The following is a 55627-nucleotide window of genomic DNA, read 5'->3' on the forward strand; positions in this document are numbered from 1 at the left end:
TTCCACGCCAGTTCGTAGGTCCGCTGGACCGATCGCGCGAAGCTGCTCGCGGACACCAGGACGGTGATCACGCTCAGGAAGGTCAGACCGCCCGAGTCGGCCGGCGGCCGCCCGAACAGGGACTGCACCGCATCCGCGGAGGGGCCGGTCAGCGAGAACCTCTCGATCAGCCAGTCACCGACCGCCAGCGAGTCGGAACTGCTGAACCAGGTGGCCAGCACGACCAGCAGCGGAATCAGCGCGATGAAGGCCTGCCCGGCCAGCGTCAGCGCCCGGTCGTAGAACCTGATCTCGATCGCGGCGACCACGATCCGCCAGACGACGCTCTGCCGCACGATCCGCACCACCCGCAGTACCAGCGGATGCTCGGCCCACCGGCTCACCACGGATCCCAGCCCTCACCCATCGCATCGCTCCCCCGGGCACACGCATCACGGACCTACGACGCTAGGCGCGACCGCGGGCGCAGTACTCCTCCCTGACGGGTGAGGACGTGCAGACTAAATTGCTCGGGCGACCGCCTGGATGGCTCGGAGCCGACCGTCGGACAGGCCCTCGGTGAGGTTCTTCACTCGCTCGCGGAAGTTGGGGACGAACGCGTGCAGCCCGAGCGGGTTGGGTGGAAGTGACTGCATCGCTCGCATCATGGCACCGACTTGCTCGGTCAGATCCGTCCAGTGCTCGACGGTGAATCCGGCCGATTCGATCGCGGTACGCAGGGCTGCCGGCGTACTCAAGTGGGTGTGCTCGGGTACGTCGGCCCACGGCAACGGGTAGTCGAGTCGGCGCTCGTCGCCGGCGGCGATGTCCCACACGGCGAGCTGACCGCCGGCCCTCAGAACTCGCCTCGCCTCCTGATAGAGACGATCCTTGGCGGCCACGTTCATCTGGACATGCTGGCTGAACACGACGTCGAACGACGAGTCGTCGAACGGCAGCGCGGTCACGTCGCCCTGCCTTACGACGATCCTGTCGTCCAGCCCGACGAGACCGTTGAGCCAGCGGGCGGTGTCGCAGTACTCCTCGGACAGGTCGACCGCCGTCACCGCGCAGCCGAAACCGGCCGCCAGATAGCGTGCGGTTCCTCCGATGCCTGTGCCGGCGTCCAGCACCGCATTGTCCGGCGTGAGCTCGACCAGGTCGACCAGCTGTGCGGTCACGAGTCGACCGCCGGTGTGGTAATCCTCGAGCAGCGCGAGATCGGCGGCCTCGAGCCCGTCCAGGTCTTTGCCAGCAGCAATGAGCGCCTGCTCGATGGCGGCCCGGGACTTGCCGGTCACGTACTGGGCCGGAAGTGCGTCTGTCATGCCTCCTCCACTCCGTGCCGGGACGCGATGTCGGCGATCGCGGCGGCCAGGAGGTCCGGGTGTTCGCTGGTGGTCAGGTGGCCGCCCGGGAAGGTGATGATCCGGGCTTCGGGCACCCTTTCCCGAGTGGCCGTGATCTGGCGGTGCTCGTACGGGTCTTCGGTGCTGCCTCCGACGTACAAGGGCACCGTGCCGTTCAGTTCTCGGGCGATCGCGGCGAAGTCCCAGCGCGCCGCGTTGCGGCGGTGTTCCTTGACGAAGCCGGCACCGTCGTGGAGGAACATCGCTCCGTCGCGGCGGACCACTGCCGACCAGAGTTCCTTGAGTTCGGTCTCGGTCGGGTCGTAGTCGCGGGAGTACATGCGGGCCTGCTTCCAGCCCCGGACGAACGACGCGAACGAGCGTTGCAAACTCCGCGCCCCGAGGGCACCGAGCGGAGACCTGAGCATCGGAGTGCCTTGCCACGGGTGCGTATGCGCGTCGGCGAACAACCCGCCGTTCACCATGAAGACCGCGGCGATCTCCGGCCCGGTCCGGCGGCGCAGGAGTTCCAGAAGCGTCAGCGAGCTGTAGTCGAAGGTGACCACGACGGTACGACGCACGCCGTGGTGCCGCCACAAGGCGTCGACGAGATCGGCCCGTCCGACCGTGGAATGCGGGTAGCGCTTGGGCTTGTCCGAATCCCCTTGCCCGACGGGGTCGACGTACAGGCGTGGACCGATGCCGGCGGGGAGCAGACGATCCACCTGCGCCCAGCCGTACGAACCGTCCGGGAATCCGGGCAGCATTGTCAGCCACACGGCATCCCCAGCTGTGGGCGTCGCGCGCTCGAAGACTTTCAGCACGCCGGGTCTCGTGGCGGCCTCGTCGTCGGTCAGTACACGTGCGGACTCGGCGTCGTACCAGATCCGCCGGCCGCCTGCGAACCATGCGTCCGCGGTCACCCACGGCGTGTCGGTCCTCGTCTCCATGTGGGGTCCTCCCTGGAAGTAATGTGGACACCGTCCACATTAGCTCGGTTTGGTGGACAGTGTCCACATTGATAACCTGAGCCGGTGAGCATCGGCGAGGAAGCACCACGGACGCGGCGGCGGCCGCGAGGCGACGTACGCGCCGGCTTGGTCGCCGCCGGGGTCGAGCTGGCTCGCACAGGCGGTCCTGACGCGGTGGTGCTGCGCGAAGCGACCCGGATCGTCGGCGTCGTACCCAACGCCGCCTACCGGCACTTCGCCGATCGCGACGAGCTACTCGCCGAGGTCTGCACCGTGGCCATGAACGAGCTGGCCGACCGCATGGCCGCAGATATTGCTCGCGTCCGCGGCAAACGCGGGAACCCCGGTGCGGCCCAACGCCGGCTGGGCGCGATCGGGACGGCGTACCTGCGGTTCGCCCATGAGGAGCCCGGGCTGTTCGCCACCGCGTTCGCTGTGCCGCAACAGCACGGCTATAACGACCGCACTCCCCTGGGTCTGCTGCGCGACGCGCTGGACGAGCTGGTGGAAGCCGGCGCCCTCGATCCGCAGCGACGCGAGGGCATCGAATACCCCATCTGGTCCATCGTGCACGGAACCGCCGTACTCACCGGCCAGGGCCCACTCCGCGACGCCCCCGATCTCCGCCAGATCGAAAGCCTCAGCCTGGCCTTCATCGCCAACAGTCTCACGTAGCGACCGCGTTAGGCTGGCTTGGCCGACGTCGATCTGGAGGCCGTGATGGATGCTGATGCCAAGCAGCGCGTCAAGGATGCGCTGATCGCTCAGGCCGAGGCGGGGCTCCGGTCGTCGCAGGCGAGCGTGGCGGAGCACGACTCCGCCGCAATGCTGGACTCCGACGCGGCGGACTCGGTCGACGACCTGTCCCAGTCCGGCGAGGCCGCTGACCTGGGTGGGCTGCTCGACGACGTCGAGGCTCGGCAGAAGCGGATCCTGACCCACATCAAGGCGCTCGACTTCGGGATCAAGACGGCCGTGGCGCCAGGCGCACTCGTCGGCTTCGACGGAGAACGGTACGTCGTCGGTGTGGTGGCTGAAGCGTTCGAATGCGACGGCGTCACGTACGAGGGGCTCTCCTCCGACTCACCGATCTACGCGTCGCTGAAGGGGCTGGGGCTCGGCGACTCGTTCAGCTTCGGCAGCCGCGAACACCACGTCGACTTCCTCGCGTGACTCAAGCTCGGCGGCCGCAGAGCTCCTGGGCGATGTGTTCACCGATCGGCAGGCAGGCCGTGGCGGCCGGTGATGGCGCGTTGAGGACATGCAGTGTCCTGCCGTCACGGAGGAACAGGAAGTCGTCGACGAGTTGCCCCTGCTTCGTCACCGCCTGAGCACGGACCCCCGAGCCTGCCCGCCGTACGTCGGCCACCTGCAAGTCGGGCAACATCCGCTGCGCGGCGCGGACCAAGGCCTTGCCGGTGAGTGAGCGCAGAAATTCCTGTGCCCCGGTCTTGCCGTATCGCCGCGCGAGTCGCCAGGACCCTCGATAGGTCAACGACTCCCACAGGTCCCTCGGCACGATCTTCGACCAGCGGTAGCCCTCCCGAGCCAGCGCCGGTACGGCGTTCGGCCCGATGTGCACCGTGTCGTCGATCCCGCGGGTCAGGTGCACTCCCAGGAACGGCAGATCCGGGTCGGGCACCGGATACACGAGTCCCTTCACCAGATAGTCACGCTCCGGCACGATCTCGCTGTACTCACCGCGGAACGGCAGGATCCGCACGCCCGGCTCGAGACCCGAGGCCCGAGCGAGCCGATCACTGTGCAGACCGGCACAGACCGCGACCCGATCCGCCTCGATCACCTCGTCCGTCGTCTGCACCCGCACGACCGAGCCGGCACTCTGGACCGAGGTGACCGTCACGCCCGTGCGGATCTCGCCACCCTCCGCCCGAACGTCGTCGGCCAGCGCCCGCGACACCAGCTTGAAGTCCACGCGCCCGGTCGAATCGACCGCCAGCGCACCCCTCACTCGCAGGTACGGTTCACGCTCCCTGACCTCGTCGAGGGTCAGCCGCCGTACCGGCACGCCGTTCTCATGACCCCGGTCAAAAAGCCGGTCGAGCTGCACCATCTCGGCCTCGGTCGTGGCGACCACGAGCTTCCCGGGGACCTCCACCGGAATCTCCTTGGCCTCGCAGAACTCTCGCAGCGCCGCCCCACCGGCCACCGCCAGCCGCGCCTTGAGCGATCCAGGCTTGTAGTACAACCCCGAGTGAATGACGCCCGAGTTGTGTCCGGTCTGGTGGGCCGCAACCGCGGACTCCTTCTCCAGCACGACAACCGGCGTACCCGGATCCAGCCGCTGCAAAGCCCGCGCCACCGCCAGCCCCACAACACCCCCACCAACCACCACCGCCGACCCCATCAGGCCTCCCGTACCTAGACGTCCCCCCGGACAAGCTACCGGTGCGGCCCGACCTCGAGCCTCTCCGCACAAAAGAACCGCCGGACCACCCCCGAGATACATCCCATTCGCGGTATCTACGCCTGCCGCTCGTCCCGGGTGTCCGGCGAGTCTCATCCAGGTGGGGTGAGGCGCTGGCCGGGCGCGGAGGGAGAGCATCCAGGTGCGGCCCGCTGCTGGTTGCGGCCGGCGGACGCAGCGAGAGGAGAGGGCAGACATGGCTGAGGGTGGTGGGAAGAAACTGGCCGGCTTCGTGGTTTTCGCCGGCGCGTTGCTCATGGTGGAGGGCCTGATCAATGTGGTCCACGGGCTCACCGCTCTGCTCTCCGACGAGCGGCTGGGGATGCACCAGGAAAGGCTCGTCATCGTGAACGTGACCGCCTGGGGATGGGTGGTCCTGATCTCCGGGCTGCTCCTCATCCCCATCGGCGGCGCCCTGCTGACAGGAGCATCCTGGTCCCGGATCGCCGGGATCGTGGTCGTCAGCCTGCACGCGGTGACGCAGATCGCGTGGCTCAGCGCCTATCCCGTCTGGGCGGTGCTGATGCTCGCGCTGGACGTCATCGTCCTGTACGCCCTGACCGCCCGGTGGTCCGAGGTGCAAGACAGCCTGGGCGGCGTCGGCGACGCTCCCTGGAGCGCGATGGAAGGCCCCGAATACTCCCAGGCCGATCGCGGCCCAGCCCCTCCCCACGTCTGACTGCCCCGGCCGCTCAGACTAGCGCGCCCGCCGGCCCCACTTCGAAGCGTAGCCCCGCTTTCTCGGTGAGTCGTTGACAAGTGTCTGGGTGCGGATCAGTGTCTGAAGAAGGCTGCTCCAGGGGGAAACACCATGCCAGCTTCAGGGGAGATTCCGGTTGCGGACAGCGCTCCTCAGGAAGTCAAGGATCGCTCGAAGAAAGAGGCGAGGACGCCGCAGTTCGACGCGACTGTCGGCGTACCTGCTATCAAGGTGCCGAAGCGGAGTGGTACGCCCAAGCATCGGCTGGTGGCGATCGGCGATTCGCTGACGCACGGGTTCCAGAGTGGAGCGGTGTTCAACACCGACATCTCCTACCCGGCCATCATTGCCTACGAGCTCGGATGGCTCGACAAGTTCCGCTATCCGCGTTATTCCGGGTACGGCGGCCTGCCGTTGAACATGGAGCTTCTTCTCCGCGAGTTGGCGGACCGCTTCGGCGCCGAGCTGAACCTTTTCGAAGTTCCGCTGGCGCTGTTCGCGGCCAGGTCGTGGATGGGCAAGCTCGAGGACTACTACGAACGTGGCGACGGCAGCCACGTGCCGGTGACCACCGGGTACAACCACGCGTTGGCCGTGTACGGCTGGGATCTGCGCGACGCGCTCGAGAAGACCTATGACACCTGCGCCGCACGGATCGGCTCGCCCCGCGACGATCTGATTCACCAGATCGTCCAGAACCACAACGATCGGGCCGCCCTGTCCGTCTATCCGAATGGGTCGGACGACGATCGGAAGCTGACTCTCTTCCAAGCCGCCGCCAAGCTGGGAGACGAGAAGGAGGATGCCGAGTGCGGCATCGAGACTCTGATCGTCTTTCTGGGCGCCAACAACGCGCTGAAATGCGTGACCCAACTGCGCGTCGGATGGAGCGGTGACGACTACCGTGAGCTCGGCAAGAAGGAGCAGTACACGGTCTGGCAACCAACTCATTTCGGCGCCGAGTTCGCGGAGATCGTCGACGAGATCAAGAAGATCAACGCCCGGCACGTCATCCTCTGCACCGTCCCGCATGTGACGATCCCGCCGATCAGCCGGGGCATCGGCACGAAGATCCAGCCGGGTTCGCGGTACTTCCCGCACTACACCAGACCGTGGATACGCGACGAGGACTTCGACCCGCGCCAGGACAAGTCCATCACCGGCCCGGAAGCGTTCGCGGTGGATGTCGCGATCGACATGTTCAACCAGACCATCGAGGACGCCGTACGCGCTGCGCGCAAGGGAAACCCGGCCCGCGACTGGTACCTGCTGGACGCCGCCGGCCTGCTCGACCGGATGGCTTCCCGCCGCTTCATCACCGATCCCAACGCGCGACCGGACTGGTGGACGCCGTACCCGCTGCCGCCGGCCCTGAAAGCGCTGCAACCCGTCGTCGACTCGCGGTACCTTGCCAGTGACGGGCGAGGCGGACGTGCGGCCGGCGGCCTCTTCTCACTCGACGGCGTCCATCCGACCACGGTCGCCTACGGCATCCTCGCCCAGGAAACGATCAACATCCTCCGCATTGCCGGCGTCCCCTTCACCACCCCGAACGGCACGCCGCGCCCGGACCCCGTCAACGTCGACTTCGACCGCCTGATCCGCCTTGACACCCTGGTCCAACGCCCACCCGAGAACGTCACCCCAACCCTCGACATCCTCAGCTGGGCCGACGAGAAACTCGACTGGGCCAAACGAGCCCTCACCTTCCTCAGCTGAGACTGCAAGAAGCGCCTTCCGTCACCAACCGCTCTGGATCGGCCGGGCGTCGGGTCAGAGTTCGCCGCCCAGGGCGTTGGCGAGGCCGTCCCGGGTGAGGCCGAGGCGGTTCAGCATCTCTGCGTCCGCGTCGTTGTCGGGGTCGAACTGATCCGGCAACTGGTCTGCGACCGACTCGGCGACATCGGGTCCGTAGGCGCGGCGAATGATCGCGATGGCCTCGGCCTTCGTGAGAACCGCCATGATTCCTACCTTTCAAGGGCTTGGGCGCGATCGCCCGCCGTTGGCGCCTGGGAGATCTCTGTTCACGTCAGGTGTAGCACGCCGTGTCGAACTGGCGGCCCCTCGTTCGACGCACTGCCAGGCGACGTGATCGACCAACGAGAGAGGAAGCTCCCATGCCTTCATTCACCGAGCGCTTCCGCGCGCACAGACGACGGCTGCTGGCCACCGCACTGGCGGCCGTCGCGGCGGCGAGCGGACTCACAGTGGGCACCACGCCGGTGCCCTCCGCCGCACACGTAGGTGGCAGCTCACTGTCCTGGACGCCTTGTCCCGGAGTACCTGAGCCGACCCAGGGGCTGGAATGCACCACAGTTCGTGTCCCACTGGACTACGCACAACCTGCCGGCGAGACCATCGAGATCGCGGTCTCGCGGCTGCCGAGCACCAACCCTGCTCGCCGGCGTGGCGTGCTGTTCCTCAACATCGGCGGCCAAGGTGACTCGCAGGCGGCGCTGCCGCTCACGCTGGTGTCGCTGGGCCTTCCGGCCAGTGTGCGGGAGAGCTATGACCTCATCGAATTCGACCCGCGAGGCATCGGACGCAGTACGCCGCTCACCTGCAACCTGCGGCCCAACCAGGCGGCCACGCTGATCCCGCCGCCGTACGCACGGACGGCCGCGGACGTCGACCAGCGTGCCGCCGACGCCCGGCAGATCGCCGAACAGTGCGCGCAGTCCAGCACCGCGCATCTGCTGCCCTACATCACCAACACCAACGTCGCGAGGGACATGGACCGGATCCGCCAAGCTCTCGGCGAGCAGCGGATCTCCTACCTCGGGTACTCGCACGGAACGTACCTCGGCACGCTCTACGCCGCGCTCTTCCCGAAGCGCACCGACCGGATGGTCTTCGACAGCGTCAGCGGTCTCGGTGGGCTCGACGCCGTCGGCGCTCGGAGGTGGGGCCTGGGATTCGAGCTGCGGTTCCCGGACTTTGCGCGGTGGGCCGCATCGCAGGACGCGACGTACGGACTCGGTGCCACCCCGGCGCAGGTGCGGACGCGGTACCTGCAGATTGTCGACAAGCTCGACGAGGAACCGGTCGCCGGAATCAGCGGGGCCGCGCTGCGCGCCATGACGTACGGGATGCTGTTCAGCGATTCGATCTTCGCGGCCCTGGCGTCCGCCCTGCAGGCACTCGGCGACGGCCAGGCGCCGCAGCTCCCGCCTCCTCCCGCGGGCGGAGACTTCTCCGCCATGCTTGCGCTGGTCTGCAACTCCCCCGGTTGGTCTCGGGACATCGACACCTACCAGCGCCACGTGGCTGTCGACCGGATTCGCTACCCACTGTTCGGCCCGGCGGCGGCCAGCGTTTGGCCATGTGCGTTCTGGCCGGCCAAACCTGAGCCGCGAGTAGACATCAGCAAAGCAGGATCGTCGACAATCCTGCTGGTGAACAATCTGCGCGATCCCGCCACGCCGTACGTCGGGGCCGTCGAGCTGCACCGGAAGCTCGGTGCGGGATCCCGCCTGATCACCGTCGACCAAGGCGGCCACCTGTCCTACCTCTTCGGCAACAACACCTGCGCTCGGAACATCGAGACCACCTTCCTGGTCGACGGCAAGCGCCCGCCACGAGACTCGTTCTGCCCCGGCACCTAACGCTTGCTCCCGGGCAGCGGTGCGGAATCAACCAACCGCACCGCTGCCCGCGCCTCAGGAACTGCGTCGCACCATCCGCTCGGGATCATTGAGCAGTCAGCGAGCGATTCCGCTGAGCTGGTTGAGATCACGCAGGAACCGGGAAGACGTTCCTGTTTGGTCTAAGTAGCCGCGGCGTCGATAGAACGCGTGTGCGTCCTGGCGGCGGTCCGCGCTGGTGACCTCCATGCGTACGCATCCCTGGCTTGCAGCGAACGATTCCGCCGCCGCGACCAGTTCGCCGCCGATGCCCTGGCCGCGTGCGTGATCGGAGACGACCAGAGCCATGATCCGGCCCGAGGAGCCGGCGAGCTGGAAGAACGGACAGATGTGGACCGCGACCAGGCCGAGAAGGTTGCCGTCAGCATCGGCCACAAAGACTGCGCTCGAGGGGTCGTCACCCCAGGTCTGGATTCTGGTTGCGGTTGTCACGGTGCCGTCCTGGGCATACCCGAGCTGCTCGAGCAGTTCGTTGACGGCGGCCGCATCGGTCGTGTGTGCCTGTCTTGTCTGCACGCTGTCCCCGGTCAACTAGGCGATGAGAAAATCGAAATACGTGTCTGGGTAAGGTTCGTCCCGCAGTGTGTAATGCCACCATTCGCAGTCGTAGGAGCTGAACCCGCTGGCTTCCATGACAGAGCGAAGGTACGTGCGGTTTGCCGCTTCGACCGGCGTGATTCCCTTGGCTCCATGGTGTGAGACCGAATCCATCAGGTCATGGTCACCGCCCATGGAGGCGCGTTCACCGGTGGTCAAGTGGTAGAGCGTCAGGTCAACGGTGCTGCCTCGGGTGTGACCCGACCTGGCAGCCACATATCCCCTGTCGAACATCTCGGCTCTGTCGATCTTTGGATAGTGCCGTAGCTTCGTCCGCCCATCCTCTGGCTGCTTCGACCAGCGCAGAAAGCTGTCCACGGCGCGCTGAGGGCGATAGCCGTCCCACAGAAGCAAGCCGAAGCCGAGGGAAGCGGCCGACTCTTGTGCTCTTCCCAGGGCCGCGCACATGGCCGTCGTACCGACAATTCGGTTGGCCAGATACCCGTCGACCGGCTTGCCGGTGAAGTTGTCCCAGGTCGCGTACTTGGCATCCCACCGTACGCCGGGTACGAGCTCGTCCACGAAGACAAGGTCAGCTTTCATCGGAGCTTGCCTGTCACCGCCAGCGATACCATCGCGTCGATCACCTCGGCCATCGGCATGCCGGCGGCGGCCATCATCCGCGGATAACGGCTGTACGACGTCATGCCAGGGAACGTGTTGACCTCGTTGAGGACCACGTCACCGTCTTCGGTGAGGAACATGTCCACCCGGGCGATTCCCCTGCAGCGCAAGGCACGATAGATGGCCTTCGCTGTTTCTTGAACGAGCGAACGCGCTTCCGCCGAGATGTCAGCCGGAACGATCGGTGTCGAGTTGTCAGAACCGGTCTCGGGCGAACTCTCCTGATGGATTCGGAAGAATCCATGAGTCAGCGCGATCCGATCCACTTCGCCGACCACCAGATCCAGCTCGTTCCCCAGGACAGCACAGCCGACCTCGCTGCCGACGACGGCTGCTTCGATCAACACCTTCGAGTCATACTGCTGTGCGAATTCCATTGCGCCCGGCAACTCTTCCTTCCGGGACACCTTGCTGACACCGAACGACGAGCCCGAACGGGCCGGCTTGACGAAGACCGGGTAGGTGAACCGGTCGGCGTCGATGTTCTCGTCCGCCGAGACGGTCCAGAAATTCGGCGTAGCGATCCCCGCGCTGCCGGCGACGATGTAGGCCAGGGACTTGTCCATGCAAAGGGCGGAACCTTGGATGTCGCACCCCGCATAGGGGATGCCGGAGAGCTCCAAGAGGCCCTGGATCGCGCCGTCCTCGCCGAGTTTGCCGTGCAGGACGGGCAACACCACGTCCAGGCTGATCGTCTCGTATCGTCCCTGCTCCAGGACCAGTAGACCGTGGACGCCTCGGTCCGGTGACAGGACGACCGGACGGCAGTCATCGGTCTCCCAACCAACGGACGGGCCGTCACAGAGCATCCATGCACCGCTCGTCGTGATCCCGATGTAGTACGGTTCGTACTTTTCGGCATCGAGGTGTTGTGCGATCTCTTGCGCAGATTTGACGGAGATGGGGTGTTCTTCGGAACAGCCGCCGAACAGAATGCCGATCTTCATATCCATTGCTGCTTTCTGTGTTCGAACGCGAGGCAGTTGGTCAGAGAGTTCTCAACGGTGTCGCTCAGGGCACGGTCGGTGTAGTAGGCGGTGTGCGGACTGATCAGCACAGTGGGCAGTTCGTGGAGCCGCAACAACAACTTGCTGTTGATGGGTTCATTTCTGCAGTCGGCGTAGAAGATTCCTTCCTCCCCTTCGAGGACGTCCAGCGCGGCTGCGCCGATGCTGCCGCTTTCCAGGGCTGGGACGAGGGCCTCGGTGTCGATCAGAGCGCCGCGCCCGGTGTTGACGATGAACGCGCCGTACTTCATCTGCTTGATACGTTCGCGATTCAAGAGGTGGCGCGTGTCGGCAGTGAGCGGCGTATGGAGCGTGACGATGTCGCTTTGCTCGAGCAGTTCGTCGAGCCGTACGAAGTTGGCACCCGCCTTGGGCCGCTTGTCATACGCCAGGACACGGCAGCCGAAGCCTCGTAGCCTGTCGATGACTGCGGTGCCGATGCGACCCGTTCCGATGACCCCGACAGTCAGGTCGCGGAGTTCTTTCCCGCGCACCTCATTCAGTCGGTAGTCATGAACATCCACCCGGCGCATGATGGATTTCGCATCGCGCACCGCCATCAACATGAGCATCAGCGTGTAGTCGGCCACGCTGTCGGGCGAATAGTCGACATTCTCGACGAGAATCCCGACGCTCTCGGCGTACTGCACATCGACGTGGTTGTACCCGACGCTTCTCGTGGAGACGTACTCCACGCCGACCCGGCTGAGCGCCAGCAGAGTGGGGTTGGTGATCTGGGTCTTGTGACCGACGCTGATGCAGCGGTTTCCGGAGGCGAGGTCGACGGTCGCTTCAGATACCGCCTCGGCTGTGATGGTTGGCGTGACCGCAAAACGAGGTGCCAACTCCCGGAACAGAACCGCCTCGTCCTGCCCGCATCCATAGATCGTGATTCCCGTGACCGGGGCGGCCGAGGTGGAAGACGCCAGCCATCGAACGAGAGCCGCCGGTTCGCTGTAGGTCATGCCACCTAGTCAAAGGGGCCCGGTGTTGTCCGCCTGTATGTGGATTTCGATATGCCGACGAAATACTAACGACGGGTAACCTCTGGCCGAGTGACGACAGGAATGCACCACCAGCGATACGACGCCAGCGCGGCCAGCCCGGCGCCGGCGGTGTTGAGCAGTACGTCGTCCACCGAGGACACCCGGTCCAGCCGCAGAACGTACTGCGCGACCTCGACCAGGATCGAGCAACCCGCCGCGAGCGCCAGGATCCGCGGAACCGACGCCAGCGCGGCGAACCGCAGGGGGACGAAGAACCCCAGCGCTGCGAACACCAGCAGGTTGCCGGCAATCTGAGGCGTCGACATCGTGAGTAGGTCCCGCAGCGGAACGAGGCTCACCCGACCGGGGACCTCACCTGCGAGGCTGCCTGGCAGCAGGATCATCCATACCCACGGCACCGTCCCGTAGACGATGCCGACCTCCGCGAGCGAGGTGCGCCACGGCCGTGTCACGCCAGTGGCAGTCCGCCGGTGTGCCAGCGCCCACACCACCAGCGCGGCCAACGGTAGGAAGGCCGCGGTCAGGAAGGCCACGCCAGTGAACGTGTCGAACCAGCGGTGCCACCCGTTGATGATCACGCGCCCCCACTTTCCGTCAGGTCATGGAATCTAGTCGTCCGCGCCGCCTGATGGACTCGCGCCTGCTCATGTAGAGGTCGAAGGCCCGGTAGACCATCGGCCGCAGCGGCAGGTCCCACTCCCCGACGTACCTCACAGCCTGTCCGCCGGTGCCGACCTTGAACTGGATCAGCCCGACGTGCGGGTCGTCGGCGTCGACGGTAGGGGTGATGCCGCGCAGGTTGTAGACAACGCAACCGGCCGCCAGCGCGTCGCGGATCATCGCCCACTGGCAGGCGTTCGATCCGCGCACCTCGCGCTTCTCGGTGGAGGAGGCGCCGTAGGAGTACCACGCGTGGGCGCCGACGCGGACCATGATGGTGGCGGCGACCAGGTCGCCCCGGTGGCGGGCCCCGTAGAGCCTGATCCGCTCGGGATCCTCGGCGCTCATCGCCGCGACCATCGTCTCGAAGTAACGCAGCGGCCGAGGCGTGAAGTGGTCGCGCTCGGCGGTGTGGACGTACAGGTCGTGAAACGCCTTCAGATCCTCGCCGACCGTGACCTCGACGCCCTCCTTGGCTGACCTCTTGACGTTGCGTCGCCAGAGCTGGTTCATGCCCCTGAGCAGGTCGTCCTCGGTCCTACCGGCCAGCGGAAGCTCGAAGTTGTACTGCGGATGCCCGGCGCCGAACCCGTTCTCCGGACTCTGCAGCAGCCAGCCGGCGTCCCGCAGTTGGCTGGTTACCCGGGCACCGACCGGGTCGACGCGCTGGCTGGGTAGGTCGGTGAGCCGTTCGATTCCCGGGTCAGCAATGCCCTCCTTGACCTGGGCAGCACACCAGGTGTCCGTGCGTACCGGCGGACCGAGCCGGATCGCGAACGCGCCGCGTGCCTTGAGGTACGCCGCCAGCGGGTCGAGCCACGCGTCGATCTCGCCGGTCCAGTCGATCACCGGCCCCTCTGGCACATAGGCCAGCGTGTAGCGCTCGAGCCGCGGCACGGGGCGGTGAAGCACGAGGCCGGCGCCGACCAGCCGCCCGCCGTCGTACCAGCCGAGAGACTCGCTGCGCCACTCGGTCTTGACGCTCCCCCATGCCGGGGTCTGCAGGAAACTGACAGACCGCTGTGCCCACACGAACGCCAAGTGCTCGGCGGCGCCGATCGGCTGGACAGTCACGGTCACTGCTGCATCCTGGGGTCGTGCGTAGGGTCGGCGTACCTGGGTGGACAACCGTGATCGACGGCCTCAGGGCGCAGTTCGTAGTGCCAGGGTTCGTTGTCGTAGATCTGACACAGTCCGTACGCAGCGCCGTGCTTGGCCAGCCACGCGGTCGCGTCTGAGCGCCCGATGTCGATCGCCTGCCCCAACACATGAGGCGACGTGTCCGGGGTCGCAACCCATCGGGCTGCTTCCTCCCTCGAGCCGTACTTCGCGACCGCCTCGCTGAGCAGTTGCTCCTGGTACGCCGGGGAACGCCAGCCACTGTTGACGAAGAACTCGACCCCGTCGTCCGCGGCATCCCTCGCGGCCTGACGCAGCGCACCGAGCAACTCCGGGTCGAGGTTGGCCACACCGGGAATCTCGTCGTCGAACACCTTGACGCCCGCAGGGACGAAGCCATCGGCCAGTGCACCGTGGCGAGCGTCGCTGGGCGATGCGACCGGGAATGAGGACGTCGTCAGCGACTGGTGGATGAAGACGCCGACAAGCGCCACATTGGCGACGACGAATGCCGCGCGGACGGTCAGTTTGGTACGGCGGCCTGCTGTCTGTGCCGGTTCGCTGGCGGACATGGGTTCAGTCAAGGCAGCGTGCTGTTGCCGGCGCGTATCCGGTTTTGGATACGCCGACGATATGGCCCGGCTCGTACCATCAAGAGTGTGCGCGTGCTGATCGTCGAGGACGAACCTGAGATGGCGGACGCCGTCCGCGATGGCCTCCGCCTGGAAGCGATCGCGGCCGATATCGCCGGCGACGGTGACACGGCGCTCGAACTGCTGAGCATCAACACCTACGACATCGCCGTACTCGACCGCGATATCCCCGGTCCGTCCGGCGACGAGATCGCCAAGCGGATCGTTGCCTCCGGCAGCGGTATGCCGATCCTCATGCTGACCGCCGCCGACCGGCTCGACGACAAGGCCTCCGGGTTCGAACTCGGCGCCGACGACTACCTGACCAAGCCCTTCGCGCTCCAGGAACTCGTGCTCCGGCTCAGAGCGCTGTACCGCAGGCGCGCCCACAACAGACCACCAGTGCGGGAGATCGCCGGTCTCCGGGTGGATCCGTTCCGCCGAGAGGTCTACCGTGACGGCCGGTACGTCGCGCTCACCCGCAAGCAGTTCGCCGTACTCGAAGTCCTCGTCACTGCCGAAGGCGGCATCGTCAGCGCCGAGGCGCTCCTGGCGCAGGCGTGGGACGAGAACGCGGATCCGTTCACCAACGCCGTACGCATCACTGTCTCCGCCTTGCGCAAACGCCTCGGCGAGCCGTGGATCATCGCGACCGTGCCAGGCGTCGGCTACCGCATCGACACGGGAGACGAGGGTGGATAGAGAGCCTGGTTGGAGCGTTCGCCTCAAGCTCACCCTCAGCTACGCGGGGTTCGTGATGCTTGTCGGTGTCTCGCTGCTCGCGGTCGTGTGGGTGTTCCTGCTCCGCTACGTACCGGTGGTGCTCTTCCCCTCGCCCATGTCCATACCCGACCGCTCCGACCTGATGGAGGCCTTCCTCCCGAAGGCCATCATGATGCTGATGTTCCTGCTGGTCGTCGGCCTGGTCGGAGGCTGGATTCTGGCCGGCAGCATGCTCGCGCCCCTGACTCGCATCACCAATGCCGCCCGGCAGGCGACGAACGGATCGCTCTCGCACCGGATCATGCTGGAAGGCCGCCAGGACGAATTCCGCGATCTCGCCGACGCCTTCGACACCATGCTCGCCCGGCTCGAAGCACACGACGCTGAACAGAAGCGATTCGCGGCCAACGCCTCCCACGAACTGCGCACCCCACTGGCGATCACGCAGACCCTTCTCGACGTGGCCCGCAACGATCTGGACGGCGACAACCGCGCGCTGGTCGATCGCCTTCACGCCGTCAACACCAGGGCGATCGACCTCACCGAGGCATTGCTTGTGCTGAGCCGCGCCGACCAACGGTCCTTCACCCGAGAACACGTCGACCTCTCCCTGCTGGCCGAAGAAGCCACGGAAACGCTCCTCGCACTCGCCGAGAAACAGGGCCTCACCATCGAGACGTCCGGCACCATCACGCCCACCATCGGCTCCCACGCGCTGTTGCTGCAGCTGACCACGAACCTCGTGCACAACGCGATCGTCCACAATCTGCCCGACCATGGCACCGTGTGGGTCACGACCAGCGCCCGCGCCAGGACTGTCCTGCTCACGGTCGAGAACACCGGCGAGAGTCTCACTCCACAGCTGGTGTCCACGCTCGCTGAGCCGTTCCAGCGCGGCACCCAACGCATCCGCACCCACGACGCAGGCGTCGGGCTCGGCTTGGCCATCGTCAGAAGCATCACACAAGCCCACGACGGAACCCTCACGCTCACTCCCCGCCCCTCCGGCGGCCTCCGGGCAACTGTCGAACTACCCGCCGCACCACACCCCAGCGTCTGACGATCAGGGGAAGCGCCCGGCGCTTCCCCTGATCGAAAGGCCTCACTCAGGCCTTGGCCTTGCGCGCCCTCGGCTTGCGAGGGGCGGGATGCGAACCGTTGCCGTTGCCGTTGCCGTTGCCCTCGGTCTCGGGCTCGGCCGCGAACGGGATGAACGGCATGGTCAGCGGCAGCGCCGCCAGTCGCATCAAGAGCAGGACGTTGTCGTCACCGGCGGTCTTGTTGAGCCGGAGGCGGCCGCAGTTGGTGCATCGGTGGATGAGGACCCAACGGCCCTCGCCGCGAACCGTGACCGCGATCGGTTCCATACCGCCGCTGCAGTCGGCCTTGCGATCACCCGGCACGTTGCGGTCGAGATGGCGCGACCACAGACAACTCGGGCAATGATTTCGATGGGTAGTTCCGGGGGCGTCGAGAGAGACCTCTACGCCGCAGTGTTCACAGCTGAACGAACGTGCGAATGCCAAACCAAGGACCTTTCAGAGCGAAGCTGCTGGACATGACAGACATCGGCTTCCCTCCTCCCGGTCCGCGCCGACTCGTCCGGCGCACGTCCCCCCAGCAGATCAGCCCCATCCCCCACCGTCAATCGATTAACGGCGCCCGCTTGGACGAAGCGTCGTGGTTCGAGAGAGCTCAGCAGGATCCGCGCTGCATCAGGACTGCGAGAGCTGCGGGATGAACGCGGCGAGCGCACTGGTGAGCAGCGGCGAGAGGACCGCGAAGCCGGTCAACGGATTTCGCAGCAGCGAGACGTCGAGGTGCAGCAGTGCCTCGAGACGACTCCGCGCAGCTACCCACGCCTCTGTCGGCTGACCGTCCCACGGGAGGGGGTAGGCACCATCGACAACACCTCGCGCACATCGCCGCCAGGCTGCGACCAGTGGCACATTCAGCACCGCTGCCAGTACGGCGAACAGCGCACCGTAGTACAGGACGTTCACCGCAGGAAACTCGTCCGCCCGATCCGGATGCACATCGAGGAACGCAGCACGCAGTGTGCTCGACGTGACGATGGCCGCGACCACACCGATCACGAACGCCGCAACGCACAGCACCAGCAGATCCCAGAGACGCAACATCTGGACGATCACTTCACGGTGCGGGCTGTCAGAGTGGATCGGGCCGCGAGAATCATCGCCTGGTCTCGCCGGGATCGGCGGCAACTCCCCGATCCGATGCCGTAGGACCTGGCAGGTGTGCAGCGCCAGCCAGACGAGCACGAGCCACGGAATCGCGGCAATCAGTGCGCTCACCAACACGGCACCTGTCCGGGCGTCGAGATTCTGCACCGGAACGTCGGGGTTGGCGCCGCCGGCAACGATCCGGCCGGCAATCACAACCCCGAGTCCCACCGCGGCACAGATGACGTACGTCCAGCGCAGGGACTTGGAGGCGTCGATTCCCCACCTGTCCGTGGCAACCAAAACACGGATCGCCGTCACTGCCAGCCCGACGAACACCAGGATCGCCGCAGCCCCGACCAGCCTCCAGACCATCCAAGGCACACCGCCGACGAAGGCCTCGCTCTCCGCCGAACCAGTCGAGTCCCCCGCCCCAAGCGCCGCAGCCAGGGCAAACAAGAGCACAACCGCGCCGACCGTAGTTACCGGCGGCCCCAGCCCCGGCCTCCCTCGTGCATCCCGCACAGCCAGCCCCTCCTCCGCCGCCGACCAGCGCTACTGTCCCGAGACTTCAGCCGGTTGGGGCATCCGACCCTCCCCCGAGTCGTTGAACGCAGTGTGCACCCACCGACTCCTGATGAACAAGGGGCCGGCCGAATGAGACCGCGCCTTCCTTGGTTGCCCTAGGCAACGCCTGCCCGCGCGGCTGCGGGGTGTTCTGCGGGCTCGTGGTGGATTCGGCCCTTGGTGGTTGACAGGGGGCGGCCGGTGGCTGAGGAGCGGGCCGCGATGATCTCTGCTGCGATCGAGATCGCGGTCTCCTCAGGGGTGCGTGCGCCGAGGTCCAAACCGGTGGGTGACGACAGCCGGGTGAGCTCTGCCTCGGTCACGCCGACCGCTCGCAGCCGGGACAACCGATCGTCGTGAGTACGGCGCGATCCCATCGCGCCGATGTAGCCGGCGTCGGTCCGCAACGCCACTTCCAGCAACGGCACGTCGAACTTCGGGTCGTGGGTCAGCACGCACAGGACGCTGCGGCGATCCACCAGGCCCTGTTCGAGCGCCTCCGCGAGGAAACGGTGGGGCCAGCGCACCACCACCTCGTCCGCCTCGGGAAACCGCTGCCGAGTGGCGAACACCCCACGTGCGTCGCACACCGTCACGTGGTGGCCGAGAAACTTGCCCACCCGAGCCACTGCGGCCGCGAAATCGATCGCGCCGAAGACGAACATCCGCGGCGGAGGCGTGAACGCCTGCACGAACACCGCGACCTCGGCCCGCTGACACTCCCCCTGCGCTCCGTAGTACCGGATCGCGGTAGCACCTTGGTCGAGCATCGCCACGGCGTCCTCGACGACCGCGCTGTCCAAGCCCGGGTCACCGAGACTGCCTGTGACTCTGTCCGGCCAGACGATCAACCGTTGCCCCAGGCCCGCTCCGGTCGTGACCACAGTCGCGACCGCGACCGGCCGGCCTGACTCGGCCGCATCGGCAACCGCATCGAACTCGGCGAACGCGGCCAGGTCGACCGGCTGCACCAAGACGTCGATCACTCCCCCGCAGGTCAGTCCGACAGCGATGATGTCATCATCGGAGACGCCGTACCGCCGTACCGCCGGCAAGCCGGTCCGGACGACTTCACGAGCCACTTCATACACGTCGGCCTCGACACAGCCGCCGGACACGCTGCCCACCACGACTCCGTCGCCCGACACTGCCATCGCCGCGCCCGGTTGGCGAGGCGCCGAACGGAACGTGTCGATCACCGTGGCCACGGCGAATCGGCCGCCATCCGCGTACCAGGGCCGGATGTGCGGGAGCAGATCACGCACGCTGCCTCACATGTCCTCGGCGCCGGCCTTGATGGCCTCGCGGATCCGGGAGTAGGTGCCGCACCGGCAGATGTTGCGCAACTCGTCGAGGTCCGCATCGGTGACCTCGCGGCCTTCCGCGTGGGCCTGCTTGACCTTGGCCACGGCCGCCATGATCTGGCCGGGCTGGCAGTAGCCGCACTGGGAGACGTCGTGGTCGAGCCAGGCCTGCTGCATCGGGTGCAGGTCTTTGCCGACGGTCGCCGGCAGGCCTTCGATCGTCGTGATCTCGTCGGCCGGCTCGATGTCCTTGACCCGCACCGAGCACGGGTTGAAGGCCTTGCCGTTGATGTGAGAGGTGCACGACTTGCAGACCTCCAGCGCGCACCCGTACTTCGGCCCGGTGACGCCGAGCAGGTCGCGGAGAACCCACAGCAGACGAACGTTGCCCTCGGCCTCGACGCTGATCTGCTTGCCGTTGAGTGTGAAAGTGTGGGTTGCCATGGATTCCTCAGAACGTGTGGTCGAGACCGTCGGTCGGTGACTGCGGGGTGGACGGCTCCAGCGGCAGCGGTTCGAAGCCCAGCTTGCCGTGGTTGATCGGGAAGTACGTCGGCATCGTCCCGGTGGCACGAGCGTAGGCACACGCGACCGCGGCGAGGGCCGGGGCCACCGCCAGCTCACCGGCGCCGCTGGGGCTGTCGCTGGTGTTGGGCATGATGACCACCTGTACGTCCGGCGGTGTGTTCCACTGCCGGGTGTAGAAGTAGTTGTCCCAACTGCCTTCGAGCGGCATGCCGTTCTTGATGTGCAGACTCGAGGTCAGCGCGAGCGCGGTGGCGTCCTGCAGGCCACCGATCATCTGCGCTTCCAGCCCGCGCGGGTTGATGCAGAACCCGGGATCGACCACGATCACGGCCTTGGTCACGCGCGGGCCGCTCACGCCGTCCCGAATGGGCCTGTTCACCGTTTCCGGCCGGCAGTCGATCTCGACCAGGGTCGCGACCGCACCGCGGTACTCCGCGTGCACCGCGACACCCTGCGCCGTGCCTCTCGGCATGGTCTTGCCCCATCGGCCGACCTCGGCCGCCTTGTTCAGCACCGCCAGCAGTCGCTTGTCCTTGAGGAAGGTGCGACGGAACCGCACCGGGTCCTGGCCGAACTTCGCGGCGAGCCGGTCGACCACAAGCTCCTCGGCACATACGACGTTCGGCGAGTAGATGTTGCGCATGCTGCCGGTGTTGAACTTCAGCGGGATCTCGTTCAGCAACTGCGTGGTGACACCGAAGTTGTACGGCGAGGACTGGCTGAGCGCGAAGATCGTCTCGGCGAACGAGAGGTTGCCACCGACCGGCAGGTCCGCGGCGAACGCGGTGATCATCTCTCCGAGCCCGTGACCGAAGTCCGTCTCCACACTGGTGTGCCGCTGCTCGTAGCTGAGCACGTTGCCGGCCAGATAGTTGACCCGGACGCGCGACGTACACATCGGGTGGACGCGGCCCTGGCGGAAGTTGTCCGTGCGCGACCACGACAGCTTCACCGGCTTGCCCATCTTCTGCGAGATCTCCGCCGCCTCGGCCGCCACATCATGGAAAAGGTGCCGGCCGAACGAGCCGCCGCCCTGGATGACGTGCACCTTCACCGCGTCGATCGGCAGACCGAGCTGTTTCGCGATGTCCTCCTGGGCGACGATCGGTACCTTGAGGCTGGCCCAGATCTCGGCGCTGTCCGGGGCGACGTCGGCGATCGCACAGTCCGGTTCCAGCGGGCTGTTGCTGGCGAAGGCGAAGACGAACTCGGCGTCGATCGTGTTCGACAACAGCGGCGGCACGGCCATCGGCAACTGGGCCGCACGCAGCTTGGCCAGCACGGTGGCGTCGGACTCGCCGTCCACAGTTCCGGGGCCCCAGGTCGCGTCGACCACCTGGATGGCGTCGATGCACTGGCCGAACGTCTCGCCTCGGATCGCCACACCGTGGGTGATGGCGACGACGTCCGTGATACCGGGCATCGCCCGTACGGCGGCCAGATTGTTGACCGACTTCACGGTGCCGTTGATCGTCGGCGGCCGGGCCACCATGGTCGGCTTCGCGTTCGGGACCTCCAGATCCATCCCGAACTGCTTGCGGCCGGTGACGATGTCGTGAGCGTCGACGCGGTTGTGCGGGCGCCCGAGGATGCTGAACTCGGACTGGGGTTTGAGCTCGGCGGACACTTTGATCGTCCGGGAACTGGCGGCTGCCCGGGTCAATGACCCGTACGTCGCCGTACGCCCATTCGGTCCACTGACCACACCCTTGTGAGTTGTCACCTTGCCGGCCGACACACCCCAGTGCGCGGCGGCCGTCTCTACCAGGCGTTGCCGGGTGATCGCAGCGGCTGTGCGTACCGGGAGGTACATGCTGCGCATCGAGTTCGAGCCGCCGGTCAGCTGATTCATCAGCAACTCCGGCCGCGCGTCGGCGAGCCCGATGGTGACCTTGTCCATCGGCAGGTCCAGTTCCTCGGCGACGATCATCGCGATCGCCGTGGTCATGCCCTGGCCGACCTCTGCCCTGGGTACGGCGAAGTACGCGGTGCCGTCGGTCTTCAGTTCGACCGAGATCAGGCCTGAGGTGGGCGCGGCCGCGAGGTTCTGCAGATCGCCGAGATCGAAGATCTCCTCGGGCTGCGGCAGTGACGGAACCGCGGCATCCGCCGGCCGGGGATCGGCCGAGCCGGCGATCCAGCTCACACCGACCGCCAGGGTCGGTGCGGCGAGGATGTACCCGAGCACGCGACGGCGCCCCAGCAGGCCACGCTCGCCGGCCGGCTGTTGTGTTGACTCGTCCGGCGACCGACGGTGTTCGGCCATGAGGATTCCTCCGTGTTTCGACCAGTGCAGGGAACGCAGTCTGACAGCGCAGAAGACGTCTCGGCATAGCCAGAACGCCTACGTTTGGCCCGGCCGGACTGTGCACATCGCACAGTCGCGGAGCTCAGTGGGTCTTCAGCGGCCCTGAGGCGGAAACAGCCTGACGGCCCGGATCGCCAGGCCGAGATCCAGGTGGGAGGCGGCGTCGGTGAGGTCGCGACCGGTGATCTGATGGATCCGGTGGAGGCGATTGATCACCGTGTTGCGGTGGCAGTACGCCAACTCGGCCGTGCGCCGGACCGAACCGCCGGCCGCGACCCACCTCTCGAGGGTGTCGAGCAGTAGCTCACGTTCGGCTGCCGGCACCTCCATGAGCGGCACCAGCCACGTCTGGACGAGTTGCTCGGCCAGCTCGGGGGCGCTGAGCAGCAATGCCTCGGGGAGCCGTTCGGTCAGCGACGCAACCCCGGTCTCGCCGCTCAGCAGGGTTCGCCGGGCCAGCGTCGCCTGACGGTACGCGACGTCCACATCGGCAAGTCCCGAGACGACGCCTGACATGCCCGCGGGCGCGCGGACGGCGTCGCGCAGCGATCGGAGTACGGCGTCCTGAGACTCCGCGCCCAAGGCAAGCAACCCGACGACCGTGTGCGTTCGCACCTGCCACGCCGAGCCGACGTGGACGCCGGCCAACCGCCGTCTGAGCGACGCGACCGTGCACTCGTCGTCGACCAGGTTGTCGATCGCCACCACGGCGTACGAGCCGTTCACCGGTACGTCGAGGACTGTCGCGGCCTCCTGGACGAACGCCCGGTCCTTCGCTCGACCGTGCAGCAAGCCTTCCCAGAGCGTCGATCTGCGTCGCTCGTCGGCGCGGACGAGGTGGCGTTCCGCGGTGTGATAGGCGGCCGCGACCTGCGACGACGTACTGTCGACGACCTCCCAGACCTTGCTCGCGATATCCAGCAGGGCATCGGAGTCGACCACGCCCTGCGCCCGGGCCTCGTCGATCAGCGCCTCCCACACCAGCCGACCGCCGAGCCGGAACGAGCGCAGTACGTCGTCCAGCGGCATCCGCTGCTCGGCCCGGCGGCGTCCCGTCTCCCGCGCAGCATCGAAGTACTCGTCAGCTGCGGACCCGCCGCGCCGACGGTCCGTGTCGGCGATCATCTGCACGACCCGGGCGACGTTGTCATGACATGACCGCCAGAGGTCATCCGGCGGAACCGAATCCAGCTCGCGATAGGCAGGGTTCTGCTCGTAGATGGTCTGCACCAGCGCGTCGGTCACCGGCTGCAGGTGTAGCAGCAAGCTCCCGGCCAACGCCTCCGCGGTCCGCGGCACCACCGTCCGCCCGACGTCCCGCCGTACAACGTCACTCATAGTCGGCACAGCATCGCACACCGTCGCCATGCCGCACAGTCCTGGCGGCGTCGCCGGACTACTCGGTGATACCGTATAGTGGTACTCGGTGCTACGGAGTACTGAGAGGATCCGCGATGGACGACCTGACGGAGATGTTGAAGGGCACGCTCGAGGGCTGCGTGCTCGAGATCATCGGCCGGGAGGAGACCTACGGGTACGCCATCACGCGCCGGCTGAACGAGCTCGGCTTCGCCGACGTCATCGAGGGGACCGTCTACACCATCTTGCTGCGACTGGAGAAGAACGGGTTCGTGAAGGTGACGAAACGACCGTCCGAGCTCGGGCCGCCGCGCAAGTTCTACGCGCTCGACGACGCGGGGCGCGAAGAACTCGGGAGGTTCTGGGCGAAGTGGGAGTACCTCTCATCCCGGATCGACAAACTCAAGGAGGGCGGACGATGAACTTGTGGGAACGCATGACCGGGAGCGATCTCACCAGGGAGTACAAGGCGTTCGAGGCCCGGGCCGCGGCCTTGCCGGCCGACTACCGGGCGGCGTGGGATCAGATCAAGGCTCACCTCTTTCCCTACGGGAGCTTCACGGGTCGCAACCTGATGCCGATCATGGACGGCGCACTCGGACTGCTCGAAGAAACGGCGGCGGACGGGCAGAGCGTTCACGACGTGCTGGGCGACGACGTCCAGGGCTTCTGCGCGGCGCTGGCCGGCGGAGAAGGGGCGCGGAGCTATCGCGACCGGTGGCGCGAGCAGTTGAACCGGAACGTCGCAAGGAAACTGGGCCAGCGAGGAGGCTGACGTGGGCATCCAAGACATCATCGAGGGCAAGAAGCAGTGGCGGGCACACCTGGCGCGAGTCAAGGCGCTTCCGCCGGACTATCAGATCGTCTACCAGGAGATGCAGAAGTACTTCTTCAAGATCGGACCGGTCGAGTTGACCGACGGGAACCTCCTCGCAGAGATCGTCGACTTCTTCGAGGAGGGCGTGGCGGCCGGCAAGGGAGTCCTGGAACTCATCGGCAACGACGTCGCAGCCTTCTGCGACGACCTGGTCAAGGACTCGCGCACCTACGCCGACATCTATCAAGAGTCCCTCAGCGGGAACCCCGCCACGACTCAGGACACTAGGAGCTCACCCCGAGGCCGATGACGAAGCCTCCGATCAGGATCATCATCGCGGCACCGACGGTAGTGGAGTGCGCGGCGATCCAGCCCTTCGCCGAGAGGAGCCGAGGTTCCATCCGCCGCGGAAACAGGATCGTCGCGACGATGGGAACGCCCACAGTGCAGGTGGCGATCACGGTGTAGAAGACCACCAGCCCGAGATTTTCGGGGAACTCCAGGTCCGCCCCGACGATCGCCAGGCCCGCCGCCGCAGCCAGAAGGATCGCCTTCGGACGAAGGTTCAGCGCCAGGCCGATGCCGAACACAGACAGAGTGCCGAACGTGCCGATGCGGTCCAGCCAGCTCGGTCCGCCTCCGCTTCCAGCGCGAGACCGACGTGCGAGGGTGACCACGCCCAGCAGCACGAGGGCACTGCCGATCGCCACCTCCACCTTCGCCACGAGGGCGTCATGTTCGCGCGGTCGTCCGGGAAGCGCCTGGCCGGCCACGGTCGCCAGCGCGACGGTGGCGAAGGTGCCGAGCAGTGTGCCGACCAGGAAGCCCAGGCCGGAGCGGCTGCGGCTCTCCGACAGCAGGATGAAGATGGTGGCGGTGATGGGGACGCTGCTCAGCGCCGCCGCGACGGCCAGCGGTATCAGCTGAAGCAGCGCCTGCCCCATCGCGTCTCCGATCCCGCCCCGACGAGCAGCCTTCCGGCATGGCGTACGTCGCGACGGCTAGATGATGGGCTCGATTTCGCTGGGCCGCCAGGTCTTGTCGAAGAAAGGTTCGAGTGAGCTGTACAGACGCAAGATGACGAAGAATCCTTGACCCGGAACAGTCTGGATCCAGTTCCCGTCGCGCACGCCGTCTGACATCACTGCCGCCTCTCCACGACTTCGCGCCGGACGTTCGCCCGCGTCACTCGTCTCGTTCGTTCCGAGCATCGGTTCCCAGCGTGCTCGACGACCTGCCGCAGGGCATCACTCATAGCGAGTGACTCCGACCGCGGATTCATGTGATCTGCGTGATGCGGATTGCGTCTGGTCCGACGCGCAATAGAGGTTCAGCATGCGGAAGGATGAGTTGGTCGTGGACTACATCGAACGGCTGCGGCGTCTGGCCATCAACGACGCAGGCCTGGCCGACGATGGTGGAGACGACCACTCAGTACTGGACCCCGTCCTTGATCAGAGGACGCGAGCGTTGGTACGCCTCGCCGCGCTGGTCGCGGTCGGCGGGGCTGTCCCGACGTACGGCGCTCAGACCGATGCCGCGGTGGACGCGGGAGCGACGGCGGCGGAGATCGTCGACGTACTGTTCAGCATCGTTCCGATCACCGGACTCCCACGAGCGGTGGCCGCAGGGCCTAAGGTGGCGCTGGCGTTGGGTTACGACGTCAACGAGGAGCCGGATAGGCAGGTGGTGGATGAAGACGGCTAACCACCAAGCAGCCCGATCGCCGTCGCGTGTTGCACGGCGTCGTTGCGTGAGGAGACTCCCAGCTTCCGGTAGATCGATGCGACCTCGGAGCTCACGGTATTGCGGCTGACGAACAGTCGATGGCCGATCTCGCCGATCGTGAGATGCGTCTGCAGGTACGGCAGCAGCCGCAACTCGGCCGGGGTCAGGGGCGATCCACCGCTCGCACCGGTCTGGGCACTCGAGGTGACAATGCGGCGAAAGTCCGAGACCTCGTCGACCAGGGCACCCAGCGCAGGCCGATGGATCAGGACATCGTCGATCTCACGCAACAGGTGACGAGCGGTCGTGGCGTCGCCGATGCTCCAGTACACCTTCGCGAGCTGGAGCCGTCCACGTACCGCGAAGAAGGGCAGCACGAACGTGCAGGCCGGGCGCGCTCGCATTGCATTGGTGAGCTGTCTGTCTGCCTCTTTCAGATCGCCCCGGTGCACGGCCAGCCGCGCCGCCTGAGCGAAGGCGATCACACTCGTAGCGTAATCGTGCATCCGATGCTCATCGATGAGCGCGAGGGCCCGATCGACGTGCTCGCCCGCCTGCGCCCACCGCCCGCGATCCATCTCCATCGATGCCAACTCGGACTCGCTGTCGACGATGGTGTCGGTATTGCCGAGCGCCTCGGCCACGGCCGACGTTTCCACGAAGAGTTCGCACGCCTCGTCGACGTCTCCGAAGAGGAGATGGGCTTCAGCTGACATGCACAACGCAGTGTCGCGCCACGGGCTCCAGGGCGGTTCCTGAGCAAGCGCGAGGTTCGCGTCGATCAGCATCTGCTCCGGCCCGGAGGCGCACATGACCGCCCGAAGCATCGCCCGCGCCGAGTCGAACGACGCCGTGCCGTCCGCCGGCACCAGCTCGAACGAAGCCGCATCCACGATCGCCGCCCAGCGTTGCGCTTCGCGGGTGTGGCCCGCCAACGCGGTGATCCAGCCGGCGAGCACGGCGAGCGGCGGATACTGCTCGATGGCAGAGTCCCCCAGCGCGGACAGCCACCGCTGCACTGTCGTGATCTGGCCGGCGCTGTACGTCGGCAGTGCCAACGCGGTCACCAGCCGGACACAGCGACTTCGCTCGGTCGTGTTCAGCAAGTGTTCCAGGGCGAGCACCGGAGATCCGTTCGACTCGTACCAGTCGGCCGCGCGCAGATGCAGCTTCATGACGACCTCGGGCTCGACCCTGCGCAGCTCACCGAGAAGGAACTCCCGGAACAGCGCGTGGTAGCGATACCACAGACGCCGGCGGTCCAGCGGTATCAGGAAGGAGTTCGAGGCCTCGATGGTGCGCAACTGCTGCTGTCCGCCAGATTCTCCGAGGAGGGCATCGCACAACGGTGCATGGAGTTGGTCCAGCACGGCCGTGCGGCGCAGGAACGCCTGCGTCGTGCCGGGCAACTGGCTGAGCGACTCGCGATACAGGTAGTCGGTCACGTACCGGTCCTCACCGGACACATCCACCGCCTGCCCGTGGCTCTCATGCGCGATCGCCGCGGCGAGGTACAGGCCGGCCGGCCAGCCTTCGGTTCGAGCCGTCACCCCGGCCACCACATCGGGAGCCACCTGGACGCCGACGGCCGCGAAGATCTGCTCGGCACCGACCGCGTCCAGGGCCAGCTCGGCTGCGCCGAGTTCCACCACGTCCGCCGCCGACCGCAGCCGCGGGATGTGAGGCTGCTCCGAACGACTCGCGGAGACCAACTGAGAGCCCCGCGGGATGCCTGAGATCACCACGCCCAGTACGTCGTGGCAGGCCGACGACCGCAGTTCGTGAAGGTCGTCCAGCATCAGTACGAACGGTGCCGGGCTGGTCCTGAGTACCGACGCGAGGCGCGGAGCGCCCCGAGCCAGCGGCGATACGCCCGGACTGCGCAGGTCGGCCAGCAGGTCGGCATCTGCCGGTGAGACCCGCGCGTACGCGGTCGCCAACACGGACAGAAGCAACGCGGGGTCATCATCGAAGCGGTCAAGGGACACCCAGACGATGCGACGACTCTCCGCCCGTGCCCACTGAGCCAGCAAGGTCGACTTGCCGTAGCCCGCAGACGCGGTGATGCCGACCACACGGCACCGGCTGGCGCGAGCCGCCTCGATCAGGTCGGTGCGACTCACCGAACCCGGGCGCGCCTGCGGGACCGACAACTTCGCGTCCAGCAGCAGCCGATCCAGCCCGCCGACGACCGGCGCCGCTCCCTGCGATTCGTCGCCCACCATGCGTAGCCGCCCCCACCTGCTCCCGCCCGCAACATTGCCGCAGGAGCCCGCGGATCGACTCATCCGCGCAGGGTGACTTCCATCGACCTCGAACACGGCAACCGCCACGCACCACGGAACCACCGTCGGACCGGTGATCGAGTGGCTGCCTGCGCTCGTTCGCCGGGGGCGGCTATCCGTTGCTTTGAGCCTCGAGCTCTGCGATCTCGATGGCGACGTCGAGCGCCTCGACGATCCTCCCCGTCGCCGAGGCAACCCGCGCGGTACCGACAATCGGCGCGATCGCAGCCAGGACACCGCGGACCTGCTCGGCGTCGACACCCAGCTCGCTGGCCGCGCCGAGGTTCAACAGGTACGAGACCGGCGGCGCGTCGACGGCGACCAGGGCGGCGATGCGGACGAGCATCAGAGCCTCCGGATCGAGACTCGATACCGCAACCGAGTCTGCGGTCATTCGTGCGAGCTGGTCGAGGACGGGCCTCTCGGCGGTGGATTCGGACATGATGCATCCCCTCGTTGGCTGGGTGGACTGTTCCTGGTTCGATTCCACTCCGATCCGCGCAACTGCCGCATCATCCAGATCGCGTGAAAGCGGCGGTCCGCACCCGGATTTCACACGATGAGAGTGATTCCACCCGGCGTTCCCGGTTGTGGGATGGATCCAAGTCAGTTGCGCCATGGCGACTACGACAGCGTCGGCGTTGTCGCGGTACGCCGTGGTGCCCCGTGAAGGAGAGTCCGAAATGGCAGAGCAGACAGCACCTGGTCCTCGATCCGCGGTCCAAGCGGAGGAGAAGAGCAGTTGGGCAGTTGGGTTCATCTTGTTCGCCGGCATCATGATGATCGTCTCCGGCGGCTTCCAGGCCTTCACCGGCCTGGTCGCACTCTTCGAGGACGAGTTCTACGTTGCCACCCGCAACTACCTGCTCCAGTTCGACGCCACCGCCTGGGGCTGGATCCACCTGCTCGGCGGCCTGCTCGTCGTGGCTGCCGGGCTCGCGGTGATGGCCGGCAAGATGTGGGGACGGGTCATCGGCATCATCTTGGCGGTGCTCAGCCTGCTGGCGAACTTCGCCTTCATGCCGTACTACCCTTTCTGGTCCCTGACCATCGTCGCGATCGACGTCTTCGTCATCTGGGCACTGATCGCCCACGGTCGCGACGTCACCGCCTGATCACGAACCATCCTCCTCACGGTGACAGGAGCATCGGATGACCAGCGCGCCAGGGTCGATACGTGACGCCTACGAGCGAGCCCGCCCGTTCGCCCTGACGATGCTGCTGGGCATCGCCGCCTTCACGATCGCGCTGGCCGGGCTGACGTCTATCGCAGACATCATCGGACCGGCCTTCCTGGCGCTGGTCATCACGATCACCCTGCATCCGATCCGCATCCGGCTCGAACGGCATCAGCGGATCCCGGGATGGGTCGCGTCGATCCTCATGGTGATCGCCGCGTACCTGCTGCTGCTCCTGCTCACCCTTGCTCTGGTGGTGTCGGTCGCACAGCTGGCCGCGCTGATCCCGCAGTACAGCGCTCAAATCACCGACGCGGTCGCGAACGCAGGGAACGCGCTGCGGGACCTCGGCGTCAAGCAGGACCAAATCAACGCAGTCGTCAACGCCGTCGACCCCGGACAGCTCGTCGACCTCGCGATGTCGGTGCTGTCCAGCACGCTCGGCGTCCTGAGCAACCTCTTCTTCCTGCTCACCGTCCTGCTCTTCATGGCCTTCGACACCGACTCGACCCGCCGTGGTTTCGCGATGCTCAGCGACCGCTTCCCCAACCCCGTGGGTGCGCTCGACAACTTCGCGCACGGAACCCGCAACTACATGGGCGTCTCGGCCGGCTTCGGACTCGTCGTCGCGGTGCTCGACGGGCTGGCCCTGTGGATCATGGGCGTCCCCGGCGCCTTCGTGTGGGCGGTGCTCGCCTTCGTCACCAACTTCATCCCCAACATAGGCTTCATCATCGGAGTGATCCCGCCGGCGCTCATCGCGCTACTGGACGGTGGCCCAGGGCTGATGATCGCAGTCATCGTCGTCTACAGCGTGATCAACTTCGTGATCCAGTCCATCATCCAGCCACGCGTCGTCGGGGACGCGGTAGGGCTGACTCCCACCTTGACCTTCATGTCACTGGTGTTCTGGACCTGGGTCATCGGACCGCTCGGCGCGCTGCTCGCCGTACCGCTGAGCCTTCTCACCAAAGCACTCCTGATCGAAGCCGATCCCCGCACCCGCTGGGCACTGCCACTGATCTCCGGCAAGACGGACCCGGCCGACACGCCTGATCCACACGAGACCCAACCATTGGCCGACACGGAACCCGTCTGAGATCGCCTGGCACCACGCTCTACTGGGCTTCGATGGTGACGGCTTTGAGGGTGCCGGTGAAGCGGAAGGGTGGTTTGTAGGCCGGCGAGATGGGTGTGCCCCAGTCCTCGCCGACGTCGAAGGTGTCGTCGGTCGAGAAGTACACCGGGACCGTCCTGTCGATCCGGCCGTTGCCGACGGCTTGCCCGTCGAGTCGCAGCGTGCCGGTGCCGCCCTTGCCCGGGCCGCCGCCGTCGTAGGCGAAGTCGAAGCGGATGGTTGACGGTCCCTTGGGCAACGCCTCCGTTGACGTGATCGTGTAGTGCTCCTTCCCGAGCCAGTTGTATTGGAAGGTCGGCGTACCCTCCAGCACGTAGAAGGCGAATCCACCGGTCTCGCCGCCCATCGTCGCGAGCATGCCCTCGGCGTCGCCGTCGGGGTTGTCCACGTCGGCGATGACGGAGAAGGAACGGTTCTTGATGTCGATGACCCCGTCCTCGGGGAGCCGGATCGTGCCGGCGCTGTAGGTGGCCCGGTTGCCGGAGACGAGTCGCGGCCGTTTGGCGGTCAGTAGTTCGAAGGCGTTGTTGACCATCGGGTAGACGTTGTAGGTGCGCGCCTCGTGGTCGAACAGCGCCTGGAGTTCCGCGAGCCGCTCCGGGTGCTGTGCCGCCAGGTTGGTGGCGTGGCCGAAGTCGTTGCGCAGGTCGTAGAGCTCCCACGCGTCCTCGTCGAACGGCACCACCTGCTTGGCGGCGGCCGTCACGCCGTCGAGTCCGTGGCGGGTGCCGGCCCACCAGCCGTCCCGGTAGATGGCGCGGCTGCCGGTCAGTTCGAAGTACTGCGTCGTGTGCCGGTCCGGCGCGGTGGCGTCGTCGAAGGTGTAGGCCATGCTCACGCCGTGCATCGGCATCTGGTCGATGCCGTTCACCTGTGTCGGCTCCGGCACGCCCACCACTTCGAGGATGGTCGGCGTGACGTCGATGAGGTGATGGAACTGCCGCCGGAAGATGCCCCGGTCGGTGATACCCGTCGGCCAAGACATGACAACTGCCGTGCTGCACCCGCCGCCCGACGTCACCATCTTGCCGTACGTGTACGGCGTCGAGGTGGCGTAGGCCCACGCGGCGGGATAACAGCCGTGCGAGGTCGGGCCGCCGAACTCGTCCAGGCGCTCCACAAGGTCGTCCAGCGACTCCGTGAGCCCGTTGAAGTAGGTCAGCTTGTTCATCGCGCCGTGCAGGCCGCCCTCGGGCGTTGGGCCGTTATCGCCCGCGATGAAGATGACCAGGGTGTTCTCCAGTTCGCCCAGCTGGTCGACCGCCTCGACGATGCGCCCGACCTGGTGGTCAGTGTGCTCGACGGCGCCGCAGAACACTTCCATCCAGCGCGCACCGACCAAGCGGTCTTTGTCGCTGAGTTCATCCCACGACGGCAGCGCCTCGGGCCACGGCGACAGTTCGGTGTCGGCAGAGACGATTCCCAGCTCCTTCTGCCGCGCGATGATGCGATCCCGCAGTACGTCGTAGCCGTCGTCGAACTCGCCCCGGTACTTCTCGATCCACTCTTTGGGCACGCCCACCGGCGGCTTGTGCCCATTCGGGGCGTAGTAGGCGATCCATGGCTTGTCGGGCTGGATGGACTTCTGTCGCTGGATCCAGCCGATGGTTCGATCGGCCATGTCGGCCTCGAGGTGGTACCCCTCCTCGGGTGTCCTCGGCGGTTCCAGCGGCGTGCCGTTCTCCCACAGCGGTGGATGCCACTGGCTCACACCGGGACCGAAGAACCCGTAGAAGTACTCCGCACCCATGCCCATCGGCCACCGGTCGAACGGCCCGGCGGCAGTGATCTCGTGCATCGGGGTCAGGTGGGTCTTGCCGATCCACGCCGTGGCGTATCCGTTCAGGCGCAAGATCTCCAGCACCGTGGCGGCGCTGCGCGGAACGGAGGCGTTGTACCCCGGGAACCCGGCCGACGCCTCCGGCACGCTGCCCATCCCCACGGCATGGGAGTTGCGCCCGGTGAGCAATGCGGCTCGCGACGCCGCACAGACGGGAGTGGTGTGGAAGTTCGTGTAGCTCAGGCCGTGCCGCGCCAACCGATCGAAGACCGGCGTACGCGCCGGCCCGCCGAACGCGCTCATGTGCCCGAAACCGATGTCGTCACCCATCACCAGCAACACGTTCGGGGCACCCGCCGGCGGCTTCAACGGCTCCGGGAAGTCAGGCGACGAGTCCGCAAACGCCGTTCGGATCTCACCATGGAACGACGGATCAGGCGGCGGCAGCACCCGCCGGTCAATCGAAGCCGCATCCGGAACCTCAGCCATCGTCCCCGCCTTCCCAGCACTTCGCGAGACCCACCCATAGGACTCGGAACCTACGGCGAGCCACACACGCCTGCATCACACACAAGAGATGATTCGGCCCAAGACGGCATCCCCGTGCAGATGCGGAGTAAGAGTAGGTAGGTGACCAACGACAGGGAGCATCATGCGGATCGGTGAGATCGACATCCACCCAGTCACCGACGGCGTTTTCAGGGCTTCGCCCGCGTACTTCGGGGACCACGCGCGCGCCGAGGGCCACGAGGACCTCTTCACCCGCCACGGCATGGCCTGGCTGCCGATCGGCTGCTTCCTCGTGCGAACCAAGGACCGGACGGTTCTCGTCGACGCGGGCATGGGACCGGATATCGCCGATGCCAGTCCTCGGCGGCTGCTGATCGGCGGGCAGTTGCCGCTGGGGCTCCGCGCCGTCGGCGTCAGCCCGTCGCAGGTCACCGACATCATCTGCACCCATCTTCATGCCGACCACTGCGGCTGGCTCTTCGACCTCGACGCCGAGCCGATGTTCCCCAACGCCGCCATCTGGATCGGTGCGGGCGACTGGCACCACTTCGCGCAGGACCCGGCGCACGCGATGCGCGAACACATCCGGCACGGCCTCCGGATCGCCTCGGATCGCGGCGACCGCCTGCGCCTGGTCGATCGCGACACCACAGTCGCGCCAGGCATCACCCTGACCATGACGCCCGGCCATACGCCCGGCCATCTCTGCGTCATCGTCTCCTCCGGGACGAGTCGCGCGCTGCTGCTCGGCGACGCGATCATCTGCCCGGTCCAGCTGGACGAGCCGACCTGGCGGTCAATGGGTGACGTCGATCCCGAACTCGCCCAGCAGGTTCGCGAGCGACTGTTCCGTGAACTGGAGGACGGCAATACTCTGGGCGCCGGCGCCCACTTCCCCGAACTGCAGTTCGGCCGGGTCCTGGCCGGCCAAGGCCGACGCTGGCTCACCTGAGCTCCCTCGCGTGGCGTTGGGGACATGATGATTCGGTGACTACGAACGAACAGACGGCACAGCCGTCGCCGACGAAGTGTTGGTGTTGCGACAGGGAGTACGACGAGCGCGAGCTGGTGCGGTTGGGCGCTCATCCGGAGGTCGGGATCTGTCTGGCATGCGTCCTCGATGTGAAGCAGCGCGCCGGCGAACGCGAAGACCAACTCAGACCGACGGCGACCACGAGGCTACGAACCGGCGTACGGCGCTCACGCGACTGGGTGATCGCCCACGACTGGCACAACCGGCCGGTCCTCGGCCCATTCCTGCGCTGGATCAACCGCCACCTTCCGTAGCGTGGACCGGCCGATCTGTACGGTCCGTGAAGAAGTCGTGGTGTCAGGGGTGGAAGATGACCTGTGGGTACTTCGGGCTGGCGCGGCGGAGTAGCGGTTGTGGTTGCTTGCGGAGGAACTGGTCGAAGAACGCGCCGAGGTAGGCGCGCTGCGCGCGGATGCTCGCCGCAGGATCGACGGTGCCAAGGAGGCCCGCGATCTGGGCAGGCGGCAGACCGAACTTCGCCGCGATCGCCGGGACGGAGAACTGATAGTCAGCGAACGAGCCATGGGTGCCGGTCGGGATCTCGAGGTCGAGTTTCCAACCGCTCTGAGCGTTCCAGAAACTGGTCCACGACGGGTCGTTGAGCGGCGACTCCGGATTCGGCACGTGTGCATGCCCTTGGGCGCCGAACAGGAGGAACGGCCGATCGATCCCCTGCTTGGCCGATTCGCTCAGCTCACCGTCCGGGAAACCGTATTGCAGTGTGCCGTCGAGATTCACCCCGGCCCTGATCCGGTGATCCTGCAGCATCGTTTCGGCGGCGGCGAACCCGCCTTGGCTGTAGCCCAACATCCCGATTCGCCGGAGATCCAGCGCCCGGGCAAGGCGGCCCGGCGCCTCCTCGGACTCAGCCAGATCCGCCAGGCTGTCCAGCACGAAGCGGATGTCGGCGACCCGGACCGCAACCGTCCTGCGCGGATTGTTGCTGTCGGCGACAACCGGAGCCACACGTCCGCCAGGGAACTCGACCGGCGCCTCGCCGGTGTGGTCGATGGCCACCACGACATACCCGCGGCTGGCCAGATCCTCCACGTGGTGGGTGCCGAGGATGCGCGACGTACCCGCTCCCGGCGAATACAGGACAACCGGGTGGTGCCCAAGCGCCGGCGCATCAGCGTGCGCATGAGTCGGCGTACCGGCGTAGTCGATGCTTCCCGCGGGCAGCCCCAGGGTGCCCGAGACGTCGGCGGCCAGCGGACCGGCCGACCTCGATGGCGCGTACGGCGCCCTCGGGCCGACGGGGAACGCCGGATACCAGACACTGACCATCAGCTCTCGTCGTACAACCGGCGTCCAGGGGTCCTTCCGCGCAGCATCGGTCAGGTGCAGCGCGGTCGTCCCGATCGGATACCGACCGGTCGGCTCGGGCAGCGTCAACCGGAACGGTGCCGAACGAGCCGCAGACCGCGCCTGCGCGGCCTGCGGCATAGCGCTGGCGGCCGCCCCACCGGCGGCCAGAGCAAGAACAGTGCGACGTGAAACCAAACTCATGCAACTACCCTGCGCGCAGCCCTCGTCATCAAGAATCCACCACGCGACGGACCCTCGATCCCCCGCTGGAATGACTTCGGCTGCCAGACGATACGGAAGCGCAACTCGTCGGGTCAGCGTGTCTCGAGGAAGGTGACCACTGCGAGGACCCTGCGGTGGTCGTCGTCGGTCTCCGACAGGCTCAGCTTGGACAGGATGTGCCGGACGTGCTTCTCCACGGTGCCCTCGGTCACCCACAGTCGCCGGGCAATGCCTGCGTTGGACCGTCCCTCGGCCATCAGCGCAAGCACCTCGTGCTCCCGCTCGCTGAGACCGGCCAGCGGGTCGTCACGGCGCCGCGCGGTCACCAGCTCCTGCACCAGAGCTGGGTCCATGACCGATCCACCCTTGACGATCCGCTCCAGTGTGTCGATGAACTCGTCCACATCCGTCACGCGGCTCTTCAACAGGTAACCGATCCGCTGACCGGTGGCGAGCAGCTCCATCGCATCCTCGACCTCGGCGTGGGCCGACAACACCAGGATGCCGATCTCCGGAATCTCGCTGCGGATCTGCCGCGCGGCATCCAGTCCGTCGGTGGTGTACGTCGGCGGCATCCGGATGTCGAGCACGACCAGGTCGGGCTTCAGCTCGCGCACCATCGGAAGGATCCACGTACTGTCGCCGGTCTGCCCGACCACCTCGAACCCGGATCGCTGCAGCAGGCTGGCCAGGCCCTCACGAAGGAGGACATCGTCCTCGGCCAACAACACACGCGTGACAACGGCACCATTGCTGTGCCGGTGCTGCGGGGACGGCCCGGTCGCCATGACAAAGGGTATCCCGATCCGTTCCCGCCCGCAGCCATCCGGAATCCCGTGCTGCAGGTGACCTCAAGTCACCGGGTGCCCCGCGCTCCACACAAGCCCGTAGGCCGGTGTCTCGAGCGCATCTCGCACCTCTCACGGTTTCGTCGTCCAATCCGGGCGGTGGAGCGGCGGACCCGGCGGGGAGGGGTGAGTACTCAAGACCGCCGGGTCCGCCGGTCTAGTTGCCCCGCGGCCGAAGCGGAACCGCCTCGGCTTCGAAGCGGTCCTTCAACTGGTCAGGACTGCAGAGTGTTCGCACCCCAGGAGCATCCCGCGGCAAGGGTGGCCATGTCGTCGCAGTGAGCACTCCTCCGCTGGGCATGCTGGCGGGAATCATCACTACCCGCTAGCAGGAATCGCCCACACAAGCGCTCGGTCACCTGGTGTCACGATCCCGGCCGCGAAGCCGGCGCGTGGGTCGCAGGACGTCCAACCGCGAGAATCGTGGCGCTGGCTCGGCGGTGGGGCCGCGTTGCTGACCGGCTGCCGGGGCATCCGCGCAGGTCAGGGACGGGTCAGGCGCGAGACGAACCCGCTTAACACGGTGCGAACGCAACTGGGCCGGTGATGTAACCCGGGCTCGCGACCGTCGATCATCCGACGATCGAGGAGGCCGCCATGCATCGAGTTCCCGATCTACCCGAGCTCCAGGCAACCGCCGAACGGCTCGGCACCCAGCTCAGCAGCGAAGAGGCGGAGGTCTATCGCCGCCATCTGACCCGGATGCTCGCCGAATTCGACGACTTCGTCCAGGCCCGCGCCGCCGAGGTCCGGCCACCGCGGTTCCCGGGCGCCCGCGAGCCCGGCTACCGCCCAGGCCCGGACGAGGACCCGCACAACGCGTGGACCTGGAAGTGTTCGGTCGCGGGCAGTGACGAGGGCATCCTGACCGGCAAGACCGTCAGCTACAAGGATCACACCGCTGTCGCCGGCATGCCGATGGCCTTCGGCGCGCACGCTCTGTCCGGCCACGTGCCCGACTTCGATGCGACCGTCGTTCAGCGTGCCCTGGAAGCCGGCGCGACGGTGGTCGGAAAGAACGTGATGAACGGCTTGGCCGGCGGCTATGGCTTCGGCGGCGGCGTCGGGGACTACGGCCGCCCACTGAACCCGCACAACCCACTGCACCTCACCGGTGGGTCGTCGTCCGGATCCGCGGCCGCACTGGTGGACGGCGAGGTGGACATCTCGTTCGGCGGCGATCAGGGCGGCTCGATCCGGATCCCGGCCGCCTGGTCCGGCACCGTCGGGCACAAGCCGACCTTCGGCCTGATCTCCCACTTCGGCATCGGCTTCGGCTCGGACCAGAGCATCGACTACACCGGCCCGATGACGATGTCGGTGCGCGACGCCGCCCTCGCCCTCGAGGCCGTCGCCGGGTACGACGGACTCGATCCGCGCCAGACCCGCGACGTACCCGACTGGTACGACGCGACGAGCGGTCTGACCAACGAAATCGAAGGACTGCGGATCGGCGTACTGCGGGAAGGATTCCTCGGCGCGACCGAGGCCGTGACGGACTCGGTCCAGCAGGCGATCGAGGTGTACGAGAAGCTCGGCGCGGTCGTCACCGAAGTGTCCGTGCCGGAGCACCTGACCATCGGCGCGGCGCAGATGGCGTTGTCGGCTGAGGCCGCGCTGGCGGTCCGCGGCTCCGGGTTCTACGGCGCGTTCACTCGGACCTACTACCCCGAGGACACGATCGCAGCGATCACCCGGGCCTGGCAGCACGACCAGGAACTACTGGATCCGCGGGGCCTGCTCACGCTGATGGCCGGCGAGTTCAGTCGCCGCTATTGGGCCGGCCGGCTGTACGCGAAGGCGCAGAACGTCCGGCCGGCGTTCATCGCGGCGTACGACCAGGTCTTGTCCGAGGTCGACCTGCTGGTGATGCCGACGACGATCACCCAGGCACCGCAGTTCGAGCCGATCGACGACCGAATCACCGCGCTGGACTTCGCGTTGCAGAGCCCCGTCTCGCAGAGCGCGGTCGCGAACACCCGGCCGTTCAACTTCACCGGCCATCCCGCGCTGGCGGTGCCGTGCGAGAAGCGCGACGGGCTGCCCGTCAGCATCCAGTTGGTCGGCCGGATGTTCGACGACGCGCTGCTGCTGCGCGCCGCGCACGCGTTCAGCGAGGCCGTCCCGTTCACGGAATGGCTCGCAGTCGAGGCCGCATGACCAACCGAGGCATCTTCCGTTCGCTGCAGGTTCGCAACTACCGGAACTTCTTCTGGGGTGGAACGGTCAGCAACATCGGGGTCTGGATGCAACGGACCGCGCAGGCGTGGGCCGTCGTCGTGCTCAGTCACGGCGACGGTCTGGCCCTCGGCATCGCGACCTTCCTGCAGTTCTTTCCGACCGTGCTGCTGGGCCTGGCCACCGGGGCCCTGGTCGACCGGGTCGACAAGGTCCGGGTCTTGATCGTGACCCAAGGTCTGGTCGGGCTGGGCAGCGTGGTGATGGCGGTCCTCGACGGCCTCGGGATCCTCACCCTGGTTCAGGTCTGGGTGCTGGCCGGTGCGATGGGCATCGTCACGGCGTTCGACATCCCGGCCCGGCAGGCGGTGGTGTCCGAGCTGGTCGGCCCCGATCGGGTGGTGAACGCGATCGGGCTCAACTCGGCCTCGTTCAACGTCGCCCGGCTGATCGGGCCGGCGATCGCGGGCCTCCTGATCGGCGTGGCTGGTACGCCGCTGATCTTCGCGCTGCACGCGATCAGTTCGGCCGGCATCCTGATCGCGCTGTCGCGGATCGACCGCTCAGAACTACGCCAGGTGCCGCGCTCACCTGTGAGCCGGGGGCAACTAGTAGCGGGCCTGCGGCAAGTAGCCGGTGATCCTGTGCTGGCAACGGTGATCGTGCTGGCCGGCGTGATCGGGATCGTCGGAGCGAACAGCCTGCAGGTGGTGTTGCCGCTGGTCGCGACCGAAGTGTTCGATGTCGGAGCAGTCGGTTTCGGCCTGATCACGTCGTGCCTCGCGGTCGGTGGTCTCACCGGAGCATTGCTGGCAGCATCGACCAGCGGGATGCCGAGGTACCGCTGGGTCATCGGTGCCGCGGCGGCACTCGGATGCAGTCTGGTGATCGCCTCGCTGATGCCGGTGCTGGTTGCCTTCGGCATCGCGCTGGTCTGTTGCGGCGGGATGTTCATGTCGTTCGCCGTACTGGCGAACACGTCCGTTCAGCTGACCGCCGAGCCGGCGCTACGCGGGCGGGTCGTGGCCGTCTACCTGACGTTCTTCCTCGGTGGCGGTGCGCTCGGCGCTCCAGTGCTGGGGATGCTGGCCGAGCACGTCGGCCCGATGCGGGCCATCGGCTTGGCCGGCACGCTCGGCCTGCTGGCCGCCGCGGCCGCGGGCGGAGCGGTCGCCATGATGGTCGTCCGGTCCCGTCCGGTAATACTGGCGAATTCCCCCGGCACGATTCCGGGAATCGTTTACGAACGAGATACCGAAGTCGTCGACCACTGAAACATCAGCGCCATAGTTTGAACCTGGAACTCCTTCTACGACAGGGCTTCGGGCCCCGTCCTCACTCCGCTGAATACGCGCCGGAGACGGTCGAGAAATCCCCTGGAAGGAACACGACAATGTCGATGCTGACCCAAACCCGACAGGTCGGGAAAACAACGCCGGCGATCTCGCCCGCGTTACAGGTGCGTCACCTGGTCACCGAGTTCCGCAGCCGGTACGGCGCGGTCCGCGCGGTCGACGGGGTGTCGTTCACGGTGCCGCGCGGCCGAGTGCTGGCGGTGATCGGCGAGTCCGGCAGCGGTAAGAGCGCGATGCTGCGCTCGATCATCGGGATCAACCCGCCGACCACCCTGATCACCGGCGAGATCTCGGTCGGTGGCCGGGACCTGCAGACGATGTCACCTCGGGACCGCCGCACGGCCCGCGGCAGTGACGTGTCGATGGTGTTCCAGGATCCCCTGACCGCGCTGGACCCTGTCTACACGATCGAGAAGCAACTGGTCGAGGCGATCCGTAAGCACCACGAGGGTCTGGGCAGGTCCGAGGCCCGGCTGCGGGCCCTCGAGTTGCTCGAGCTCGTCCAGATCCCGTCGGCCGCCGCCCGGCTGAAGGCGTACCCATCGGAGCTGAGTGGCGGCATGAGGCAACGAGTGGTGATCGCGATGGCGATCGCCGGCCGGCCGACGGTGCTGCTCGCCGACGAGCCGACCACCGCGCTCGATGTCACGGTGCAGGCCCGGATGATGCGACTGTTACGGCAGATCCAGCGCGACATCGACATGGGTCTGGTCATCGTCACCCACGACCTCGGCGTCGCGGCCGAGCTCGCCGACGAGGTGGCGGTGATGTACGCCGGCCGGTTCGTCGAGCACGGCTCCGCCGTCCAGGTGCTCACGGCACCATCGCATCCGTACACCGAAGGACTGATCGAGGCGAACGTCCGGGCCGGGCAGGATCGTCGGCCCAACGCGATCCCGGGGGCGCCGCCGAGCCTCGACCAACTGCCGCCCGGCTGCGCCTTCGCGCCCCGCTGCGGTTACGCGGTCGGCGCCTGCTGGGAGAGCCGGCCGACGGCCAAGACAGTGAACGACGGCCACTCGAGCAGCTGCCTGCTCGTCCACGGCGAGACCGCACTGGCGTCCTGACATGCATCTCCGCCCACGCATCAGACACGCTCTCCTCGCGCTGCTGCTCGTCGTACTGGCCGGGTGTACGGCGGCGGCCGCGAGTGGACCGCCGCCGGCCGGTGGTGAGCTCCGGATCGCCATGTCCGCGGGCAACATCCCGTTCCCGTCCACCCCACCGAACGAGGGGTACGAGGGGTACCGGTTCGTCGGCAACAACATCTACGACGGCCTGACCCGGCTGAATCTGAACCAGTCGGCCACCTTGCCGACTCCGCAGCCGTCACTGGCCGAGTCCTGGATGCCGTCGAAGGACCTGACGACCTGGACCTTCAAGCTCCGTCAGGGCGTCCACTTCCACGATGGTACGACGTTCGACGCGGACGCGGTGATCTTCCAGTTCGATCGCCTACGCACCAAGACCTCCCAGTACTACGACACGAAGTCCGCAGCCAGTGCGGCCGCGGCGTTCCGGTATTTCAAGTCCTGGCGCAAGGTGGACGCCCGGACCGTCCAGATCACCACCACCAAGCCCTACGCGTGGCTGCCGTGGGATCTCGCCGGCATCTTCTTCCCCAGCCCGGCGGTGGTGAAGAAGTACGGGAACAACGACTACAACAAGCATGCCTCCGGCACCGGTCCGTTCCGGATGACGAAGTACGTCGACGGCGAGGAGATGGAGCTCACCCGCAACGACGACTACTGGCGTGGCCCCGTCAAGCTCGGCCGGATCGTGCTCTATCCGCAGCCCGAAGCCGCCTCACGACTGTCGATGCTGCAATCCGGTGAGGTCGACTGGGCAGAGGTCCCGTCACCCGACTCGGTCCAGCAGTTACGCAACGAGGGCTACCAGATCGAGATGGGCAAGTACCCGCACGGGATCATGCCGCGGTTCAACCTGTTCCGGAAACCCTTCAAGGACAACCTCGAGCTGCGCCAGGCACTGAACTACGCCCTCGACCGCCAGGGCACCGCCGCCTTGCTGAACAACGTCGGCTATCCCGCGACCGAGTACGTGTACGACGGCAACCCGTCGTACACGAAGAAGACGCAGGGTTACAGCTACGACGTGGAGAAGGCGAGGCGGCTGCTCGCCGACGCGGGCTATCAACCCGGTCAGCTCACGATCACGATGGCCTATCCGACCGGTGGCTCCGGGAACATGTATCCGGACACCATGATGCAGAAGCTGCAGGCCGACTTCGCCGCGATCGGGGTCCGCACGAATCTGCGGCCGCTGGAGTGGAACACGATCATCTCGATCGGTCTGGACGGCCTGAACGCCAAGCAGTGGAGCGATATCGACATCCTCTGGGCCTCCCCCGCCGCCGGGATGATGCCGACCGGCTACAGCGCCACCTACTTCTGCAACCGCCCCGGCGGACTGCCGAACGCCACCGGCCTGTGCGACCCCGCGATCGACGCCGCTCTCACCGCGGCCAGTCAGCAGCCCGACGTCGCGGCGCAGTACCGGTATCTGCAGCAGATGATGGATGTCGCGCTGAAGAACGCGTACTTCCTCTTCTGGATGCACGACCTCAACCTGCGGGTGCTGAGCCCGAAAGTGCACGGCTACGTCCAGCCCCAGTCGTGGTGGGTGGACTTCACCCAGATCTCGGTCGAGGAGGACTGACCCATGCTGCGTGTCGTGGTACTTCGGATCGGGATGGCGGTGCCGATCCTGTTCGGCGTCTCCGTCATCGTGTTCCTGCTGATGAACGTGCTGCCCGGGTCGGCGGAGGCCTCGCTGGTCAGCGACGACATGTCTGCCGCCGAGCGGCAGGCGATCCGCGATGAGCTCGGGCTCAACGACCCGCTGCCACTGCGGTACCTGCACTGGCTGGGTGACGCGCTCCAGGGCAATCTCGGGTACTCGGCCCAGCGCCGCCGCGACGTTACCGACCTGCTCATGCAGGCGTGGGGCAACACGGCCGTCCTGGCAGTCGTCTCCGCCGTGTTCGGGATCAGCCTGGGCCTCTGGCTCGGGTACGTCGCCGGGACGCGTCGCGGCTCGTTGATCGACCGGATCACCGGCGTACTCAGCCTGTCCGGCTTGAGTATCCCGTCGTTCTTCCTGGCGATCATCCTGCTCGCGGTGTTCGCCGGCGGGCTGCGGCTCCTGCCGTCAGGTGGTGCGAACCTCGACTCGGGACTGCTGATGGCACTGCGAAGTCTGGTGCTGCCCGTGCTGTCCGGGTCACTGATCACCATGGCGATCACGGCCCGGGTGACCCGCGCGAGCATCGTCGACGTGGCCGGGGCGGACTTCGTGGAAACGCTGCGGGCCAAGGGATTGAGTGAGCGCGAGGTCCGGCGGCACATCCTGCGGAACGCGATCTCGCCAGTGCTCACCACCTCCGGCGTCCAGATCGGCGCCCTGCTCGGCGGTTCGGTGCTGGTGGAGACGATCTTCCGCTGGCCGGGGATGGGTCTGCTGGTGTTCACCGCGATCTCGGCCCGGGACCTGCTGGTGGTCCAGGGCGCCACGTTGGTCATCGCGGTCACCTTCGTGCTGGTCAACCTGGTCGTCGACCTGCTGCAGGCCTGGATCGACCCACGGGTGAGAGGAGCGGTCGCATGAGCGAGACAGTGGTTCCGACCCTGCTCGACAAGAGCTTCGGCGCGAGTACGACGGCCGCCGACCGCGAAGAGGCCGCGCGCCGCCGGGACGAGTGGAACGCGGCCCGGACCAGCGAACGACCGACATCCTTCTGGCGAGCGACGCTGCGCCGGTTCGTCGCCAACAAGGTCGGAGTGGTTGCCGCGATCATCGTTCTGCTGTTGGTGCTCGGGGCAATCTTCGCCCCACTGCTCACCAGCGCGGACCCCTTGCTCGGCAAGCCGCTCGACCGGCTGCAGAACCTCGGCTCGCCGGGCCACCTCCTCGGCACCGACGAGCAGGGCCGTGACATGCTCGCCCGAGTCCTGTACGGCGGCCGCCTGTCACTGCTCGCGGGATTCGTACCGACGCTCGGCGCGGCCCTGATCGGTACGGCGATCGGCGTCACCGCCGGCATCGTACGTGGCGCGGTCGGGACGGTCCTGATGCGGGCGATGGACATGCTGTACGCGTTCCCGGCGATCCTGCTCGCGATCGCGGTCGGCGCCTCGCTCGGTCCGGGCCTGACCAACACGATCATCGCGGTCACGATCGTGTTCATCCCACCCGTCGCCCGGGTCGCCGAGTCCGCGACCCGCCGGGTCGTCGTCCAGGAGTTCGTCGAGGCGGCCCGGCTGAGCGGCGCGAGCCGGCTGCGGGTCGCCCGCACCCAGGTGCTGCCGAACGTGCTGAACGACGTGATCGTCTACTCCTCCGGCCTGGTCGGCGTGGCGATGATCATCGCGGCCAGCCTGAGCTTCCTCGGCCTCGGCTCGGCGCCGCCGGCGCCCGAGTGGGGCTACATGCTGAACAGCCTGCGCGGCATGGTCAGCGTCGCCCCGCTGGTCGCGATCGTGCCCGGCTTCTTCATCTTCCTCACCTCGGTGGCCTTCAACCTGGCCAGCGACGCGCTGCGGGAAGCCATGGACAGCCGGCTCTGAGCCGGTGCGGAAGGAGAACCCCGATGGAGTTGCTCGAACTGATCGACGTCTCGAAACAGTTCCACGTCCGGGCCGGCGGACGCCGGGCCAGGCTGTCCGCGGTCGACCACGTCTCGCTGACGGTCCGGCCGGGGACGACGCTCGGCATCGTCGGCGAGTCCGGATGCGGAAAGTCCACCCTGGCCCGGGTGATCGTCGGCCTGCACCTGGCCGACGACGGCGAGATGATCTTCGACGGCAAACAGGTGCTGACCGGCAAACGCCGTACGCCGGCCGAGCTGCAGCGGATGCAGATGGTCTTCCAGGACCCGTCGTCGGCGCTCAATCCGCGCGCCACGATCAGCGAGTCGATCGGGTTCCCGCTGCAGGTCCAGGGCGTGCCGAAGACGGTGATCGCGGAGCGGGTCGCGAAGGTGATGCGGGACGTCGGTCTGCCCGCGGCGTACGCGTCGCACTATCCGCACCAGCTCAGTGGTGGGCAGCGGCAACGAGTCAACATCGCGCGGGCGCTGGCCCTGCAACCGAAGCTGGTCGTCCTGGACGAGGCGGTCTCGGCGCTCGACAAGTCGATCCAGGCACAGGTGCTCAACCTGCTCAGCGACCTGCAGGAGGAGTATGGGCTGACCTACGTCTTCATCAGCCACGATCTCAATGTCGTGCGCTACATCAGCGACGACGTCGCGGTGATGTATCTCGGCCAGGTGGTCGAGAGCGGTGATGCGCAGGAGCTCTACGACAACCCCAAACACCCCTACACCCAACTGCTGTTGTCCTCGATCCCGGCCCTCGACCCGACCCAGAGCACCCGCGACGACCCGGTCGACAGCACCGACAGCACCGAGATCCCCAGTCCGATCGATCCACCGAGCGGCTGCCGGTTCCGTACCCGCTGTCCGTTCGCGATGGATGTCTGCGCACAGGTCGCACCGCCGCGGGTCGCCGTCACCGAGGGCCGCACGGTCGCCTGCCACCTGTACGCCGACTCCGCAGTACCACTCCCCCACCCGCAGGAGGTTTGAATGTCCACACCCGCAGAGGTCGTCCCCGCGATCCTGGCCGCTGCCCAGCTCACCGTCTCCGAGAGCGAGCTGGCCACGTTCATCCGGGACTACCCGCTGATGCGACAGGCGGCCGACGCGCTGTACCGGCCCGAGTTCGACCCCGACGAGCCGGCGATCCGCTTCGACCCGCTCGACTTCTACTCCGCCGGAAAGGACGCCTGATGACCACCATCAAGGACGCAGCAGCCGCCTTGCGCGACGGCAGCCTCACCTCTACCGCACTGACCCAGCAGATCCTGGACCGCGCCGTCGCCCTCAACCCCGCTCTTGGCGCGTACGTCGAGATCACCGCGGACGCGGCCCTCGAGCAAGCAGGCGCGGCCGACACGGCCCTGGCCGCCGGGGACGATCGCGGTCCGTTGCAGGGCATCCCGCTCGCGATCAAAGACATCATCGCGATGAAGGGCGCACCCACCACCGCCAACAGCCACGTGCTCGCCGAGGACTGGGGAGCCGGGACGGACGCTCCGGTCGTGGCCCGGCTCCGTGATGCCGGCGCAGTCTTCGTGGGCAAGTCGACCACCAGTGAGTTCGCCTGCGGGTTGCCCGACGCAACGAAACGCTTCCTGGTCCCGCACAATCCCTGGAACGTCGACCACACGCCGGCCGGGTCCAGCTCCGGCACCGGAATCGCCGTCGCGGCCGGCCTCGCTCTTGGCGGGCTCGGCACGGACACGGGCGGTTCGGTCCGCAGCCCAGCTGCCGTGAACGGCCACACCGGCCTGAAGGTGACGTTCGGCCGGGTGCCGAAGAGCGGGGTGGTCCCGCTCGGTTTCAGCCTGGACAGCATCGGCCCGATGGCACGCAGCGCCTGGGACTGCGCGGCGCTGCTGGAGGTGATGGCGGGATACGACCCGACTGATCCCAACTCCGCGCAGCAGCCGGTCCCGGCCTACACGCAACTGCTGGACGGTTCAGTGGACGGGTTGCGGATCGCACTGCCGATGCCGTACTTCTTCGACCACGAGCAGCTGGATCCGGAGATGCACGACGCTGTGCTCACGGCCGTGAAGCAGTTGGTCGGGCTCGGTGCGTCCTCGACCGAACTGGACCTCCCGTACGCGGCCGAGGCCAAGGACGCGAACCACATCATCATGGTCTCAGAGGCGTACGCCTACCACCGCAACGATCTCGTCAACCGCTGGAACGACTACGGCGTCCACACCCGGCCCACGCTCGCCCGTGGAGCCTTCTACACCGCCGGTGACGTCGCCCAGGCGCAGCGATTCCGCCGGTTCTTCTCCCGCCAGGTCGCGGAGCTGTTCACGAGCTACGACGTGATCATCACGCCGTCCGCGCCGGTACCGGCTGAGCCTGCCGCCGGGCTGTCACCGAGCAAGCGCCTGCTGACCCCCAGCTACACCGGCCAGTGGAATCTCACCGGCCTGCCGGCGGTCGCCGTACCGGCCGGATTCTCCAGCAGTGGGCTGCCGCTGTCGATGCAGATCGTCGGCAAACCGTTCGCCGAAGCCACCGTGCTGAAGGTCGCCGACGCACTGCAACGCGTCAGCGACTGGCACCTCGCCGTACCGCCGGTCGATGCCCTCGCGGCCTGAAAGGACACTATGAGCAACGAATCAGAACCTCTGGCGACCGTGCTCGCGCTCGCCGGAGTAGAGCCGGCCGAGGCCGAGCTGGTGCCGATGGCAACGGCTTTCGGCACCGCCCGGGAGAACTCCGCGCTGGTGTACTCCGTCACCGCCGCCCGCTACGAAGAACCGGGCCTGATCTTCTCCGCGCGGCCATGACCGCGCGGACGATCTCCGCTGCACTCGCATCGCTGCGATCCGGCGAGGTCACCGCGTCCGGCCTGGTGGACGAGGCGATCGCGGCTGCGGATGCCCATGACGGCGAGCTCGGCATCTACCTGGCCCGGTTCGACGAGCCGGCGCGGGAAGCCGCTGCCGCGGCTGACGAGCCGGTGATCCGGCCGGTCCCCTGCTCGGCATCCCGCTGGGCATCAAGGACATCATCACCACGGTCGAGGGACCGACCACCGCCCAGAGCCTCGTCCACGACCCGGCCTGGGGCGACCAGCTCGACGCTCCGGTGGTGGGCCGGCTCCGCGCCGCGGGCGGCATCATCAGCGGCAAGACGACCACCATGGAGTTCGCCACCGGCGTGCCTGATCCGTCCAAGCCGTTCCCGATCCCCCGCAACCCGTGGAATCCCGATCACTGGACCGGCGGGTCCAGCTCCGGGACCGGCAACGGTGTGGCGGCCGGGGCGTTCCTCGGTGGGCTGGGCACGGACACCGGTGGCAGCATCCGGATCCCGGCCGCGTTCTGCGGGATCTCCGGGCTCAAGGCCACCTTCGGACGCGTGCCGAAGTCGGGGTGCGTCCCGCTCGGCTACAGCCTCGACAACATCGGCCCGATGGCCCGCTCGGCCCGCGACTGCGCGATCATGCTGACCGTCCTGGCCGGGTGCGACGCGAGTGACCCGTGTTCGGTGGACGAGCCGGTGCCGGACTACGAGAACGCGTTGACGGGTGATCTGGGTGGGCTGCGGATCGGCGTCGACCCACTCGCGGAGTACCGCCGGGCGGACCAGGATCCGCGGCTCGGCGAGCTCCTCGATGCGGCTCTCGCCGTACTGACTGCGCGCGGTGCGACCGTCGTACCTGTGCGCCTGCCGTACTACCGGGAGCTGACTGCCGCCACCGGAATCACGTCGCGGAGCGAGGCGTTCGCGTACCACGCACCCGATCTGCGCACCCGGTGGTCCGACTACTTCGCGGCCACTCGGCAGGGCGTCGGCATCGCGGCCGCGTACACAGGTGCCGACTACGTCCAGGCCCAGCGGGTACGACGGGTCGGTCAACGGGAGTTGGCGTCGTTGTTCACCGAGGTCGACCTGATCGTCACTCCGACCGCGAGCGTCGAGGCCTTCACGATCGACGGGCTGAGCAGCCTCGCGACCGAGCGCTTCCGTGCGATGCACACGTCCTATTGGAATGCGGTCGGCAACCCGGCGCTGTCGGTACCGATGGGGCTCGGCGCACGAGGTCTCCCACTCGGGTTGCAGCTCGTCGGAAGGCCGTTCGACGAGGCGCTCGTGTTGCGAGCCGGCGACGCCTACCAGCAGGACACGGACTGGCACTTGCGGCAGCCCGCGCTCGCTCAGACCTCGGCCGTCCCTGTGGCTGTGGCCTGAGGCAACGGCATCGAGGGCGCCCCGCTCGGCGGCGTCCTCGATACCGGCCCGCGCATCACGGTGGCGAACACCAGCCGGTCGGAGCGCGCGTGCGACACGCTGTACTCCAACGGGTGGCCGTCCAGCGCCCGCACCACCCGGCTGGTGTCGAGCAGGGCGAACCCGACGTCGACCCGCAGCGCCTCCGCGCTGATCGGGTCCGCGCTCGAGCAGCCGATCTGCAACTCGGTGTCACCGACCGGCTCATGCAGTACGTCGGCGATCAGCTCGTACGGCGATCGGTTCAGACTCGCGAAGGAGCCCGTCAGCAGCACGCCGAACGGATCGGCCGGCATGAACGCGGACCGGATGCTGAGTGGAAATCCGTCGAGCGACGTGACCGACTCCAGGATCACCACCTCTGCTCCGACCGGAAGCTCCAGCCGCTCGGCAATGAATGCGGGCGCCCGATGCAGGCTGGCGTACGTCGTCCGGATCGCCACCCGCGTCCCCTGAGTGTTGACATCCTGCGCGAGATCCTGCGACACCTCGATGCCGTGTTGCAAGGCGCTCGGGGTCAACGCGAACGTGCCGGCGCCGCGAACCCGCTCGACGAGTCCCTGTTCCGCCAGGATCGCCAGTACGTCTCGGATGATGCTGCGGCTGACGCCGTACTTGCGGATCAGAGCGTCTTCGGCAGGTAGCGGCGCTTCGGCCCAGTCGCCGCTGAGCAGTTCGGTACGGAGAAGGTCGCAGACCCACTGGACCGTGCGCGAGCGTCCCGGACCGCGCCGGGAGCCACGCTGGTGAGCTGAACCGTGGTGCCACTGTCGGGAGAGGTGTTCCACCGGATCTCCTCCGACCGCCGGACGACGAGATTGCCGTTACGGTACGTCCGCTGGGCAACCTGCCAAAGCGATAACTCCGTGGCCTGGGTCACAGCCCGCGTCCGTCTGATTCATCAAGAGCGGGGACGGGCTCACGCACCGCTGGCCGGGCACAGTTGGGCTAGGCACCGTCCAAGGGGAGCGAGACATGGATCGCCGTACCGTGTCCGACCGGGCTGATGACGAGGATCGACCCGCCCAGAGACTCGACTCTGTCCTGCAGCCCGACCAGACCGGATCCACCGCGTGGTTCGGCACCGCCCGCGCCGTCATCCCGGACGGACAGCCGCAGTGCGTCGTCCCGTTCCTCGAGAGAGACCTCGGCGTGCGATGCGCCGGCGTGCTTGGCCATGTTGGTGAGAGCCTCGGACACGACGTAGTACGTCGCTACCTCCAGCGGCGGCGGGTACCGGGACTGGGTCTCGACCGTCAGGTCGACCGGGACGGTCGAGCGACGGATCAGCGTCCGCAAGGCCGGGCCGAGGCCACTTTCGACCAGGACCGCCGGGTGGATGCCCCGGGCGAGCTCGCGCAGCTCGTCCACCACCTCGGTGAGGTCGTGGGCAGCCTGGCCGATGTCGGTCCGCAGCCTCGGCAGGTACGCCGGTACGCCGCTCTGGGCGACGCGTAGTTCTAGCGCAAGCGATACCAGCCGTTGCTGGGCTCCGTCGTGCAGGTCCCGCTCCAGCCGGCGCCGCATCTCGTCCCCGGCGGCGACCACCCGCGCGCGGGACGCCGTGAGCTGTGCCCGGCTCTCCGCGTTCGCGATGGCGGTGGCGACGATCTCGGTGAACTCGACCATCCGCTGCTCGGCGGCCGGGTGGAAGGGGTGACCTCGCGATGCGATGGTGATGCCACCCCAGCAGAGCCCCTCGACGACGATCGGGCTGGCCACCGCCGACCGGACGTCCCATTCCTGAACGAATTCGGGGAGGCGCCCGCGCATCTCGTCGTCCAGGTCGTACCGAGCCGACTCGCCCGTCGCCTGCACTGTTCCGATCGCCGACCGCGACTCCAGCGTCCGGCGCTCGCCGACCCGGATGACGTCCTCGCGCAGGCCACGGCTTCCCATCAGCGTCGCCGTTCCGTCGGATTCGAACCGGAAGATCGCGGTGAGGTCGGCGCCGGTCAGCTGGCCGAGCTCCTCGGCCACCGTGGCGAACACGAGCTTGCGTTCGGCCCCGCGCGCGACCAGCGTCGCCACCCGCCGCAGTGCGGCCTGCTCGTCGGCCATCCGGCGCAGCTCGGCCCGGGCTTCGGCGTTCTCGATAGCTGTGGCGACCAACTCGGTGAAGCTTGCGATCTGTGACTCCGTGTTCGCCGCGAAGGGCTCATCGCTCTTCGTCGAGGCGGCGATCACCCCCCACACCTCGCCGGCCACCAGGATCGGGCAGCCGACGGATGAGCGGATCCCCAGCGCCTGGGCTTCCTCGGCGATCGCTCCGGTAGCGCCCACGAAGCTGTCGAGCCGGACCGGCCGACCGGTCTGGCGCACCTCGCTGGCCACGCTCAGTCCGTCCAACTCGATCCGCGTGCCGACAGTGAGGCGGGCGGGCACCCTGGTCCAGGCGGCGACACCGGTCACGGTCCCGTCTGCCTCGTAGCGCTCCATCCGGGCCAGATCGGCCCCGCACAACAGCCCGACCTCGCGGGTGACAGCCTCGAACACCGCCGCGGGCGACTCCGACTCCGCAACCAGGGTCGCGACCCGCCGCAACGCCGACTGCTCATCGGTCAGGCGCGCCGACTCCACCGCCGCCCGCCGCGACCGCGCTGCCAGCTCGGACACCACGAACGAGGTCACCAGGAACACCCCGAGCACCACCAGGTTCCGGGAGTCGGCGAGCCAGACCGAACCCTCGGGTGGCAGAAGGAAGGCGAACGCCACGACGCTGAGCACCGAGGTGACCGCCGCCAGCCGCGCTCCCCACACCACCGCCATCGGCAGGACGGCGAGCAGGTACAACACCAGCAGGCTCAGCACAGGGACGTACGGCTTGAGCAGCGCGACCACACCGGTCACCACCGCTACCAGGGCCACGCTGGCCAACAGCCCGCGCAACCAGCGGGCGCTGGCTGGATTCAGCCGGCTCCGTGCCATCATCGCTTCCCTCGGACACGCCGACGGACCAGCTCGCCGCAGGCGCCCGCGGCAGACCGCCGAACCTGGCTCTCGATTGTGCCACCAGCTAGCAGGGGGTGCGGAGCCCCTCCTGACCAGCACCGGGAATGGCCGCTGGCGGCGATGCCCAGCAACCATCTGTCGGCCGATGCTGGTGGTCGTGGACAACGACCGGATGAGCGCCACGGGCGCGACGGCAGCACCGCCCGCGACCGGCCATCCGCTGCGCTGGCGGACCTTGGCGGTGACCCAGCTCGCCGCGTTCATGGCGCTACTCGACGTCAGCATCGTCAACGTGGCGCTGCCCTCCATCGAGCGAGTGCTCGCAGTGCCGGCCGGAACCGCACAGTGGGTGGTGTCCGGATACGCGCTCAGCTTCGGGCTGGCGCTCGTACCAGCCGGCCGGCTCGGCGACGCGCTGGGCCGGCGCCGGATGTTCCTGATCGCCCTGACCGCGTTCGTGCTGACCAGCGCTCTCACGGGTGCGGCGCCGACCATCGGACTGCTGATCGCCGCACGGCTGCTGCAAGGCGTCGCCGGCGGCATACTCGTACCGCAGAACTCCGGCTTGATCCAGGAACTCTTCCAGGGGGCCGAACGAGGTAGGGCGTTCGGCATTCTCGGTGCCACGATCGGAGTGGCCACCGCGGCAGGTCCAGTGGCCGGGGGTCTGATCATCACGCTGATCTCCGGACCGGATGCCTGGCGCTGGGTCTTCTACGTCAACGTGCCGATCGGTGTAGTCGCCCTGCTGCTGGCCGCGCGCTGGGTTCCGGCCCGCTCGGGAGCCGGCCGCGGCAGGCCCCACCTGGACCTGACCGGGTCGCTGCTGCTCGGCGTCGGCGTGCTCTGCCTGCTGCTCCCGGCGGTGGAGGCCGAGAGCCACGGTCTGGGAGGCGACTGGTGGCTGTTCGTGGTCGCCGCGTTGCTGCTCACCTTCTTCGCCAGGTGGGAGCTACGTACCGCACGCAGGGGCCGCGAGCCGGTACTCGACCCACGGCTGGCACACACCTCCGGCTTTCCCGCCGGGTCGATCATCGGCATGGTCTACTTCATCGGCTTCACCGGCATCTGGCTGGTGCTCGCGCTGTTCTACCAGGACGGATACGGCTACTCACCGCTGCGCTCCGGGCTGGCAGTGACGCCGTTCGCGATCGGGGCCGCGGTGTCGGCGGCTGTCGCGGGGCGTCTGGTCTCGAGGTTCGGTCGGGTGCTGACCGTGACCGGCCTGACCGCGACGATCGCCGGACTGGTGGCTACCGCGCTTCTGCTGCGAAACGTCGGTGGCGACACGGCGGCGTGGGCGACCGCCGGGCCCTTGCTGGTAGCCGGACTGGGCGGCGGCATGGTCACCTCACCCAACATCACGCTGTCCTTGCAGCACGTCCCGGTACGGATGGCCGGCGCGGCGGGTGGCGCCCTGCAGACCGCTCAGCGGATCGGCTCGGCGATCGGCACCGCCGTACTGGCGACGATCTTCTACCACGTCCTGATGAGCTCCGACCATGACTACCCACCGGCGGTCTCCGACGCGCTGCTGAGCGCTTCCGCGCTGATGCTCGTGGCCTTGCTGATCGCCGTCGTCGACCTCGTCCGGCACCGGCGACCTGACCGCGATGCGGGATCCACTGTTACCGCCACGGAGCGCTCGTCGCGAGCATGAGGCGCATGGTCACTGCGGACGTCGTCCCCCGTCCGAGGTGATCGTGGGGATCACCGCCGAATAGTCGAGGTCGCCCGCGCCGGCCGCGGCGGCCTCCTCGAGCCAGTCACGTGACGCCGCCGCCACCTCCAGCCGCCGGCCGAACTGGTCGGCGATCTCAGTGACCAGGTTGAGATCCTTGAGGGCCAGACTGAGCTTGAAGTTGGCAGGGTAGTTGCCGGATTCCACATTGGCGCGCTTGGCCTCGACGGTGCCCCCGATCGGAGTGTCACTCAGTACGTCGAGTACAACGGAACGATCCAGGCCGAAGTCGTCGCCGAGGGCAAGGGCTTCGCCGAAGGCGGCGATGGCCGCGCCGAGCGTCGAGTTCACGACGACCTTGGTGGCCGCACCCGCGCCGAGCCCGCCGACGTGGTGCAGCGTGCCGAGTGGCGTGAGGATCGGCTCCACGCGCTGGAAGTCGGCCGGATCCGCGCCGACGTAGATGGCCAGCTGGCCGGTCGTGGCCTGCGGAACGCTGCCCCGCACCGGTGCGTCAACCATGGCGACGCCATCTGGAAGTCGGGATGCGACCGAGCGCACCGCGTTCGGACCAACGGTCGACATGTCAATGAGCAACTGCCCCGGTGCCAGCGCGGCGGCAACGCCGTCCTCGCCGAACACCACCTGCTCGAGCGCATCCGCGTTGGTCACCATGGTGATCGCGGCATCGGCACCCGCGATCGCCTCCATCGGCGTGGATGCGGCGGTAGCGCCGCCGTCGGTCAGCGGTTTGGTCTTCTCAGCCGTCCTGTTCCATACCGTCACGTCGTGACCGGCCTCGAGCAACCGAGTGGCCATGGGTGTGCCCATCAGGCCGAGGCCGATGAATGCCAGCTTTGCCATTGTGTGTTCCTCTCACATGCCTTTGATCTCAAACGGAGTACCTGTTAACGGGTGGGTGTGATCACCGCGTAGACGTGGTGGAAGCCGATCACGTCGATCTTGCCGTCGAGGAAGTTCTGTGCGCTGATCCGATCCACGGTCGCGTATCCGGGTTCGTAGAACAGCAGGTCAGAACCTTCGCGACCGATCAGCAGGATGTAGTGCCGCGGTATCCAGTCACCGATGAGCACCGGCACCGGCTGATGACTGCCGGCAGCTTTGACCGCATCCTCCAGCGCCGGCTTGCCACTCCCGGTGACCAATCGCGACTTGTACCGCGTTCCCAGCGCGTCGGCATGCCGGTTCAGCTCCGTACTTACTCCGGCTGGTGTCGAGCCCAGCCGCTTCGGCCAGAAGCGGTTGGTCGCATCGTGGATCCGATGTTCCTCGGCCGTCAGCCGCGCCTGGAAATGCTCCGCGCTCGCATCGGACCTGTCGGTGCTGTCGCCGGTCGTGAGGTACAGCGCGTACAGCGGATCTGCCATCGCCCGTGCCATCAGGATCGTCATCGACCCGCAGCTCGTGTTGTCGGTCTGTTGCACCGGAGAGAAGCGGTACGCCACCCACCCCAGTCCGTCCGGATCGATCAGGCTGAGGTGTCTGCGCAGCCATTCGGGCTTCTTGCCTCGAATCAGCCGCGCGAACGTGACGATGTCGTCGACACTGTGCCCGGCCGCCAATGCCTGAAGGAGATACGGCCGCTCCGCGGAGCCGGCCGCGCCCAGTGTCGCGTCCACCCGGGCCTGATCACCGGGTGACGCATCGGCCAGCGTCTTCGCCACCCGCGCGGCCGACGAGGCCACGGTCGGCGGATCACAGTCGGGCTGCACATGCGGACCGACTCCGTACCCGGTTAAGGACAGGAGCAGCGTCGATACCACCGCCGGCCGGCGCACGATGGCGGTCCAGCGCCGTACTGTTCGAGCAGGCCTGAACGCCTTGGCCCACAACCTCGATCGGGTTGCCACGATCAATCCCTTCCGACCACTCCCGGGGGCTTCCGGCCTCCCCTCCACGGTGTCGCCGGAACGCCCGGAAGTCGTCACGGTAAGCGGCCATTCGCCATACCGGCTGGCGGTAATCCTGCCGTCGTCAACGAACCCGGCGGCGCTTCCTCCGGATGCGGAGGACGAGGACGGCCACGGCCAGGGCGATAAGCACCAGTGGCACATACGTCAGA

The 55627-nt window shown here is 67.3% G+C and carries 56 protein-coding genes and 1 pseudogene (2 of these 57 only partly in view); 27 read left to right on the forward strand and 30 right to left on the reverse strand.

From position 1 onward, the window contains the following. From AB0I34_RS17490 to AB0I34_RS17500, 3 genes are all read right to left on the reverse strand, one after another. Positions 1–383, reverse strand: the 5' portion of a protein-coding gene (locus tag AB0I34_RS17490) for a YhjD/YihY/BrkB family envelope integrity protein (RefSeq protein ID WP_360446126.1). 445 nt of this gene lie to the left of the window's left edge; the window shows 383 of its 828 coding nt (coding positions 1–383); its start codon is at positions 381–383; its stop codon lies off the left edge, out of view. Positions 384–500: 117 nt separating this feature from the next. After that, positions 501–1307, reverse strand: a complete 807-nt coding sequence (locus AB0I34_RS17495) for a methyltransferase domain-containing protein (protein ID WP_360446128.1) — start codon at positions 1305–1307, stop codon at positions 501–503. After that, complete coding sequence (locus AB0I34_RS17500) at positions 1304–2278, reverse strand: alpha/beta hydrolase (RefSeq protein WP_360446130.1); 975 nt, start codon at positions 2276–2278, stop codon at positions 1304–1306. The genes AB0I34_RS17495 and AB0I34_RS17500 overlap by 4 nt, the downstream gene beginning before the upstream one ends. Positions 2279–2362: 84 nt before the next feature. Here AB0I34_RS17500 and AB0I34_RS17505 point away from each other — a divergent pair, with 84 nt between their 5' ends. Together AB0I34_RS17505 and AB0I34_RS17510 are read left to right on the forward strand one after the other, a co-directional pair. After that, on the forward strand, positions 2363–2974 hold the full coding sequence (locus AB0I34_RS17505; RefSeq protein ID WP_360446132.1) for a TetR/AcrR family transcriptional regulator: 612 nt from the start codon (positions 2363–2365) through the stop codon (positions 2972–2974). A 45-nt stretch (positions 2975–3019) separates the two neighbouring features. Then, positions 3020–3472 (forward strand): hypothetical protein, encoded by a 453-nt coding sequence (locus tag AB0I34_RS17510; RefSeq protein ID WP_360446134.1) that lies wholly within the window; start codon positions 3020–3022, stop codon positions 3470–3472. Position 3473: 1 nt separating this feature from the next. Here the strand turns inward: AB0I34_RS17510 and lhgO are convergent, their stop codons facing one another. Then, entirely contained in the window at positions 3474–4667 is a 1194-nt protein-coding gene (gene lhgO / locus AB0I34_RS17515) for an L-2-hydroxyglutarate oxidase (RefSeq protein ID WP_360446136.1), read from the reverse strand. Positions 4668–4923: 256 nt separating this feature from the next. On the opposite strand from lhgO, the gene AB0I34_RS17520 reads away from it, so the two are divergent. Beyond that, positions 4924–5406 (forward strand): hypothetical protein, encoded by a 483-nt coding sequence (locus AB0I34_RS17520; RefSeq protein ID WP_360446138.1) that lies wholly within the window; start codon positions 4924–4926, stop codon positions 5404–5406. Between the two features lie 132 nt (positions 5407–5538). Beyond that, on the forward strand, positions 5539–7146 hold the full coding sequence (locus AB0I34_RS17525) for a hypothetical protein (protein ID WP_360446140.1): 1608 nt from the start codon (positions 5539–5541) through the stop codon (positions 7144–7146). Positions 7147–7200: 54 nt separating this feature from the next. Here AB0I34_RS17525 and AB0I34_RS17530 read toward each other — a convergent pair whose 3' ends face one another. Continuing rightward, positions 7201–7389, reverse strand: a complete 189-nt coding sequence (locus tag AB0I34_RS17530) for a hypothetical protein (RefSeq protein WP_131365368.1) — start codon at positions 7387–7389, stop codon at positions 7201–7203. Positions 7390–7544: 155 nt separating this feature from the next. On the opposite strand from AB0I34_RS17530, the gene AB0I34_RS17535 reads away from it, so the two are divergent. Then, positions 7545–9032, forward strand: coding sequence for an alpha/beta hydrolase (locus AB0I34_RS17535; protein WP_360446142.1), 1488 nt, complete (start codon positions 7545–7547; stop codon positions 9030–9032). Between the two features lie 96 nt (positions 9033–9128). Here AB0I34_RS17535 and AB0I34_RS17540 read toward each other — a convergent pair whose 3' ends face one another. The 7 genes from AB0I34_RS17540 to AB0I34_RS17570 all read right to left on the reverse strand — a co-directional run bounded on the left by AB0I34_RS17540 (position 9129) and on the right by AB0I34_RS17570 (position 14657). Next, positions 9129–9602, reverse strand: a complete 474-nt coding sequence (locus tag AB0I34_RS17540; RefSeq protein ID WP_360446144.1) for a GNAT family N-acetyltransferase — start codon at positions 9600–9602, stop codon at positions 9129–9131. Beyond that, complete coding sequence (vanX, locus tag AB0I34_RS17545) at positions 9603–10211, reverse strand: D-Ala-D-Ala dipeptidase VanX (protein ID WP_360446146.1); 609 nt, start codon at positions 10209–10211, stop codon at positions 9603–9605. Continuing rightward, the gene (gene vanA, locus AB0I34_RS17550; RefSeq protein ID WP_360446148.1) at positions 10208–11239 is read right to left on the reverse strand and encodes a D-alanine--(R)-lactate ligase; all 1032 of its coding nucleotides are present in this window, start codon (positions 11237–11239) and stop codon (positions 10208–10210) included. The genes vanX and vanA overlap by 4 nt, the downstream gene beginning before the upstream one ends. Next, positions 11236–12264, reverse strand: coding sequence for a D-lactate dehydrogenase VanH (vanH, locus tag AB0I34_RS17555; RefSeq protein ID WP_360446150.1), 1029 nt, complete (start codon positions 12262–12264; stop codon positions 11236–11238). The genes vanA and vanH overlap by 4 nt, the downstream gene beginning before the upstream one ends. 65 nt (positions 12265–12329) lie before the next feature. Next, entirely contained in the window at positions 12330–12884 is a 555-nt protein-coding gene (locus AB0I34_RS17560) for a VanZ family protein (protein WP_360446152.1), read from the reverse strand. 16 nt (positions 12885–12900) lie between these two features. Continuing rightward, positions 12901–14046, reverse strand: a complete 1146-nt coding sequence (locus AB0I34_RS17565) for a peptidoglycan bridge formation glycyltransferase FemA/FemB family protein (protein WP_360446154.1) — start codon at positions 14044–14046, stop codon at positions 12901–12903. After that, positions 14043–14657 (reverse strand): M15 family metallopeptidase, encoded by a 615-nt coding sequence (locus AB0I34_RS17570; RefSeq protein ID WP_360446156.1) that lies wholly within the window; start codon positions 14655–14657, stop codon positions 14043–14045. Before AB0I34_RS17570 ends, AB0I34_RS17565 begins: the two co-directional genes overlap by 4 nt. 87 nt (positions 14658–14744) lie before the next feature. Between AB0I34_RS17570 and AB0I34_RS17575 the strand changes: the two genes are divergently transcribed. After that, complete coding sequence (locus AB0I34_RS17575; RefSeq protein WP_360446158.1) at positions 14745–15419, forward strand: response regulator transcription factor; 675 nt, start codon at positions 14745–14747, stop codon at positions 15417–15419. Beyond that, on the forward strand, positions 15412–16500 hold the full coding sequence (locus AB0I34_RS17580; protein WP_360446160.1) for a HAMP domain-containing sensor histidine kinase: 1089 nt from the start codon (positions 15412–15414) through the stop codon (positions 16498–16500). The genes AB0I34_RS17575 and AB0I34_RS17580 overlap by 8 nt, the downstream gene beginning before the upstream one ends. Positions 16501–16546: 46 nt before the next feature. On the opposite strand, the gene AB0I34_RS17585 is transcribed toward AB0I34_RS17580, so the two are convergent. From AB0I34_RS17585 to AB0I34_RS17610, 6 genes are all read right to left on the reverse strand, one after another. Continuing rightward, a complete protein-coding gene (locus AB0I34_RS17585) occupies positions 16547–16966 on the reverse strand; it encodes an RNHCP domain-containing protein (RefSeq protein WP_360446162.1) in 420 nt (139 codons plus the stop codon). Between the two features lie 189 nt (positions 16967–17155). Further along, the gene (locus tag AB0I34_RS17590; protein ID WP_360446164.1) at positions 17156–17998 is read right to left on the reverse strand and encodes a hypothetical protein; all 843 of its coding nucleotides are present in this window, start codon (positions 17996–17998) and stop codon (positions 17156–17158) included. Between the two features lie 308 nt (positions 17999–18306). Next, positions 18307–19455 (reverse strand): XdhC family protein, encoded by a 1149-nt coding sequence (locus AB0I34_RS17595; protein WP_360446166.1) that lies wholly within the window; start codon positions 19453–19455, stop codon positions 18307–18309. 6 nt (positions 19456–19461) lie between these two features. Continuing rightward, complete coding sequence (locus AB0I34_RS17600; RefSeq protein ID WP_360446168.1) at positions 19462–19938, reverse strand: (2Fe-2S)-binding protein; 477 nt, start codon at positions 19936–19938, stop codon at positions 19462–19464. Positions 19939–19945: 7 nt separating this feature from the next. After that, entirely contained in the window at positions 19946–22288 is a 2343-nt protein-coding gene (locus AB0I34_RS17605) for a molybdopterin cofactor-binding domain-containing protein (protein ID WP_360446170.1), read from the reverse strand. A 135-nt stretch (positions 22289–22423) separates the two neighbouring features. Then, a complete protein-coding gene (locus AB0I34_RS17610) occupies positions 22424–23668 on the reverse strand; it encodes a helix-turn-helix domain-containing protein (protein ID WP_360446172.1) in 1245 nt (414 codons plus the stop codon). 116 nt (positions 23669–23784) lie between these two features. On the opposite strand from AB0I34_RS17610, the gene AB0I34_RS17615 reads away from it, so the two are divergent. The 3 genes from AB0I34_RS17615 to AB0I34_RS17625 are packed head-to-tail and all read left to right on the forward strand — an operon-like array spanning position 23785 to position 24816. Next, entirely contained in the window at positions 23785–24111 is a 327-nt protein-coding gene (locus AB0I34_RS17615; RefSeq protein ID WP_360446174.1) for a PadR family transcriptional regulator, read from the forward strand. Continuing rightward, on the forward strand, positions 24108–24464 hold the full coding sequence (locus tag AB0I34_RS17620; protein ID WP_360446176.1) for a DUF1048 domain-containing protein: 357 nt from the start codon (positions 24108–24110) through the stop codon (positions 24462–24464). The genes AB0I34_RS17615 and AB0I34_RS17620 overlap by 4 nt, the downstream gene beginning before the upstream one ends. 1 nt (position 24465) lies before the next feature. After that, positions 24466–24816, forward strand: coding sequence for a DUF1048 domain-containing protein (locus AB0I34_RS17625; RefSeq protein ID WP_360446178.1), 351 nt, complete (start codon positions 24466–24468; stop codon positions 24814–24816). On the opposite strand, the gene AB0I34_RS17630 is transcribed toward AB0I34_RS17625, so the two are convergent. Both AB0I34_RS17630 and AB0I34_RS17635 read right to left on the reverse strand, forming a co-directional pair. Then, a complete protein-coding gene (locus AB0I34_RS17630; protein WP_360446180.1) occupies positions 24791–25450 on the reverse strand; it encodes a GAP family protein in 660 nt (219 codons plus the stop codon). The genes AB0I34_RS17625 and AB0I34_RS17630 overlap by 26 nt on opposite strands. Positions 25451–25507: 57 nt before the next feature. Beyond that, positions 25508–25717: a hypothetical protein gene (locus tag AB0I34_RS17635; RefSeq protein ID WP_360446182.1), complete on the reverse strand. Its 210-nt coding sequence runs from the start codon at positions 25715–25717 to the stop codon at positions 25508–25510. Between the two features lie 124 nt (positions 25718–25841). Here AB0I34_RS17635 and AB0I34_RS17640 point away from each other — a divergent pair, with 124 nt between their 5' ends. Next, positions 25842–26213 (forward strand): carboxymuconolactone decarboxylase family protein, encoded by a 372-nt coding sequence (locus tag AB0I34_RS17640; protein ID WP_360446183.1) that lies wholly within the window; start codon positions 25842–25844, stop codon positions 26211–26213. Here AB0I34_RS17640 and AB0I34_RS17645 read toward each other — a convergent pair. Further along, positions 26210–28522, reverse strand: coding sequence for an AAA family ATPase (locus tag AB0I34_RS17645; RefSeq protein ID WP_360446185.1), 2313 nt, complete (start codon positions 28520–28522; stop codon positions 26210–26212). The genes AB0I34_RS17640 and AB0I34_RS17645 overlap by 4 nt on opposite strands. A 109-nt stretch (positions 28523–28631) precedes the next feature. After that, positions 28632–28961 carry a carboxymuconolactone decarboxylase family protein gene (locus AB0I34_RS17650; protein ID WP_360446187.1) on the reverse strand — a complete coding sequence of 110 codons (330 nt, stop codon included), beginning with the start codon at positions 28959–28961 and terminating at the stop codon, positions 28632–28634. Between the two features lie 241 nt (positions 28962–29202). Here AB0I34_RS17650 and AB0I34_RS17655 point away from each other — a divergent pair, with 241 nt between their 5' ends. Continuing rightward, complete coding sequence (locus tag AB0I34_RS17655) at positions 29203–29634, forward strand: hypothetical protein (protein WP_360446189.1); 432 nt, start codon at positions 29203–29205, stop codon at positions 29632–29634. 37 nt (positions 29635–29671) lie between these two features. Continuing rightward, positions 29672–30796 carry an AI-2E family transporter gene (locus tag AB0I34_RS17660; protein ID WP_360446191.1) on the forward strand — a complete coding sequence of 375 codons (1125 nt, stop codon included), beginning with the start codon at positions 29672–29674 and terminating at the stop codon, positions 30794–30796. 19 nt (positions 30797–30815) lie between these two features. Here the strand turns inward: AB0I34_RS17660 and AB0I34_RS17665 are convergent, their stop codons facing one another. After that, complete coding sequence (locus AB0I34_RS17665) at positions 30816–33104, reverse strand: arylsulfatase (RefSeq protein ID WP_360446193.1); 2289 nt, start codon at positions 33102–33104, stop codon at positions 30816–30818. Between the two features lie 163 nt (positions 33105–33267). Between AB0I34_RS17665 and AB0I34_RS17670 the strand changes: the two genes are divergently transcribed. After that, positions 33268–34077 carry an MBL fold metallo-hydrolase gene (locus AB0I34_RS17670; RefSeq protein WP_360446195.1) on the forward strand — a complete coding sequence of 270 codons (810 nt, stop codon included), beginning with the start codon at positions 33268–33270 and terminating at the stop codon, positions 34075–34077. A 35-nt stretch (positions 34078–34112) separates the two neighbouring features. Continuing rightward, positions 34113–34412, forward strand: coding sequence for a hypothetical protein (locus tag AB0I34_RS17675; protein ID WP_360446197.1), 300 nt, complete (start codon positions 34113–34115; stop codon positions 34410–34412). 43 nt (positions 34413–34455) lie between these two features. On the opposite strand, the gene AB0I34_RS17680 is transcribed toward AB0I34_RS17675, so the two are convergent. Further along, positions 34456–35667 (reverse strand): alpha/beta hydrolase, encoded by a 1212-nt coding sequence (locus AB0I34_RS17680; protein ID WP_360446199.1) that lies wholly within the window; start codon positions 35665–35667, stop codon positions 34456–34458. Between the two features lie 113 nt (positions 35668–35780). Continuing rightward, positions 35781–36476 (reverse strand): response regulator transcription factor, encoded by a 696-nt coding sequence (locus tag AB0I34_RS17685; protein ID WP_360446201.1) that lies wholly within the window; start codon positions 36474–36476, stop codon positions 35781–35783. Between the two features lie 657 nt (positions 36477–37133). Between AB0I34_RS17685 and AB0I34_RS17690 the strand changes: the two genes are divergently transcribed. The 11 genes and pseudogenes from AB0I34_RS17690 to AB0I34_RS17740 all read left to right on the forward strand — a co-directional run. Next, the gene (locus tag AB0I34_RS17690) at positions 37134–38696 is read left to right on the forward strand and encodes an amidase family protein (protein ID WP_360446203.1); all 1563 of its coding nucleotides are present in this window, start codon (positions 37134–37136) and stop codon (positions 38694–38696) included. Beyond that, positions 38693–39988, forward strand: coding sequence for an MFS transporter (locus tag AB0I34_RS17695; RefSeq protein ID WP_360446205.1), 1296 nt, complete (start codon positions 38693–38695; stop codon positions 39986–39988). The genes AB0I34_RS17690 and AB0I34_RS17695 overlap by 4 nt, the downstream gene beginning before the upstream one ends. 119 nt (positions 39989–40107) lie before the next feature. Continuing rightward, positions 40108–41136 (forward strand): ABC transporter ATP-binding protein, encoded by a 1029-nt coding sequence (locus tag AB0I34_RS17700; protein ID WP_360446207.1) that lies wholly within the window; start codon positions 40108–40110, stop codon positions 41134–41136. Between the two features lies 1 nt (position 41137). Next, positions 41138–42748 carry an ABC transporter substrate-binding protein gene (locus AB0I34_RS17705; RefSeq protein WP_360446209.1) on the forward strand — a complete coding sequence of 537 codons (1611 nt, stop codon included), beginning with the start codon at positions 41138–41140 and terminating at the stop codon, positions 42746–42748. A 3-nt stretch (positions 42749–42751) separates the two neighbouring features. Beyond that, positions 42752–43696, forward strand: coding sequence for an ABC transporter permease (locus AB0I34_RS17710; protein ID WP_360446211.1), 945 nt, complete (start codon positions 42752–42754; stop codon positions 43694–43696). Then, positions 43693–44655, forward strand: coding sequence for an ABC transporter permease (locus AB0I34_RS17715; protein ID WP_360446213.1), 963 nt, complete (start codon positions 43693–43695; stop codon positions 44653–44655). Before AB0I34_RS17710 ends, AB0I34_RS17715 begins: the two co-directional genes overlap by 4 nt. 23 nt (positions 44656–44678) lie before the next feature. Further along, positions 44679–45674: an ABC transporter ATP-binding protein gene (locus tag AB0I34_RS17720; RefSeq protein ID WP_360446215.1), complete on the forward strand. Its 996-nt coding sequence runs from the start codon at positions 44679–44681 to the stop codon at positions 45672–45674. Then, positions 45675–45878, forward strand: a complete 204-nt coding sequence (locus tag AB0I34_RS17725) for a hypothetical protein (RefSeq protein ID WP_360446217.1) — start codon at positions 45675–45677, stop codon at positions 45876–45878. It abuts the gene before it with no gap. Beyond that, positions 45878–47272, forward strand: a complete 1395-nt coding sequence (locus tag AB0I34_RS17730; RefSeq protein WP_360446219.1) for an amidase — start codon at positions 45878–45880, stop codon at positions 47270–47272. The genes AB0I34_RS17725 and AB0I34_RS17730 overlap by 1 nt, the downstream gene beginning before the upstream one ends. Before the next feature lie 9 nt (positions 47273–47281). Next, positions 47282–47464, forward strand: coding sequence for a hypothetical protein (locus AB0I34_RS17735; protein ID WP_360446221.1), 183 nt, complete (start codon positions 47282–47284; stop codon positions 47462–47464). 184 nt (positions 47465–47648) lie between these two features. Further along, a pseudogene (locus AB0I34_RS17740) lies at positions 47649–48872 on the forward strand (amidase); the annotation flags it as partial. Here the strand turns inward: AB0I34_RS17740 and AB0I34_RS17745 are convergent. Then, positions 48839–49699, reverse strand: a complete 861-nt coding sequence (locus tag AB0I34_RS17745) for a GntR family transcriptional regulator (RefSeq protein WP_360446223.1) — start codon at positions 49697–49699, stop codon at positions 48839–48841. The pseudogene AB0I34_RS17740 and the gene AB0I34_RS17745 overlap by 34 nt on opposite strands. 160 nt (positions 49700–49859) lie before the next feature. Then, positions 49860–51839, reverse strand: a complete 1980-nt coding sequence (locus AB0I34_RS17750) for a GAF domain-containing protein (RefSeq protein ID WP_360446224.1) — start codon at positions 51837–51839, stop codon at positions 49860–49862. Positions 51840–52008: 169 nt separating this feature from the next. On the opposite strand from AB0I34_RS17750, the gene AB0I34_RS17755 reads away from it, so the two are divergent. Beyond that, the gene (locus AB0I34_RS17755) at positions 52009–53523 is read left to right on the forward strand and encodes an MFS transporter (protein WP_360446226.1); all 1515 of its coding nucleotides are present in this window, start codon (positions 52009–52011) and stop codon (positions 53521–53523) included. Between the two features lie 9 nt (positions 53524–53532). Here the strand turns inward: AB0I34_RS17755 and AB0I34_RS17760 are convergent, their stop codons facing one another. The 3 genes from AB0I34_RS17760 to AB0I34_RS17770 form a co-directional block, all read right to left on the reverse strand. Next, positions 53533–54408, reverse strand: a complete 876-nt coding sequence (locus tag AB0I34_RS17760) for an NAD(P)-dependent oxidoreductase (protein WP_360446228.1) — start codon at positions 54406–54408, stop codon at positions 53533–53535. Between the two features lie 44 nt (positions 54409–54452). After that, positions 54453–55415 (reverse strand): hypothetical protein, encoded by a 963-nt coding sequence (locus AB0I34_RS17765; protein ID WP_360446230.1) that lies wholly within the window; start codon positions 55413–55415, stop codon positions 54453–54455. A gap of 124 nt (positions 55416–55539) precedes the next feature. Continuing rightward, positions 55540–55627, reverse strand: partial view of a DedA family protein gene (locus AB0I34_RS17770; protein WP_360446232.1) — the 3' end only. Its footprint extends 545 nt past the window's final position; only the last 88 of its 633 coding nucleotides appear in the window; the start codon falls outside the window, past its right edge; it ends in the stop codon at positions 55540–55542.

Source organism: Kribbella sp. NPDC050281, assembly GCF_040655855.1.
Classification (GTDB): Bacteria; Actinomycetota; Actinomycetes; order Propionibacteriales; family Kribbellaceae; genus Kribbella.

What these genes read in the sequence shown, in the direction of transcription:
- AB0I34_RS17495 (WP_360446128.1), bottom strand. Translation starts at nt 1,307, where the DNA reads ATGACAGACGCACTTCCGGCCCAGTACGTGACCGGCAAGTCCCGGGCC.
- AB0I34_RS17500 (WP_360446130.1), bottom strand. Translation starts at nt 2,278, where the DNA reads ATGGAGACGAGGACCGACACGCCGTGGGTGACCGCGGACGCATGGTTC.
- AB0I34_RS17510 (WP_360446134.1), top strand. Translation starts at nt 3,020, where the DNA reads ATGGATGCTGATGCCAAGCAGCGCGTCAAGGATGCGCTGATCGCTCAG.
- lhgO (WP_360446136.1), bottom strand. Translation starts at nt 4,667, where the DNA reads ATGGGGTCGGCGGTGGTGGTTGGTGGGGGTGTTGTGGGGCTGGCGGTG.
- AB0I34_RS17520 (WP_360446138.1), top strand. Translation starts at nt 4,924, where the DNA reads ATGGCTGAGGGTGGTGGGAAGAAACTGGCCGGCTTCGTGGTTTTCGCC.
- AB0I34_RS17525 (WP_360446140.1), top strand. Translation starts at nt 5,539, where the DNA reads ATGCCAGCTTCAGGGGAGATTCCGGTTGCGGACAGCGCTCCTCAGGAA.
- AB0I34_RS17530 (WP_131365368.1), bottom strand. Translation starts at nt 7,389, where the DNA reads ATGGCGGTTCTCACGAAGGCCGAGGCCATCGCGATCATTCGCCGCGCC.
- AB0I34_RS17535 (WP_360446142.1), top strand. Translation starts at nt 7,545, where the DNA reads ATGCCTTCATTCACCGAGCGCTTCCGCGCGCACAGACGACGGCTGCTG.
- vanX (WP_360446146.1), bottom strand. Translation starts at nt 10,211, where the DNA reads ATGAAAGCTGACCTTGTCTTCGTGGACGAGCTCGTACCCGGCGTACGG.
- vanA (WP_360446148.1), bottom strand. Translation starts at nt 11,239, where the DNA reads ATGAAGATCGGCATTCTGTTCGGCGGCTGTTCCGAAGAACACCCCATC.
- vanH (WP_360446150.1), bottom strand. Translation starts at nt 12,264, where the DNA reads ATGACCTACAGCGAACCGGCGGCTCTCGTTCGATGGCTGGCGTCTTCC.
- AB0I34_RS17570 (WP_360446156.1), bottom strand. Translation starts at nt 14,657, where the DNA reads ATGTCCGCCAGCGAACCGGCACAGACAGCAGGCCGCCGTACCAAACTG.
- AB0I34_RS17590 (WP_360446164.1), bottom strand. Translation starts at nt 17,998, where the DNA reads ATGGTCTGGAGGCTGGTCGGGGCTGCGGCGATCCTGGTGTTCGTCGGG.
- AB0I34_RS17600 (WP_360446168.1), bottom strand. Translation starts at nt 19,938, where the DNA reads ATGGCAACCCACACTTTCACACTCAACGGCAAGCAGATCAGCGTCGAG.
- AB0I34_RS17605 (WP_360446170.1), bottom strand. Translation starts at nt 22,288, where the DNA reads ATGGCCGAACACCGTCGGTCGCCGGACGAGTCAACACAACAGCCGGCC.
- AB0I34_RS17610 (WP_360446172.1), bottom strand. Translation starts at nt 23,668, where the DNA reads ATGAGTGACGTTGTACGGCGGGACGTCGGGCGGACGGTGGTGCCGCGG.
- AB0I34_RS17615 (WP_360446174.1), top strand. Translation starts at nt 23,785, where the DNA reads ATGGACGACCTGACGGAGATGTTGAAGGGCACGCTCGAGGGCTGCGTG.
- AB0I34_RS17620 (WP_360446176.1), top strand. Translation starts at nt 24,108, where the DNA reads ATGAACTTGTGGGAACGCATGACCGGGAGCGATCTCACCAGGGAGTAC.
- AB0I34_RS17630 (WP_360446180.1), bottom strand. Translation starts at nt 25,450, where the DNA reads ATGGGGCAGGCGCTGCTTCAGCTGATACCGCTGGCCGTCGCGGCGGCG.
- AB0I34_RS17635 (WP_360446182.1), bottom strand. Translation starts at nt 25,717, where the DNA reads ATGCTCGGAACGAACGAGACGAGTGACGCGGGCGAACGTCCGGCGCGA.
- AB0I34_RS17640 (WP_360446183.1), top strand. Translation starts at nt 25,842, where the DNA reads ATGCGGAAGGATGAGTTGGTCGTGGACTACATCGAACGGCTGCGGCGT.
- AB0I34_RS17645 (WP_360446185.1), bottom strand. Translation starts at nt 28,522, where the DNA reads ATGAGTCGATCCGCGGGCTCCTGCGGCAATGTTGCGGGCGGGAGCAGG.
- AB0I34_RS17650 (WP_360446187.1), bottom strand. Translation starts at nt 28,961, where the DNA reads ATGTCCGAATCCACCGCCGAGAGGCCCGTCCTCGACCAGCTCGCACGA.
- AB0I34_RS17655 (WP_360446189.1), top strand. Translation starts at nt 29,203, where the DNA reads ATGGCAGAGCAGACAGCACCTGGTCCTCGATCCGCGGTCCAAGCGGAG.
- AB0I34_RS17660 (WP_360446191.1), top strand. Translation starts at nt 29,672, where the DNA reads ATGACCAGCGCGCCAGGGTCGATACGTGACGCCTACGAGCGAGCCCGC.
- AB0I34_RS17665 (WP_360446193.1), bottom strand. Translation starts at nt 33,104, where the DNA reads ATGGCTGAGGTTCCGGATGCGGCTTCGATTGACCGGCGGGTGCTGCCG.
- AB0I34_RS17670 (WP_360446195.1), top strand. Translation starts at nt 33,268, where the DNA reads ATGCGGATCGGTGAGATCGACATCCACCCAGTCACCGACGGCGTTTTC.
- AB0I34_RS17680 (WP_360446199.1), bottom strand. Translation starts at nt 35,667, where the DNA reads ATGAGTTTGGTTTCACGTCGCACTGTTCTTGCTCTGGCCGCCGGTGGG.
- AB0I34_RS17685 (WP_360446201.1), bottom strand. Translation starts at nt 36,476, where the DNA reads ATGGCGACCGGGCCGTCCCCGCAGCACCGGCACAGCAATGGTGCCGTT.
- AB0I34_RS17690 (WP_360446203.1), top strand. Translation starts at nt 37,134, where the DNA reads ATGCATCGAGTTCCCGATCTACCCGAGCTCCAGGCAACCGCCGAACGG.
- AB0I34_RS17695 (WP_360446205.1), top strand. Translation starts at nt 38,693, where the DNA reads ATGACCAACCGAGGCATCTTCCGTTCGCTGCAGGTTCGCAACTACCGG.
- AB0I34_RS17700 (WP_360446207.1), top strand. Translation starts at nt 40,108, where the DNA reads ATGTCGATGCTGACCCAAACCCGACAGGTCGGGAAAACAACGCCGGCG.
- AB0I34_RS17705 (WP_360446209.1), top strand. Translation starts at nt 41,138, where the DNA reads ATGCATCTCCGCCCACGCATCAGACACGCTCTCCTCGCGCTGCTGCTC.
- AB0I34_RS17710 (WP_360446211.1), top strand. Translation starts at nt 42,752, where the DNA reads ATGCTGCGTGTCGTGGTACTTCGGATCGGGATGGCGGTGCCGATCCTG.
- AB0I34_RS17715 (WP_360446213.1), top strand. Translation starts at nt 43,693, where the DNA reads ATGAGCGAGACAGTGGTTCCGACCCTGCTCGACAAGAGCTTCGGCGCG.
- AB0I34_RS17720 (WP_360446215.1), top strand. Translation starts at nt 44,679, where the DNA reads ATGGAGTTGCTCGAACTGATCGACGTCTCGAAACAGTTCCACGTCCGG.
- AB0I34_RS17725 (WP_360446217.1), top strand. Translation starts at nt 45,675, where the DNA reads ATGTCCACACCCGCAGAGGTCGTCCCCGCGATCCTGGCCGCTGCCCAG.
- AB0I34_RS17730 (WP_360446219.1), top strand. Translation starts at nt 45,878, where the DNA reads ATGACCACCATCAAGGACGCAGCAGCCGCCTTGCGCGACGGCAGCCTC.
- AB0I34_RS17735 (WP_360446221.1), top strand. Translation starts at nt 47,282, where the DNA reads ATGAGCAACGAATCAGAACCTCTGGCGACCGTGCTCGCGCTCGCCGGA.
- AB0I34_RS17750 (WP_360446224.1), bottom strand. Translation starts at nt 51,839, where the DNA reads ATGGCACGGAGCCGGCTGAATCCAGCCAGCGCCCGCTGGTTGCGCGGG.
- AB0I34_RS17755 (WP_360446226.1), top strand. Translation starts at nt 52,009, where the DNA reads ATGCTGGTGGTCGTGGACAACGACCGGATGAGCGCCACGGGCGCGACG.
- AB0I34_RS17760 (WP_360446228.1), bottom strand. Translation starts at nt 54,408, where the DNA reads ATGGCAAAGCTGGCATTCATCGGCCTCGGCCTGATGGGCACACCCATG.